Source organism: Mucilaginibacter frigoritolerans, from assembly GCF_007830615.1.
Taxonomy (GTDB): domain Bacteria; phylum Bacteroidota; class Bacteroidia; order Sphingobacteriales; family Sphingobacteriaceae; genus Mucilaginibacter; species Mucilaginibacter frigoritolerans.
Window position 1 is genome coordinate 1 of record NZ_VLLI01000005.1, and the last position, 57,671, is coordinate 57,671.

41 protein-coding genes and 1 rRNA gene (1 of these 42 running past the window's edge) are annotated in these 57,671 nt (G+C 39.3%); 15 read left to right on the top strand and 27 right to left on the bottom strand.

Annotation, left to right across the window (positions count from 1 at the left end; genetic code table 11):
- Nucleotides 1-199 precede the first annotated feature (199 nt).
- The 4 genes from rrf to JN11_RS24645 all read left to right on the top strand — a co-directional run bounded on the left by rrf (nucleotide 200) and on the right by JN11_RS24645 (nucleotide 2,828).
- Nucleotides 200-311 (top strand): 5S ribosomal RNA (gene rrf / locus JN11_RS09195).
- A 302-nt stretch (nucleotides 312-613) separates the two neighbouring features.
- Entirely contained in the window at nucleotides 614-1,162 is a 549-nt protein-coding gene (locus JN11_RS09200) for a hypothetical protein (RefSeq protein WP_144911891.1), read from the top strand.
- 325 nt (nucleotides 1,163-1,487) lie between these two features.
- Nucleotides 1,488-2,540, top strand: a complete 1,053-nt coding sequence (locus tag JN11_RS09205; RefSeq protein ID WP_144911892.1) for a cobalamin-independent methionine synthase II family protein — start codon at nucleotides 1,488-1,490, stop codon at nucleotides 2,538-2,540.
- A gap of 18 nt (nucleotides 2,541-2,558) precedes the next feature.
- On the top strand, nucleotides 2,559-2,828 hold the full coding sequence (locus tag JN11_RS24645) for a hypothetical protein (RefSeq protein ID WP_211360710.1): 270 nt from the start codon (nucleotides 2,559-2,561) through the stop codon (nucleotides 2,826-2,828).
- Nucleotides 2,829-2,903: 75 nt separating this feature from the next.
- On the opposite strand, the gene JN11_RS09215 is transcribed toward JN11_RS24645, so the two are convergent.
- The 13 genes from JN11_RS09215 to JN11_RS09275 all read right to left on the bottom strand — a co-directional run bounded on the left by JN11_RS09215 (nucleotide 2,904) and on the right by JN11_RS09275 (nucleotide 23,030).
- Nucleotides 2,904-4,253, bottom strand: coding sequence for a glucoamylase family protein (locus tag JN11_RS09215; RefSeq protein ID WP_144911894.1), 1,350 nt, complete (start codon nucleotides 4,251-4,253; stop codon nucleotides 2,904-2,906).
- A gap of 33 nt (nucleotides 4,254-4,286) precedes the next feature.
- The gene (locus JN11_RS09220) at nucleotides 4,287-5,969 is read right to left on the bottom strand and encodes a glucoamylase family protein (protein ID WP_144911896.1); all 1,683 of its coding nucleotides are present in this window, start codon (nucleotides 5,967-5,969) and stop codon (nucleotides 4,287-4,289) included.
- Between the two features lie 96 nt (nucleotides 5,970-6,065).
- Entirely contained in the window at nucleotides 6,066-6,926 is an 861-nt protein-coding gene (locus JN11_RS09225; RefSeq protein ID WP_246138973.1) for a LamG domain-containing protein, read from the bottom strand.
- Nucleotides 6,927-6,937: 11 nt separating this feature from the next.
- Complete coding sequence (locus tag JN11_RS09230; RefSeq protein WP_144911898.1) at nucleotides 6,938-8,431, bottom strand: RagB/SusD family nutrient uptake outer membrane protein; 1,494 nt, start codon at nucleotides 8,429-8,431, stop codon at nucleotides 6,938-6,940.
- A 17-nt stretch (nucleotides 8,432-8,448) separates the two neighbouring features.
- Entirely contained in the window at nucleotides 8,449-11,421 is a 2,973-nt protein-coding gene (locus tag JN11_RS09235) for a SusC/RagA family TonB-linked outer membrane protein (protein ID WP_144911900.1), read from the bottom strand.
- Between the two features lie 265 nt (nucleotides 11,422-11,686).
- Complete coding sequence (locus JN11_RS09240) at nucleotides 11,687-14,572, bottom strand: ligand-binding sensor domain-containing protein (RefSeq protein ID WP_144911902.1); 2,886 nt, start codon at nucleotides 14,570-14,572, stop codon at nucleotides 11,687-11,689.
- Nucleotides 14,573-14,711: 139 nt separating this feature from the next.
- Nucleotides 14,712-15,017: a hypothetical protein gene (locus tag JN11_RS09245; RefSeq protein ID WP_144911915.1), complete on the bottom strand. Its 306-nt coding sequence runs from the start codon at nucleotides 15,015-15,017 to the stop codon at nucleotides 14,712-14,714.
- 265 nt (nucleotides 15,018-15,282) lie between these two features.
- Entirely contained in the window at nucleotides 15,283-17,724 is a 2,442-nt protein-coding gene (locus tag JN11_RS09250) for a TonB-dependent receptor (protein WP_144911917.1), read from the bottom strand.
- A 144-nt stretch (nucleotides 17,725-17,868) separates the two neighbouring features.
- Nucleotides 17,869-19,779 carry a M56 family metallopeptidase gene (locus JN11_RS09255; RefSeq protein WP_144911919.1) on the bottom strand — a complete coding sequence of 637 codons (1,911 nt, stop codon included), beginning with the start codon at nucleotides 19,777-19,779 and terminating at the stop codon, nucleotides 17,869-17,871.
- A 10-nt stretch (nucleotides 19,780-19,789) separates the two neighbouring features.
- Nucleotides 19,790-20,182 (bottom strand): BlaI/MecI/CopY family transcriptional regulator, encoded by a 393-nt coding sequence (locus tag JN11_RS09260; RefSeq protein WP_144911921.1) that lies wholly within the window; start codon nucleotides 20,180-20,182, stop codon nucleotides 19,790-19,792.
- 384 nt (nucleotides 20,183-20,566) lie between these two features.
- Nucleotides 20,567-21,535: an NADP-dependent oxidoreductase gene (locus JN11_RS09265; protein WP_144911923.1), complete on the bottom strand. Its 969-nt coding sequence runs from the start codon at nucleotides 21,533-21,535 to the stop codon at nucleotides 20,567-20,569.
- Between the two features lie 137 nt (nucleotides 21,536-21,672).
- The gene (locus tag JN11_RS09270; protein ID WP_144911925.1) at nucleotides 21,673-22,425 is read right to left on the bottom strand and encodes an SDR family oxidoreductase; all 753 of its coding nucleotides are present in this window, start codon (nucleotides 22,423-22,425) and stop codon (nucleotides 21,673-21,675) included.
- A gap of 62 nt (nucleotides 22,426-22,487) precedes the next feature.
- Entirely contained in the window at nucleotides 22,488-23,030 is a 543-nt protein-coding gene (locus JN11_RS09275) for a Crp/Fnr family transcriptional regulator (RefSeq protein WP_170227728.1), read from the bottom strand.
- Between the two features lie 298 nt (nucleotides 23,031-23,328).
- Here JN11_RS09275 and JN11_RS24720 point away from each other — a divergent pair, with 298 nt between their 5' ends.
- The 3 genes from JN11_RS24720 (at nucleotide 23,329) to JN11_RS09285 (ending at nucleotide 24,502) form a co-directional block, all read left to right on the top strand.
- Nucleotides 23,329-23,604 carry a helix-turn-helix transcriptional regulator gene (locus JN11_RS24720; protein WP_246138974.1) on the top strand — a complete coding sequence of 92 codons (276 nt, stop codon included), beginning with the start codon at nucleotides 23,329-23,331 and terminating at the stop codon, nucleotides 23,602-23,604.
- Complete coding sequence (locus tag JN11_RS24725; RefSeq protein WP_246138975.1) at nucleotides 23,601-24,044, top strand: helix-turn-helix transcriptional regulator; 444 nt, start codon at nucleotides 23,601-23,603, stop codon at nucleotides 24,042-24,044. The genes JN11_RS24720 and JN11_RS24725 overlap by 4 nt, the downstream gene beginning before the upstream one ends.
- A gap of 62 nt (nucleotides 24,045-24,106) precedes the next feature.
- Nucleotides 24,107-24,502 (top strand): VOC family protein, encoded by a 396-nt coding sequence (locus tag JN11_RS09285; protein ID WP_144911929.1) that lies wholly within the window; start codon nucleotides 24,107-24,109, stop codon nucleotides 24,500-24,502.
- Nucleotides 24,503-24,825: 323 nt separating this feature from the next.
- Here the strand turns inward: JN11_RS09285 and JN11_RS09290 are convergent, their stop codons facing one another.
- The 3 genes from JN11_RS09290 to JN11_RS09300 form a co-directional block, all read right to left on the bottom strand.
- On the bottom strand, nucleotides 24,826-27,429 hold the full coding sequence (locus tag JN11_RS09290) for a non-ribosomal peptide synthetase (RefSeq protein ID WP_144911931.1): 2,604 nt from the start codon (nucleotides 27,427-27,429) through the stop codon (nucleotides 24,826-24,828).
- Between the two features lie 185 nt (nucleotides 27,430-27,614).
- Nucleotides 27,615-28,826, bottom strand: a complete 1,212-nt coding sequence (locus tag JN11_RS09295) for a glycosyltransferase (protein ID WP_144911933.1) — start codon at nucleotides 28,824-28,826, stop codon at nucleotides 27,615-27,617.
- A gap of 93 nt (nucleotides 28,827-28,919) precedes the next feature.
- Nucleotides 28,920-29,822, bottom strand: a complete 903-nt coding sequence (locus JN11_RS09300; RefSeq protein ID WP_144911935.1) for a glycosyltransferase family 2 protein — start codon at nucleotides 29,820-29,822, stop codon at nucleotides 28,920-28,922.
- A 258-nt stretch (nucleotides 29,823-30,080) separates the two neighbouring features.
- On the opposite strand from JN11_RS09300, the gene JN11_RS09305 reads away from it, so the two are divergent.
- On the top strand, nucleotides 30,081-30,737 hold the full coding sequence (locus JN11_RS09305) for an acyltransferase (RefSeq protein WP_144911936.1): 657 nt from the start codon (nucleotides 30,081-30,083) through the stop codon (nucleotides 30,735-30,737).
- Here JN11_RS09305 and JN11_RS09310 read toward each other — a convergent pair.
- The 11 genes from JN11_RS09310 to JN11_RS09360 form a co-directional block, all read right to left on the bottom strand.
- Nucleotides 30,710-31,846 (bottom strand): glycosyltransferase family 4 protein, encoded by a 1,137-nt coding sequence (locus JN11_RS09310; protein WP_144911938.1) that lies wholly within the window; start codon nucleotides 31,844-31,846, stop codon nucleotides 30,710-30,712. The two genes, JN11_RS09305 and JN11_RS09310, sit on opposite strands and share 28 nt — an antisense overlap.
- Nucleotides 31,847-31,876: 30 nt before the next feature.
- A complete protein-coding gene (locus tag JN11_RS09315; RefSeq protein WP_144911940.1) occupies nucleotides 31,877-33,136 on the bottom strand; it encodes a hypothetical protein in 1,260 nt (419 codons plus the stop codon).
- Nucleotides 33,137-33,156: 20 nt separating this feature from the next.
- Nucleotides 33,157-34,557 (bottom strand): MATE family efflux transporter, encoded by a 1,401-nt coding sequence (locus tag JN11_RS09320; RefSeq protein WP_170227729.1) that lies wholly within the window; start codon nucleotides 34,555-34,557, stop codon nucleotides 33,157-33,159.
- 85 nt (nucleotides 34,558-34,642) lie between these two features.
- Nucleotides 34,643-36,985: a GumC family protein gene (locus tag JN11_RS09325; RefSeq protein ID WP_144911944.1), complete on the bottom strand. Its 2,343-nt coding sequence runs from the start codon at nucleotides 36,983-36,985 to the stop codon at nucleotides 34,643-34,645.
- Nucleotides 36,986-37,013: 28 nt separating this feature from the next.
- Nucleotides 37,014-37,820 (bottom strand): polysaccharide biosynthesis/export family protein, encoded by an 807-nt coding sequence (locus tag JN11_RS09330; RefSeq protein ID WP_144911945.1) that lies wholly within the window; start codon nucleotides 37,818-37,820, stop codon nucleotides 37,014-37,016.
- A 287-nt stretch (nucleotides 37,821-38,107) separates the two neighbouring features.
- Nucleotides 38,108-38,551: a GNAT family N-acetyltransferase gene (locus JN11_RS09335; RefSeq protein WP_144911947.1), complete on the bottom strand. Its 444-nt coding sequence runs from the start codon at nucleotides 38,549-38,551 to the stop codon at nucleotides 38,108-38,110.
- A gap of 71 nt (nucleotides 38,552-38,622) precedes the next feature.
- Nucleotides 38,623-41,334 (bottom strand): non-ribosomal peptide synthetase, encoded by a 2,712-nt coding sequence (locus JN11_RS09340; RefSeq protein WP_144911949.1) that lies wholly within the window; start codon nucleotides 41,332-41,334, stop codon nucleotides 38,623-38,625.
- Between the two features lie 91 nt (nucleotides 41,335-41,425).
- Nucleotides 41,426-42,541: a GDP-mannose 4,6-dehydratase gene (gene gmd, locus JN11_RS09345; protein ID WP_144911951.1), complete on the bottom strand. Its 1,116-nt coding sequence runs from the start codon at nucleotides 42,539-42,541 to the stop codon at nucleotides 41,426-41,428.
- A gap of 54 nt (nucleotides 42,542-42,595) precedes the next feature.
- Complete coding sequence (locus JN11_RS09350; RefSeq protein ID WP_170227730.1) at nucleotides 42,596-43,708, bottom strand: sugar transferase; 1,113 nt, start codon at nucleotides 43,706-43,708, stop codon at nucleotides 42,596-42,598.
- Between the two features lie 258 nt (nucleotides 43,709-43,966).
- Nucleotides 43,967-44,719 (bottom strand): WecB/TagA/CpsF family glycosyltransferase, encoded by a 753-nt coding sequence (locus JN11_RS09355; RefSeq protein ID WP_211360712.1) that lies wholly within the window; start codon nucleotides 44,717-44,719, stop codon nucleotides 43,967-43,969.
- A 568-nt stretch (nucleotides 44,720-45,287) separates the two neighbouring features.
- Nucleotides 45,288-47,192 (bottom strand): right-handed parallel beta-helix repeat-containing protein, encoded by a 1,905-nt coding sequence (locus JN11_RS09360; protein WP_144911954.1) that lies wholly within the window; start codon nucleotides 47,190-47,192, stop codon nucleotides 45,288-45,290.
- A gap of 599 nt (nucleotides 47,193-47,791) precedes the next feature.
- Between JN11_RS09360 and JN11_RS09365 the strand changes: the two genes are divergently transcribed.
- From JN11_RS09365 to JN11_RS09395, 7 genes are all read left to right on the top strand, one after another.
- The gene (locus tag JN11_RS09365) at nucleotides 47,792-48,799 is read left to right on the top strand and encodes a right-handed parallel beta-helix repeat-containing protein (RefSeq protein ID WP_211360713.1); all 1,008 of its coding nucleotides are present in this window, start codon (nucleotides 47,792-47,794) and stop codon (nucleotides 48,797-48,799) included.
- Nucleotides 48,800-49,070: 271 nt separating this feature from the next.
- Entirely contained in the window at nucleotides 49,071-50,120 is a 1,050-nt protein-coding gene (locus JN11_RS09370; RefSeq protein WP_144911957.1) for a right-handed parallel beta-helix repeat-containing protein, read from the top strand.
- Nucleotides 50,121-50,728: 608 nt separating this feature from the next.
- Entirely contained in the window at nucleotides 50,729-51,787 is a 1,059-nt protein-coding gene (locus JN11_RS09375; protein ID WP_144911959.1) for a fatty acid desaturase, read from the top strand.
- 136 nt (nucleotides 51,788-51,923) lie between these two features.
- On the top strand, nucleotides 51,924-55,487 hold the full coding sequence (locus tag JN11_RS09380) for a chemotaxis protein CheB (protein ID WP_144911961.1): 3,564 nt from the start codon (nucleotides 51,924-51,926) through the stop codon (nucleotides 55,485-55,487).
- Between the two features lie 156 nt (nucleotides 55,488-55,643).
- Nucleotides 55,644-56,243 carry a Crp/Fnr family transcriptional regulator gene (locus JN11_RS09385; RefSeq protein ID WP_246138976.1) on the top strand — a complete coding sequence of 200 codons (600 nt, stop codon included), beginning with the start codon at nucleotides 55,644-55,646 and terminating at the stop codon, nucleotides 56,241-56,243.
- Between the two features lie 95 nt (nucleotides 56,244-56,338).
- A complete protein-coding gene (locus tag JN11_RS09390; protein ID WP_144911962.1) occupies nucleotides 56,339-57,343 on the top strand; it encodes an MDR/zinc-dependent alcohol dehydrogenase-like family protein in 1,005 nt (334 codons plus the stop codon).
- A gap of 262 nt (nucleotides 57,344-57,605) precedes the next feature.
- Nucleotides 57,606-57,671, top strand: the 5' end (the start) of a protein-coding gene (locus JN11_RS09395) for a hypothetical protein (protein ID WP_144911964.1). Its footprint extends 165 nt past the window's final position; 66 of the gene's 231 nt are visible here — the first part of the coding sequence; its start codon is at nucleotides 57,606-57,608; its stop codon lies beyond the right edge, outside the window.

The window sequence follows — 57,671 nt, forward strand, 5'->3', positions numbered from 1 at the left end:
CGTGAATGGAAATGGTGAGTAGCAGGTAGCAATACCTTGCTACTCGCAAACACCAAACAAACAGATAATCAAAATGATACTGTTGTCTTTTCAATTACTTACTTCTTTCAATCATTGTCTTAGATAGGAGATAATAGATGTGAGACATGAGATAAAATCTCAATACTCAGATCTTGATACTCAAATCTAATTAAAATATTCAGGTGCCTATATCGGCGGTGTCCACCTCTTCCCATTCCGAACAGAGAAGTTAAGCCCGCCAGAGCCGATGGTACTGCAGTAAAATGTGGGAGAGTAGGTCGGTGCCAAATTTTAAATCCCGATTTAAAATCGGGACTTAAAGTAACCCTTCATCTAATTGATGAGGGGTTTTCTTGTTTTATATAGCCATCTTGTCTCTAGCGCAACTCACTAGGCCGTGTCCACCTCGTATAAAAGCAATTAATAAACAATAAATTTTAACGACATGCAAGTCTAGAATAAGGGTAGTTAATGGCCGGTGTATGGTTATTTGATGGCTCAACTCTTTCAGCTATATGCAATAAACTTTCAAAAGCAATTTTGAAAGTTTATTGATAAACCTCATATTTATGAAACCAAATATGTTGTAAGCTTGAAAAAGACTATTGCTGTAGCGTTGATCACGATTTACCTGTGTAATATAGGTGGTCAATTGGTGTTGCATCAATATCTTTCCTATTTATCAGAAAAGTTTTTTAAGGAACAAACCAATAAAGGGCTTTATGATAAAAATGACCTAACCGAGGTTAAAATACCTGTAAATATGCCCAATATTACTGACTGGACAGGTTATGCATGCGTAAGCGGACAAATTCAATTTGAAGACGTTAGTTATAATTACGTCAAAATGAAAGTGACCCGTACCGCCATCTACCTGAAATGTGTACCCAACTATAATACTACACATTTATTCAGTCAGAACGTAATTGTAGCTAAAAATATAAAAGGGCCGCCGGTGCTGCCGAAGAATCATGTTCCCTATAGCAAAAATGCATTACTGAGTCAGCTAACTGTAGCTAGTACCTCTTATGAATTTACCACGCCTGTAAAATATACAAGGCTTATGCTGATACGGCTTTTTCAACCTTTGCTTTATCGTCGCCAGGCCATACCCGATCAGCCTCCGCGTTCTATTTGCTGACTTTCCTCTCTTTTTATTAGTTATCTGTAACACCTGCTAGTCTGATTTAACAATTCATTTATTAAGTTTCTTTAATTGTGCCACTGATAAGGGCGCCTTATGTGCCTTGAAAATATAGCCGGTTTTATTGCACGTTTTTGCATTTAAAGCTACCTGATTTACTCAATAGTGCCTTTTGAAATGATTTGTCAGGTTATTAAAAAGGCGATTAATCTTGATTAGTATTGCTTAATTGTTAAAGGCTAATAAAAGGAATTTGAGACTAAGAATTATATTTTAACACCAACGAATATTATTATTTATCACCAAGCAAATTGTAAACATTATGAAAATACCTACAGAACCTATTGGAAGCATTCCCCGCACTCCCGCGTTAATCGCGGCCATTACCGGTCAGTCAACCGGTGCCAATTTAGATAATATTTATGAAAGCGCTATTGACGATACCCTTAGCGAATTTGAAAAAACAGGGTCGCCTGTAATCACCGATGGAGAACAAACCAAGTCAAGTTTTGCCACTTACCCTCTTGAGGGCTTGTCTAATTTAACGGCAGACGGAATGATCATTAATTTTGAGGACGGTCATTCACGGCAATTGCCATTATTAGCAAGCGGACCTTTCAGGTATGGCAATTATGCTGTAAAATATTTGAAAGCGGCTCAAAAAAAAACGAATACGCCCGTTAAACAGGCGGTAATTTCGGCCTCGGCACTGAGTTTAATCTACCCGCAAAGCGGCATACCGGGTTATACACAAGCTGAATTTATGGCAGACCTGCTCAATGAGTGCGAAAAAGACATCCGTCAATGCCTGGAACAGGGCGCATTCAAGGTGCAGATGGACTTTACTGAAGGCAGGCTATCGCTTAAGCTTGATCCCTCTGGCGGTGTTTTGAAACATTTTATCGATGTAAATAACCAGGTATTCGACCGTTTCAGCAAAGAAGAACAGCAAAAGCTGGGGGTTCACGTATGCCCGGGTGGCGACCATGATTCAACGCATAGTGCGGATATTGATTATGCGGATTTTTTACCGCAGCTTTTTAATTTGAATGTCGGTAACTTTTATCTGCAGCTGGCCAGTGAAGCAGACAGGATAAAAGTATTGAAAACGATAAAGCAATACCTGAAATCTAATCAAACGGCATTTATTGGTGTAATAGATGTGCTCAATCCTGAAATTGAAACAAAAGAAGAAGTAAGAGACAGGATATTGGAGGCCGCTAAATACATTCCGATAAACCAATTGGGTACTACGGATGATTGCGGGTTTTCTCCGTTTTGTGACGATGTATCCACTACGCGTGAAACCGCTTTTGCTAAAATAAAAGCACGTATTGAGGGTACAAAACTGGCGGAAGAGCAATTATCGGCTTAAACATAAAAATTTAATAATATGCCACATATAGAACTTGAATCTCATTTACCTGGTATAACCGGCTTGCTTGAATACCGCCGGGACACGGGTGAACCCATCCGCGTTCTTACCCAAGTCTTGTTGCAGGAAGTATCTACTCTTACAGGGGCCGAACGAGAGCTGATTGCCAACGTGATATCACACGACAGTCAATGTCGCACAGCTGCCTATATTGCCGCAGATTTAGAATTGATAGTAAATGCCCCAGACAATCTGGGGCTTTACTTTACCAAAAACTTCCGGCCCTAACCAAAGATATGCTGCGAAAATAATGGTGACCCGCACCTTTGGTAATCCCTATTTTGCAAAACCCATTCAAATTGCTTAGTGAGAGTCTCTTATAGCAGGACTTTCAAAATCGAGTTTTTTAAGACCATGCTGAACTTCGGGACAGCTCATAAACAGGTTCCACAACAAGCCGCTGCGGTAATTTTCTATCATTACAACAATTGGCCCCTGGTCAATAGCTAGATATGATTTTGCATACCAGTTGTGCGACTCGCTGAATGCATCTGTAAAGCCGTAATCTCCCCATATTTTATCACCCAGATCATAGTAAAAATGACGTAGTGCTTTCATTGAATACTCAGGAGTATAAGGGAATGCTGAAAGTGCAGCTGTAGGGGAAATTACTCCTAAATCATTTGTTGGTGAATGGGCATTATAGCCTTCAAAATTATCACTTGCAGTAAGTCCCCAGCAGTTTTCGCCGTAACCTTTAAATTTCTTAGGATTATCAACACAGTAATCGTGATTAATGAGGGTATGATTGGTGTTTTGTACCCAATAATCTGCATAATTGTCCTTTAGTCCTTTAGGGTTTAGGCCCAGAAATGAATATTGTGAAAAGAAAAGCGGTCCACCATAATCAAATCCCAATGGCAGTTGATGACCATAAAAAGATTTTCCATTTTTAAAGAAATCACTTTGTGCCCAGCCACGATGATAAATTTCGGCAGTTACCGGATATCTTTCACCTGATTCGGCCAATACATAAACAATCAAACATTCATTGAAACCACGAATAGGAAAGTTCATGGCCCAGCCATTGTTAGGCGACCAGTGCCAGTAAAGGTTATCCCGGCCTTCGTGAGTATACCAGCTCCATTCAATATCGTTCCACATCCAGTTTATTACATCTCTTATATGGAGTTCTTTATTGTCATCGGCATTAAAATATTGTCGTGCACATAGCAATCCCTGGAAAAGGTAAGCCGTTTCTACCAGGTCGCCGCCATCATCTTTACGTCCGAAGCGAATGGTTTTGCCGGTTTCTCCGTTCATCCAGTGCGGAAACACGCCATGATAGGCATCGGCTTTATATAAAAAATTAACAATTTTAAGCATCCTGTCAACTGCCTGTTCGTGACTGATCCATTTGCGATGATCGGCAACAATTATGCTCATAATGCCGAAGCCAGAGCCGCCAATAGTTACGGTTTCATTACCATAGTCATAGGCAGCATTACTGCGCTCACGGGCCAAACCACTTACCGGATGTCCAAAATCCCAAAAATAACGGAACGTTTGACGTTGTACCACATCAAGCAGGGCACTGTCAGTTAAGTTTTTAATAATGCCAACAGGTTTAATTCCTTCTTCTGTTTTTGCCGGTTTTTGAGCCAGGCAATGGATAGATGTGAATACTATTAGGGTGAGTATTATTTTTTTCATTTTTATTCTATTCTAAATATCAGATTGTTTTATTTACAGGTTAGGTCCCTGGAACCCCAAACTTTTCATGCCTGTTTTTATCTCGGGACAGCTCATAAACAAGTTCCATAATAAGCCGCTCCTGTAATTTTCTATCATATCAATTATTGGCCCTTCATCAATTGCCACATCTGATGTGGCAAACCAGGTATCATCCAGGCTAAAGGCATCATAAAACCCGTATGGCCCCCACATTTTATCGCCAAGCTTATAGTAAAAAAATCGCAGGGCCTGCATGGATTGAGTAGGGGTATACGGTAGCGATGCTATAGCTGCAGTTGGTGCAATAACGCTAACATCATTGGTGGGTGAGCTTGCGGTGTATCCGCCATTTTCAATATCGCTTGCGGTTAATCCCCAGCAATTGCTGCCGTAACCATAATAATTATTCGGATTAGCTATACAATAATTATAGTTGATGATAGCATGCGCTTTGTTCTGGACATCGTAACTGGCATAAGCATCAGATAGCCCATTTGGGTTTATCCCCAAAAAAGAATAATGGGCAAAAAATAAAGGGCCGCCATCCGCAGGGCCTAATGGTAAAACGGTTCCGTAATAAGTATTTCCATTTCTGATACTTCCATTACCAGCCCATCCATTATCATAAACTATTTTAGGGATGGGGTGAGTAGTTGATGATGCTGCCAAAACGTAGGTGATCAACGCTTCATCCCAACCGTTTACCTGCATATTGGTTGACCACCCGTAGTCGGGGCTCCAATGCCAGTACAAAGTATTTTGTGCGTTTTGCCTGAACCAGTCCCATTCTACATTATTATACAAGGTATTAATATCGGCCCTTAAATTGGTTTCATCAGTACTGGCAGCATTAAAATATTGCCGTGCTGTAAGTAATCCTTCCATTAAAAATGAAGTTTCTACCAGGTCGGCGCCATCATCCTGTGTGCTGAAAGGAACAACCGCACCGGTAGATCCGTTTAACCAATGCGGAAAAGCACCATGAAATGTTTGTGCTGTATTTTTCAGGAAGGCAACGATCAACTGCATACGGGCCAATCCCTGTGCGCGGGTAATGTATTGCCTGCTCACTCCGGTTACAAGGGCCATAATGCCAAAGCCTGAGCCTCCGGTAGTTACCACATCGCCTGATGTATTTCGCTCGCGTGCCAGGCCGCTTACCGGGTGACCGAAGTCATAAAAATATTTAAAGGTTTGTTTTTGTATGATGTCCAGCAATTGGTCATCACTTACTACCGGAAATTTATTGGTTGTATCAATAGCCGTTGTAAGATTTACTGTTATTACTGATTGTAAGTTTCCGCCTGAAGAAGATTTGAGATCAGTGGAGACATTAAGGGTATATTTGGTTATTGGTTGTAAAGCAGCAGGAGTAATCACTATGGTACTATCATTATTTTGGTAAGCAGCGGTGTAACTTATTGCCGTTCCTGCTGTATTTTTAAAAGAGATGCTATTAGCAACGGAAGCAGTGTTTACGGCTGCAGAGAAAGATACCCTGATTACCGGAACAGTGTTTACACCTTTATAGGTAAATCCATTAAAAACGCCGTTCACCTTTAAGGTATTGAAACTAAATGAAGATGGGTTTGGAGGAGTTACAGGTGTTGGCTGTTTGCTTTTTGAACATGCGCATAGGATGCAAAACACCGCCAAAATTAAATAAATCCTAATATTGCTTAATCCTGATACCATGTTGAAAAAATCTAAAAAATTACAAAAAGAGGCTGCCTGATCTGCCCTGCGGCAGACAGACAACCTCATAACCAAATCAAATTACCAATAATCAAACTATTTTCCTCTGCGTTGTAGTGCAACAAGTGAACCAACCTCAACGCTGGTTAAGGCTTTGTTGTATATTCTTACTTCATCGGTTTCGCCGGTATTATAACTTGCCCAGCTTTGTGCGCCGGTATTGGCAGTTAATGATGGTGTAGTTTGGAACTGTAATGTTCCAAACACCATTTGTTGTGCCGCCGTCCAGTTAAGAGGTGCAAAACCAGCCACTTTAGCTGTACCAACAGACGACCCGTTATAATAAACTACAAAGCTTGAAGCGGTATCATCATACGTAACAGCTACATTTATCCAGGTATTCCATGGGTTATTAACCGTATAGCCTCCCAGCCATCCGTCAACGCCATTGGGGCTGCCAGCTATGCTGAACGCATGCACTTTAAGCACGCCAGTTGTTGCGGTGGCGCCATTGTCAAAAAAGATAGCCATGCTACCCCAAAAACCAGCGCCTCCGCTTTGGTTATTGGCCATATCCATTAAGCCTACTGCGCCATCGGTATTTTCAGGCATTTTTACCCATATACTAACGGTAAAGCTATGCAGATTTTGTATTGCTGTTGGGGTATTGCTAAGAACATAAGCGTTGTTTGCACCTTGCAGGGCGGCTCCCTCCAGGCCGGATGCAAAGCTGGTGCCTGTTGCCACCCCAACAGTTCCTGAAAGCGAATCGGCAAGCGTATTGTTAAACGACCAGTGTGCTACTAAGTTGGTTGTAGCAATTTGGTTTGCGCTGGTGTATCCGTTAATGTTTAAAGGCGGCGCATAACTTTTAGGATCAAATTTCTTTACGCAGGATAATAACCCTACGCCTGCCATTATAATAGCTATGGTATATTTATTGATGATTTTTTTCATGATGATATTTTTTAATAACCAGGATTTTGTTTTAACACGCCACCACTTAAAGTGATCTCTGATACCGGAATAGGTTGTACTTCATTTTTCCCGGCTTTGAAACCACGGTTTCCAAACAGTGCAGCTCCACGTCCCTGTCTGATCACGTCAAAGAAGCGATCACTTTCCATGGCCAGCTCTACCTGGCGCTCATGCCAAATAGCTAGTTGCAATTGATTCTGATCTGTTGTGGTCACTTTTGGCAGTATGCTGGTATTACTCCCTCTGGCGCGTGCCCTTACCATTTCGAGTGTAGTTAATGCCTGTGTGGTATTGCCAAGGTTATTAGATGCTTCAGCATTCATCAATAAAACATCGGAATAGCGGATAACGCGAACGTCCTGACCAGCACCCGGATTACCATTTAATATCGGATCACTGTAAGGAACATATGATTTATAATTATACATGGTATCTACATGTCCGTTTCCTAAAGCTGGTATAGCATCACCTTCTGCTGATGTACCGCCTGCAAACAGGATAGTACCATTTAGCCTTGGATCACCCGTCTCAAATGCAGCTACCAATACAGACGTTGGTACATTAAAACCCCATCCGTAAGTAGGAGCAATTCCCTGCACCTGTGAGTACTGACTGGTTGACGCCAATGAATTACTGGCAGTATTAGCATTCTGAATCTCAAAAATTTCCTCCGGGTTATTCTCATTGGTTTCGCGGAATGACTTTTCAAAATCAGGGAATAAAGAATAAACACCCGAGGTTATTACCGCATTGGTATAAGTAAGCACATCGCTCCATTTACCTTCGTACATGGAAACCTTTGCATGCAATGCAAGCGCGGCTCCTTTGGTAGCACGACCAATATCAAGGCCACTGTAGGTTTGTGGTAAAATTGATGCTGCGTCTGTAAGATCTTGCTCAATTTGCGCATAAACCTGTGCTTTTGGTGTGCGTGGTAAGTTAAAATCAGCTGCTGATTTTGGATAGTGCAACCTTAACGGTACATCACCATAAGCTCTTACAAGCCTGAAATAGTTGTAAGCCCTTACAAATTTAGCTTCGGCAACATAGCGTGTTTTTAATGAAGCATCCATGTTTATTTGCGGGATGCTATCAATGGCCTGGTTACATAAGCTGATGGATACATACTGGCCGCCCCAAAAACTGTCATCAAAGCCGGATTCAGCACCGGTTTGGGTAAAGTTGTGATAAACGCCCATATTTGGTGAGTCTCCAGGAGTACTTCCTTTTTGTACCTCATCGCCACCCATGCTTTCAATTGCAAGAGCAGGGAAAGCTGTTTGTGCATATGTTCCCAAATTAGCGTATATGCCGTTGATGCCTTGTGCAGCACCCGTAGCGTTGGTATATAATTGTGCAGATGGTAATGACCCCTGCACAGGTGGATTTAAAAAACTCTTTTTACATCCGCCCGCCAAAATAATAGTTACAGCCATAAATGCTATACCTGATACCTTGATAAAGTAATTGTTCTTACTTAACATAACTTAATATTTTATAGTTAAAATGTAACGTTTACACCTAAATTAAATATGGCATAGATAGGAACCAAACCTGTGTCAATACCCTGGTTAATGCCGTTAGTTCCGGTAGATAGTACTTCCGGATTAAAGCCTTTATATTTGGTAAATGTTGCCAGGTTTTGGCCCGAAATATAAACACGCAGATTGCTGATCTTCAATTTTTGTAGCGCTGACGGAGGCAGGTTATAACCAATTTGCAGGTTACGAATTCTTATATAGCTGCCGTCCTGTACATAGAAAGAGTTAGGCTGACCATTTACTGCATCGCTCAAAAAGGCCGAAGGAGTGGTATTGGATGTACCTGCACCGTGCCAGCGATTATTATAAAAATCCCGGGTCCAGTTTTCATCGCCGTATCTGATGGCTTCATTGGCGTTATACAGACTTACTTTGCCAACACCGGAAATATCTGCTTCTAAATCAAAAGATTTGTATTTAAAATAGGTGTTTAAACCATAAAGGTATTTAGGATTTGGATTCCCCAGGTTGGTTTTTTGACCGTTGTTGCCATATATTACGTCACCAGGCTGAGCATTTGGCTGGATGGTTTGTGCTGCCACCTGTGCAGGCGTTTGGAAAATGCCAACCACCTGGTAGCCATAAAACTCGCCAATAGGTTGTCCAACAATGGTTCGCGTTGTAAAGCTACCACCCGATGCACCGTTACCACCACCATAAAGTGGAATAGCACCTGATAATACACTAAGAACTGTATTGTTATTGATACTGAAATTTCCGTTTAGGGAATAGCTAAAATCATGACCGATATGGTCTTTCCAGCCGGCGGTAAACTCCCACCCTTTGTTTTCAAATGTAGCCTGGTTAGCCGTAAGCGTGCCGCTGCTTGCGCCTAATGAACCTAAAATAGGTACGGGGAATACTGCGTTTTCTGTCTTTTTAATATAATAATCAGCTTCAAAAGTTAGCCGGTTATTCAAGAAACCTGTTTCCAGGCCAATATCAGTACCTACACTTTTTTCCCAATAAATAACCGGTGGTGCTAAAGACGTTAAACCCGAGCCGATTTGTAAATTACTGCCCCCGCCAAGGTTTGATATATATTGCTGGTTTTGTAAGGTTGCCAGGTTAGGCGTAATACTTCCGTTACCGGCTTCGCCCCAGCTGCCTCTTAATTTCAGGTTATCAAAAATGTGCTGGTTCTTCATAAAATCCTCATTGGATATTACCCAGCCTGCACCAACCGAAGGGAATGTACCCCATTTGTATTGATCGCTATAAACAGAAGAAGCATCGCGCCTTACGGTTGCATTTAATAAGTATTTATCCTTAAATGCGTAGTTTACACGTCCAAAATAAGATTCGCGGGTTTCCAGACTTCCTGCATCCGTAAGCGTAGGGTTATTTCCCAACTTAAAGTACAGATCGCCACTGGTATAGTCAGGAACGTTTTGTGCGGTTGCATCTTCACTGTATTCCTTGTAACGCTGTGATGATTGTCCAACTAATACAGTTAAATGATGGTCTTTAGCAAATGTTCTGTCAAAAGTTAAGGTGTTTTCCCAAATCCAGTCACGATCATCAACGGTATTCCGGCTTAGTTCGCTAATGGTATTAAACTGACCCTGTGTTGCCTGGTAAACAGGGGTATAAGCCTGTACCTCCTGGTGAGCAAAGGTGCCACCAAAACTGGTGCGGAATGAAAGATAATCTGTGAACTTTAATTCGGCAAATGCATTACCATTGAACCTGTAGTTTTGAGTAGTTTGGTTAAAATAATCCAATGTTACCTGCGGATTGCTTACCTGATTACCAACCGGAAAATCGCCGGGATCGCCATAAGTTCCGTCAGCATAACGTACAGGTACAACAGGTGCGGCGGTATAAGCCTTGTACATAATCCCACCCGGTAAATCCTTTGAATGATCACCTTCTAAAATGGCTGTATAACCGATTTTTAGAAATTTAGATAATTTTACGTCCTGATATAAGTGAGTAGTGATCCTGTCGTAGGTATTGTAAGAAACGTTACCATCCTGCTGGAAATAACCTGCTGAAAAATTGTAAGAAGTTTTGTCTGTACTGCCTGCAATACCAATATTATGATTTTGTGTAAAAGCATTGTGCAATATCAGATGGATCCAATCGGTACCAGTACCAAAGGCTGATGGATTGGGGAAAGTTGGTGCCCCGTTAACTTCATTAACCATAGTGGCATATTGAGTAGCATTTGCCATTACCGGTACATTGGTAGGGGTTGAAAAACCAACATAAGCGTCATATCTTACCTTCGGAGCCCCATTGCCTTTTTTAGTAGTAATGATAATTACACCGTTGGCTGCTTCCAAACCATAAATGGCTTCACTGCTGGCGTCCTTTAATACACTCATAGTTTCAATATCATTTGAGTTGAGGAAACTGATATCGTGATACCAAACCCCATCAACCACAAATAATGGCGTAGTGCTGCCAAAAATAGTACCTACACCCCTTAAAGTGATTTGCGGAGATGAGCCGGGCGTACCTGAATTAACAATTTGGATACCTGCTACCTTTCCTTGCAATGCACTTATTGGGTTAGGATCTGGTTGGCTGGCAAGGTCGCTCCCTTTTACCGTTGAAACGGAACCTGTTACGTCAACCTTCTTTTGCGTACCATAACCAATAACAACTACCTGCTGCAGTTCATTGTTTTGTGATTGAAGCTTTATATTAATAGTACTCTGCCCGTTTATGGCAGTTTCCTGTGTGGCATATCCTATATAAGAAAATGCGAGGGTTGCATTAGATGGCGCATTAATTGAAAATGCTCCATTTACATCGGTTTGTGTACCTGTTGATGTTCCTTTTACTGAAACGCTGACGCCTACAAGGGTCTCGCCTGTGATGGCATCAGTAACTTTACCTTTAACGGTAAGGCTCTGTGCCCAGGTAGCATTGGTAAAAAATAAACACAATAGTACTAACCCTGAGATTGTAAAAATTCTCTTCATAGTGGTTAATTGAAATTTTAAAGAAGTCGGTTAAAAAAATTGGTTTTTTGTAATTCGAAGTTGAGGAGATAATAGATTTTTAACAAATATTATTACTCTACATTATTACATCATCAAACAAACACTTTCTCATGTTGTTTTTATTTATTTTGTAATTATTTAATAATGAATTATTTATAAATAGATAGTGTACAATATACATACTACAAACTTGTTACAGGCACTACATCATGTAATAATGGCTATGAGAGGTAATGATGTAGTATTAAAGCTCGATGAGAAACTCAACCAGATTCTTATCATGTTCCAGATTTAGCTTTTTGCGTAGTCTGTAACGTCTTATTTCAACTCCGCGCAATGAAATATTTAAAAGTGATGCCATTTCTTTACTGCTCATATTCATGCGGAGATAGGCGCAAAGTTTAAGGTCATTAGGAACCAGGTCGGGGTGATTGGACTTTAATTTTTTGAAGAAGTTTTCGTGCGCCTCATTAAAACTACTTTCAAATATGTTCCAATCGCGTTCGTCGTTCATACCCTCATCTATTACCTTCTGAATTCTGCGTAGCTGCTCTTCTGATAGGTTTTTTCCCGAGCTATCTTTTAAATGTGTAATTTCTTCACTTATTTTCAGCAGTAATTCATTTTTGTAAACCAAGTTCATTGCCGAGTTGGCTAATTCCCTGCTTTTACTAGCCAGGTCGGCCTGTAATTGCTCATTTTTAATCTTTACTATCTGTTGCTCATTGGCAATACTTTCCTGTTTTAGGAATTCTTCTTTTTCGCGATCAAGTTTATCATGAATAAATTGCTGATGCCTTTTTAATTTTAGGCGATAATAATATCTGAAAATATAGAAAGCCAATACAATGAGCAGTAAATAAAAAATAATGGCAAAACCAGATAAATACCATGGAGGTAAAATGGTGAAGGTGTAAATAGTTATATGTGATATGGTTTCATCATTAATTTTGGCCCTTACGCTGAATTTGTAAGTGCCCTGATTTAGGTTGGTAAATTCCTTTTGGCTTTGTGATGTCCAATCGCTCCACTGTCTTGAATATCCATCCAAATAATATTGGTATTTAATTTTAGCTTGACGGTAATAGGGCAGGGAGTAAGCAATGCGGATATTATTCTGTGAATAAGAAATTTCTATCTTTTGAAGGTTATTGCTGGTTTCGCTGATTGGTATTACTTTGTCGGTAATATTTTCCACTTTTCTGATCAATACTTCCGGCAATTCAATTTTATTGGATAAAAGCGCGTCATCATCATTTAATATCACAAAGCCATCATCAATACTTATCAAATAAATGGAGTTATTAATAAGATTAATATTTTCATAATGCTGAACCATCTGTCCGTTAAGTGAGGCAAAACGATTGGAGTCAATAGTTAATTTCCCCGGAACGGAAAGATCGGCAATAGCAACACGCCCATGATTAATAAACCAATATTTTTTACCGATAGCTGCAATTATTTTGTTTGATGATGCAAATGTGCCCAGCATTTTGTTAAGCTGTTCATATTTATAAAACCGGTCGCTGATATCGTCATAAACACAAAAGCCAGAGTCGGATGAAAAAACAATCTGGTTATCCAGGGTAAAAACATTTACATTATAGCTGTCAGGTAACCCCGATTTTTTATCATAATATTTTTTGGATACAACTTTTTGAAGATCATTGCTTAAAACAATTTTGTAAATACCCTTATAAGCATGGCTTACCCAAATCTGTCCTTTGCTATCCTGCTCCACATAGCGGGATGGTTCACCAAAGCCAGCTATTTTATGGTCAAATATCCAATTGCCACTTCCGTCTTTTTTGTAGATCACCAGGCCGGTATATGTTCCTTGTATCAATAGGTCGTCCCGCAGTTTCCTTATAGTCCACCCGCCATTTATATTGGATATCTTATTAATGGTATTGCCGTTTATTTGAAATGTTCCATCGTTATGCCCGCAAAGCAGGTGATTATCCAGCAAGGAGAGGTCCCATACCTGACCCTGGGTTCCCGGAATGAGTTTAAAATCAAATGTTTGCAGGAGCTGACTATTTCCGCCGGGGAGCCAATTGCTATAAAAAAGTCCCTGGTTGGTACCCAGGTATATTTTTTTATTAAAGATAATGCTGGAATAGACGGTGCCAAATCTACCCGTTTTATCAAAATAAAAGTAAAGGGGCGAATTAACCTCTATTCGGTCGATACCGTTATCAAGGCCGGCCCAGAGATTTTGCTCAGGATCGGTAAACAAACTCAGGACAGTATTATTTTGCAGCCCGCTCGATTTGTTAATGTGCTGTACAACATTTCCAAGGGTATCAATAATTACAATGCCGTTTAAAATAGTGCCGTACGCGACATATTTGCCGGAGATAGGTACACCATTATTTAACTGGTAAGTTTTTAAAAAATCATTGGCCTGATTATTCCAGGGCTTAATTTGAATGCCATCATAAATAAACAGGCCATTTTTTGCAGTACCAATAAGGTATTTATGTTGCTGAAATGGTAATACTGATAATACACCGCTATTTCCCAGTAATTTACTTCCGAGTAGCAATTCCAGATGATTGTTTTTAAGCTCAAAAAGACCTGCATTTACCTGTTCAATAAAGTAGCGGCTGCCGGTTTTAAATAAGAAAAGAAATGGATTAGAAGCCCTGATAACCTCTATTTTACCATTTGAGTAGATAAATATGGCTCCAAATGACTGAAATAAAACACGGTCTTTGTCTACATATATTTTCCAGATTTCTTCATTGGGTAAATAAGATTTTGCCAGCTTGGTTAAAGAGTTGTACTTTAAAAAGCCCTGTTTGTTATTTTCCCAGTATCCAAATTCGCCAAAGCCGCCAACATATATTTTCCCTTTTCCATCAGCAGCCACGGAACGTACAATGAGGCCATTGGGCATGCGGTATAGCTGCCAGTATTTTCCATCAAATGATAATAAACCTTCTGCATTGCCGAAATACATTACCCCATGTTCATCTCTGGTGACTGACCAATTTTGGTTGCCGGATTGATACAGGGTCTTACTGTAAGTTTGAACATAGGGAACACCAATACTTTTTATATTAGCAGCATGTGCATGCCATAGCCCAACAATAATAAAAATGATAATCAGGACTTTCTTGTACATAACAGGGCATTGAAAAACAGACGAGAAAGATAAGGAAATGTTTATTGAACTAAATCCCCAATTTAAATAAGTATAATGCCAATGAAATGTTTGGATTTTATTGAAAGCGTCTTATCCCTACCAAGGTTTTGCTGTTTTTTTAATAAAGCAAAAATGTGAAAGCGAGTGTCCGGGGCAAATGCTGGTAGGCTTCTAGCCCTATGTTCATATCAAGGGTGCTGGATACTGTTATGCTGATCCTGTAGAACTCTGATTTCAAAGGCCCCATTGAGGTTATTAATCCGTCACTCGAATAGAGTTCAAAGCCTTCTATGATCTTCTTTGATGTTTGTATTTGATTAGACCCAAATTTTGAGGGATTATTGTCCTGACGGTGTACGGGTTTGAATTTTTGTAGACTATATTGTGGTATATCTGATTTCTTGCTTTTTAATGTCTTTGGCATAAGCTAATCAACGTTGTTTCACATAGGTAAACAACTTGGTTTATCATGACGATTAGCAATGGTTGATATATGGGGCATTGCTAATCGTCATGAATAGTTTCGCTTCAGGTAATTCAACGATATATCCATTCTTTGCTAATTGTAATCTGACGTCAATTTAATCATTGCTATCATGAGTTGGGCAAGATCTATAGGATGGCATTAAAGGACAATATTCATTTTTAGGTGCTTGATCAAAAATGATAGGTTCAATTACCCTCAATCATCAATTCTTGACACGATTTTCCTCGCTTTGAGCGCCATTGGCCTCATGCTGACGCTGATTTTTGATGGTTTTACCAAACCTGTATGATAGTGATAATTGCACATAGCGGCTATCGCTCACATTGCGGTAATTGGCTAGTTTGGTACCAGCCAGGTAGTTGATCATACCACTGTTTACAGAACTATGGAATATATCATTTGCGGATAATTTTAACGTAGTGCTTTTTGAAAGCTTTTTAGAGACCGCACTGTTGAATTGTTCCCGTTTGCCGATCAGGAATTGCGTGGAAGTGAATTTCGATTGATAGAGGCCATCGGTTTGTATCGTCCAGTCTTTTCCTGGTTTAAAAGTGAGCACCGGATGTGCGAAGTATCTTACGCCATGTGTATCCAAGGGCCCGGTATAGAAATTACTGATGTAGTGCGTGAAATTAATACTGGTAAATAGTTGAACGTTCAGCCATTTTGCTGCGTCGAACCCGCCGTCGATATCGAGTTCCTTAGTATAAGTTTCGCCGATATTACCTGGCCGGCTGTAATAGATACCATTCTCAATTTCGATTGTTTCGTCGACATCATCTTTGGTATGAGAATAGTCGAGCGTAAAAGTCACCCATTTTAGCGTGTACGATAATTCGTAATTGTCTGAATAAGTAGGCAACAGGTACGGATTGCCTGTATAATAAGTAAACTTATCTATCGGCGATAAAAATGGGTTCAGATCTGCGTAATAGGGCCTGTCAATGCGCCTGCCATAATTGAATCCCAATTGTTGGTTTCCCACCGAATCGAGTTTATATTGCATGTAAAAGGTAGGAAAAAGGCTGTTGTAATTCCGCTTGAAAGAAGAATCGCGTACCTGTACATTGCCCAATTGATGCCCTTCTGATACCGTGTTTTCAAATCGTAACCCAAACTGTATAGACAAACGCCCTAAGTCCTTCGAAGCATTGACATAAGCCGCATTGATGTTTTCCTTATAAATAAAATGGTTTGTTTTACTATAATCGGGTGTGGTTACGTCATTTACAGTATTAAAATAATCAGCAATGTTATTGGTTTGCGTGAAGCTTGTTTTTAAACCGGCATCCAGTTTAAACCCATTGATCAAAGGGTGCGTAAAATCTGTTTTGATTGAATAAATATTGATATCAGAAGGCAGGTTACCTATTAGCAGATCGTTGTAGTAAAGCGTGCCATCGGGATAATAGCTATTGTTGTCATAAGACTGATTCTGCTGAGTATTGTAATTAATATAATCCGCATCAAAGGTTAGTTCTGTACCTTTTTTATCAAATTGATGACGGTAATTCAGGTTTATGCCCCCATTTTTAAATTGTCTGTTCTGGTAATCATTGGCAATGATGGTAGAGTCGAGCTGATTTTGCGTACTAAGCAGTTTGCTTGTGCTCAGTGTTTTGGTTATGAGTGGATTAATCAATCCGCTCAGGCCAATTCCAAAAGTTGTTTTATCGGAAGCATAATAGTCCACGTTAATTCTTCCACTGTAGCCCCGCGCGGTACGGCGTCTGATCGACTCCTGTAGAAAAATGGGGCTAACACCTGTAACAGACTGATCGAAATAACGGTTGATGTCGAGATCGTTATAAAAATTATTATTGAAATAATTAAAGCCCGCGGATATGTTGAGCTTACTGTACCGGTAATTAAGGTTAAGGCTATTGTTACTGCGCGTTTCCCTACCCTGGTTAATGGAAAGGTTGAGGTTGCCGTTAAAACCAACCTCTTTTATATGATTAGTGCGTATGTTGATCACACCACCGTTACCTGCAGCATCGTATTTTGCCGGAGGGTTAGGCATCAATTCGATCCGGTCGATATTCGCAGAGGGCATGGCACGCAGGTAATTGGCAAGGTCGTCGCCCGAAAGGTAGGTGGGTTTGTCATCAATATACACCATCACGCCGCTTTTCCCCTTCAAGCTGATGGTGCCATTTTCATCAACCATTACCCCAGGCGATTTCTCCAGTACTTCCAGCGCAGAAGTACCCGAGTTACTGATCAGTGCACCGGGATTAACTACTGTTCGGTCTATCAAATGCTCAATTAAGGGTTTGGTTGTAGTTACAGCCACCTCTTTCAATACCGTGCCTTTTTGCTTTAAAATAATTGCAGGCAAGGTCAGGTCTTTATCCAGGTTTATAACAGCGCTTTTGTAAGTTTCAAAACCAACCATGCTGACGGTTACCTTATAGGCGCCTTGCGGGATGCGGTCGAAAGCGTACATACCATTTACTTCGGTAATTGCCGTTTTAACCAGCGTTGAATCTACCGCTCGTACCAGATACAATGTAGCGCCATCCAAGGGCTTATCATCCGTTCCGGTGACTTTGCCTGTAAATTTAAACCCTTTTTGTGCATAGGCAAAAGTTGAGGCAATAGTAAGCCAGGCGGCTAAAAAAGCCGTTATTTTTATTTTCATATCTTGTGGGGTTAAGTGATTTTTTTCTTTTTTATTCAGCTAGTATATTTTCCAAAAAGGACATAGCTATCCTGGCATACTTTGGCATGTAATTTTTTTATGAAACTTTAGGGTTGCTTAAAAGGCGTCTTTAGGGTATTTTGTTTATTGCAGCTTTCTATTCTCGTCGAAACGATAATACCAACCCCAATTGCCGTTTTGCTTGTCCGCGACATATTTGGCACGGTATTTTTGATAAATTTCTTCCGCTTGTTTTTTGTAGTTTACGATAAATCCATTATTTCCGATCTTAAATGAGAGGTCCTTCGGACTGGTAATAATTCCGTCTTTCATCAGGTCGCTGATCATACTATTTGTCCGGTCAGCATCGGTTTTTGCGTCATCTTCGGTACGGGAATAATAGTCGGCTGCCCGTGCATTGTATGCATTTGCAGTTTCGCTGTATTGATTTGCAACATGCTCATATAAACGGGAAGATTTGTTTATTGCGGCGTATTTATCCTGGTCGAACTGGTAATACCAAGTCCAATCGCCACTTTGCTGGTCTGGTACGTATTTCGTCCTGTATTTTTTGTAGATATCTTCAGGTTGTTTTTTATAGTTTACAACAAATTCATCAGTACCTATCTTGAATGATAGATTGTCCCGGCTGATAACAATACCATCGTTAATCATGTCGCTGATGATACTGTTTGTCTGGTCGGCGTCATGTTCAAACCTGTTTTTTGCTGCTTTGGGGTCATTTCCTAGAGTACTTAATTTTCCTAGGCTGGTGTTATTGTGGATAAGCTTTGTAGTATCGTGCTGAACCACATCATTATTATCAGTTTTGTTTTTTAACTGTTCAGCAGGCTCTGCAACTTCAGCAACGCTTAGCGCTTCATTTGGTGCGGGCTTTACCTGTTGCAGATTGTCTTTTCTGTAAGACGATGCCTTGCTGCTTTTGTTGTTGTTATTTGATGAGGTAAGAGTTTCAATTGCCCTTTTCCTGGTGGAAATGACCAGTTTATTAAGCTTTTCGCCATTTGTGAAGGCTGTAGCAAATATACCTGTTGCAATTAGGCAAGCCGCCAGTAAAGACTTTTCCCTGCTATTCAACGACAAGTTTTTGTTGGAAATGATGCGGTTAACACGGTTTTTCAGACTGCCATGATTACCTCTTAAAGCCATAGCGTAAGCCAGAAATGGCTGATTATATTCCTCGCATGCCACCAGTGCCTTGATATAATTGACTTTACTGCTCCGTAGCAATGCCATATCGTCGCAGCAGTTTTCGCGCTCAGCTTTTATCAGTGCCGATAGCCAAAGCACAGCTGGGTTAAAAAAGAACACAATCTCCATTAAGCTTTGCAATAGGTTGATCAGGTAGTCGGTGCGCCGGATATGTGCGAGTTCATGAAGCAGAATAGCTTCTGCTTCTTCTACCGATAATGAAGTAAACATGCCGACGGGGATTAATACCAGGGGCTTAAAGTGGCCGATCACCACAGGGGTTTTTATCCTAGCCGATTGGGCTATGCCAACCAATCGTTTAATGCCCAATTGCACACAAAGCTGATGTGCCCGTTCTTCCCAATAACTACCGATGGCGGATATATTTTTGTGGCGCAGGTTATATACACCACGAAGGCCGACAGTTAGCTGTACGCAGCGCACGCACATGATCAAAAGCCATATCCATACTATACTTGCTGCATATCTGTTAAGATACGAACTGATGGTTTCAATAATGGAAACTGGAGATGCCGCCGAATGCACTGTTACTCCGGTCTGGATAGGCCCGGGATTAATTGCAGGATGTTCTGCGGATAACAAGATAGGGGATCCCGTATTGTTAAATTCAATGATAAATGTGCCTGCCACAGCAACAGCAAATAGTGTCATTGCTCCAACCAACAGGTTGTAACGTTTGGCAGACGATGCCTTAGGTGTACAGGTCATCACTAGCCCTATTACAGCAGAAAGCACCGCACCCTGCCATAAAGAGTGAATAAGCGTACTGCTAATTGCAGTCATCAAATGGTCCGAAAATAGGTTGTCAATGATGTGTTTCATGGCTTTATTTTTATTCTTCTTCCAATTTTTTGATCAGTTCTTTTATGTCCTGCAGGTCCTGCCTGGATGTGTTTTTATTGCCGAGTATTTGCAACACAAGCTTACTGGCTGAACCTTTATACATTGAGTCTACAAACTTATCCAATAGGTACGCCTTGGTTTTTTGCTCTTCCTCGGCTACGCTGTAAATATGTTTCATTTGGCTTTCATCGCGGCTAAGGATACCTTTATCCGCCATGATCTGCATCAACTTGAGGGTAGTGGTGTAGTTCACCTCTTTTTGTTTAAGCAATTCGTTGTTAACTTCACGGACAGTTGAAGGCCCCTTATCCCACAGTACCTGTAGTATTTCAAGCTCAGATTTGGTAGGATCTACCTGTTTATTTTGATCTTTCAAATTCATCTTGATACAAACATAGGAAAAATTTCGTACGAAACAAATTTTACATAGGAATTTTTTCGTACCTTTTATAATCATGCTCATCAATATGCTCTTAATCAAATGAGTATGCAGAAGATAGCCATAAAAATCCTTGTTCCAGACTATCAGTACTGAATAAGAAATAAGAACAGAGAAACTATTAAGAAATAGCAAATTTGAATATTGTCCTAATGGGCAGGAGGCTATTCCCATTCCCTTAATTGAGCAAGTTAGTAGATGGGGAAAAGTTCAAATAACAGGTAAAATAGTAATATTTTACCTGTTAGCTACTAAGTAGTATTCAGATAATCTAAAGATTATTGTTGTTGCTTTAACTAAGCTGTTTTGTATTTTTTTGCCTTTCTGTTAAAACACGATTACTGGCCGACCACGTAATCCCCCGGCTGCAAGCGCTAGTTGTGCGTCGGCAACCTGTTCAGGCGCATACACTCCGGCAACCTTAAGCTCAATTTCACCGCTTTCAACCATTTCCCGCAGCAAGTCGAGCCCCTTCGTATTTTCCAATACATCTGGTACCCACACCATCTTAATTTGGATGTCTCGCTCTTTTGAAATGTCACTTAGGCGGCGTACGGCAATGTATATGCCCCCATTACGAATTGCAGGGAAACTCTTTGTGACCAACACTGCTGTATCAATAAGCGCATCAACGCCTCCTGGAAATTGCCGACGAATCGCATCGGTGAAGCCATCTCCGCGTTCTACAACGAAGTTAGCGCCATAGCTGCGTACCAGGTCGCTTTCCTCCGGTTTTGCATCAGCGATAACTGTCAGCCCCAGTTTTTTAGCAGCAGCAATAGTGTAGTGCGCCAGAACACCTGCGCCACCGGTAATAGCTAGAACCTGTCCCGCTTTCAGTTCCGTCAATTCAATAGCACGGAGAGCGGTTAATCCGTTCATGGGCAGGCCAGCTGCTTGCTCGAAGGTTGTTCCTTTGGGCATAGAAACAACTGACGATGCCGGTACAACAATGTATGTTGCCTGGGCGCCGCCATCCGGCCGGTACGCCGTTAGAGCCGCCATTACCTCATCGCCGACCTGAAACCGTGATACGCCAGGCCCGACCGACTCAATCAAACCTGCCGCATCTGCGCCGGGAACTACAGGGAATCTTACTGTGCTATTTTCAATTTCACGCAACAGTTCATCAGTTGGGTTAACCCCAGCAGCTTTTACACGGATGCGAACTTCTCCTGCTTCAGGTGGCCGCACGGTTCGCTCAACAATTTTAATTATTTCCGGGCCGCCCAGGCCTTCGTAGGTAATAGCTTTGCCAGACAATGTGCCTGGAGTTGATTCAATTATCTCTGTCATATGTTTTATTTTAGATGTCTTTACCTTTAGGGGGCGACTGCTCAATTATCTGTTTTGAAATTTTAACGGGAACGGATTGTCAGCGCTCACTTTTGATTACTCTTTATTGAAATTTTAAATATGTGTGTTCCCCAGTATTACCATGGGTTGTTAACTACGTGCTCCTCTACATGGGTAAAAAAGCATCCGGTAGGGCCATCATCATCAAGGCAAGCTAACCATACAGCCGGCCGGGCGCCTTGTTCAACGGTATAAGGTGCATTCGGTCCACCGGCGTCCGTTTGGGTAAGACCGGGATCGGCGCTGTTAACTTTTATTCCGTCCTGTCTCAGCTCTTTAGCCAATATTACAGTGAACATGTTTAATGCTGCTTTTGAAGCAGCATATGGAATGCGTGGCGGCTTAGGCCCATTTTGATGCAAGTGTTCGCTGGAGATAGTTACCGACCCAATTGAAGAAGACATATTGACGATACGACCAGCTGTACTTTGCTTAATCAATGGTAGAAAAGATTGGGTTACGTTTACTTGTGCCAGAAAGTTAGTTTCCAGAAACTCAAGTAATAGTTCCTGACTTACCTGACTTGGTAAGCCGCTATCAGTTGCTTTAGGTAAGCGAGCGGCATTATTGACTAAAATGTCCAAATAGCCGAACTTTTCAGTAACAATCCGGACGGCTTTGTCAATACTGTTGGTTTCGGTTATATCAAGTAGAATAAATAATGCATCAATACCTTCGGCTATCAAACCATTAACGGCTGCCTGGCCAGCGGCGGCATTTCTGGCACCTATCAAAACTTTGATTTGCCTTTTACCTAACTGACGCGCAATTTCGAAGCCTAACCCCCTGTTGGCCCCGGTAATTAGAGCTATTTTTGATCGTATTTCCATCTTGTGTTTTTTTGCAAGATAGTACGACCCGAAGTTGTTTACGCTTGCCTAAAGACAAGAAATCAGCCAACCAATTGTCGCATGTTCCGGCGAATGCGGCTCAAGCTTGTATCGGTTACACTTAGATAAGAGGCAATATACTTTAATGGGACCCTTTTGATGAGTTCCGGCTCATTTTTAATGAAATGAAGATAACGTTCACGCGCATTAAGCCTTACCCTGAAAAGGTTACGCTGTTTGTAACTGACAAGAACCTTTTCATATAACAGCCTGCCAAACCTTTCAAAATTGGGATAATCTCTGAACAGGGAATCTAAGGTGGCCCTGTTTACACAAAGGATGACGGAATCTTCCAACGCTACCACGTTGGTCTGGCTGACTGCAGCACCGGAGAAACTTACTAATTCACAAGTAAACGAGCCTTCCCTGAAAAAGCCATTCGTGTATTCGGTGTCTTCGGTATCATACGAATAAGACCGGAACAACCCCTGATAGACGAACCCCCACCAATCACCATATTGGCCTTCCTTAAGCAGGAATTCGCCTTTGTATACTTTCCGGCAATTGAACGAAGCGGCAATGTTAACGGCGGCCTCATCCGTCACGGGGATGTAATGGCGAATTTGTTTTGTAAGCCAGCTAGAGATTCCTTTTTCAGACATAGTTATGTAAAGTTAAGCAAAAGTAAATCGATGACAATTTTATGCTTTTTATTATCACCAGACCCCCATACTGGGCAGAATTCGAACCACTTATTAAAACAACTAAAACTCTTGAACGATCTAAAGTCTGTTTAATCAGATCTAATACTTTCCGGGCTATGGGGCCGATAAGTACATTTGGATTCTTTAAATTAGCGGGTCACACTTGTATATACTACTTCGTTAAAAATAAGTAAGCCGCATGAATAATAACGATACCAGGAGAATTTCAAGACTTACAGCAATCTTAACGCAATTGCAATCTAAAAGGATTTTAACTTCCACTACACTTGCTAAAAAATTTGATGTAAGTGTCAGGACAATTTATAGAGATATTAAAGTTTTGGAACATGCGGGTGTTCCTATATACACGGAAGATGGAAAGGGATATTCATTAATGGATGGGTATAGAATTCCACCTGTTATGTTTACAGAAGATGAGGCAAATGCTTTGATAACGATTGAACAGTGGTTATGAAAAATAGTGACAGCTCTTTAATTACCGCATATTCAGGAGCAATCAATAAGATAAGAGCAGTACTATCATATACAACTAAAGACAAAGTAGAATTATTAGAGAACAGAATTGCTGTAAGCCCCGCTATACCCAATTCTATAACGAGCAACTCTTTAACTGTAATTCAAAATGCATTAACATCCTTCAAGGTATTAAATATCACTTACAGGTCGGCATCTAAAAATGAAATTACAAAAAGAAGCATCGAGCCATTTGCCTTGTATTATACGCTGCAAGAAAACTGGTCGCTCATAGCTTATTGCAGATTAAGACAAGATTACCGGATGTTTAATCTAGATAAAATAATAAACGTCACCCAGATTGATACAAGTTTCAAACCCCATGAATTAACACTTGCCTCATATTTAAAGGATAAAGAAAAAAACTTCCGGCACCCCTGACATACTGTTGTCATAGCGCCATATTACTTTTGTAAAAACATTAAGTAATAAATGGCAATATCATGAAATTAACATCCTTAAGAATTATAACTGCTAACATCAAAACTTTAGTTCAATTTTTTGAACAGGTAACCGGGTCATCCGCTCAATGGTACACTGATGACTTCGCAGAATTAGTTACCGGAACGGCTACCCTGGCTATAGGAAGTACAAGAACAATGAGCTTATTTGGTGAAGGTTTAGTAACCCCGGCCAGTAATAACAGCGTAATCATTGAGTTTCGAGTTGCGAATGTGGATGAGGAATTTGAGAGGATCAAGTATCTTATTGATAACATTGTTCAAGAACCAACCACAATGCCATGGGGTAATCGTTCGTTATTATTTCGGGATCCGGATGGCAATTTAATTAACTTTTTCACACCGGTTACGGCCGATGCTATAAAAAAATTTAGTTAACTGGCAGAAGCGCGCAATTTGCGCGCTTCTGTATAGATTAAATTTTTGTCCCCAGAGTGGGCTCGAATCGTTACATAAAAAGTGACTCACTTGATTTAAATTTAAGAGACATTAAATAACTAGCCTTTTATTACAGATTAATATGAACAAGGAACTTTTTGAAGCTGTAGTACACGATGGCATAGCCATAGCTGTTGTAAAATGAATTTTTGCTGTACGGCTTTAATTAAAGCTTATGGTAAATAAAATTTCGATAATCAGTTTATACCAGCTCCAAATCTTTAATAAACCTATGGGGGTTTTGATTTATCCGTAGATGGACCTTAAAATTCATTAATAGAGCGCTGCAAAACTGAGGCAAAATCTTCAACATTTGGATGCAAAAGCATTGAGAGATGGTCGCCCGGGACTTCATTGATTTCAACTCCTTTTTTAGCATATTTTTTCCACCCCAGAAACTCGGTATCATCTATATAATGCGTACATATCTTTGCCTTAAACAGGTATACATTGTCGTTAAATGGTTCAATTGAATAATTGGCCAGGGCGATTCTTAACTTGTTTCTTACTTTTTTTATCTGCCTGTAAAACTCCTTCGATTCCTCGTTTTGCTTCGGTTTGACGCGCAGTCTTTCTAACACATTCCGAAATGCACTGCTGGGGTGGGACAATGAATACTTTACCGATGCAATAACAGTGGGCAAATGCCTTTTTATTTTTCGGGGAAGAAGGTACGACCAGCTTTTGTATTTTGACTTTTCGGCATCAGTATCAAAAATTATTACCCTAACGTTTTTTCCTCTTTCAACCAGTTGTCTTCGCATCTCCACTGCAACATATCCGCCGAAAGAGTAACCAGCCAGCAAGTATGGACCGGTTGGGTTTTGATCCAAAATTTCTTTTACATAGCTGGCGGCGATTTCTTCCATAACCTCCAATGGCGCGTCTCCTTCAAGTCCCCTTGCCTGTAATCCATAAACGGGCTGTTCTTTATCCAGGTTAATGGCGAGGGAACTAAAATACAGCACATTTAAACCTTCACCATGTATAATATAAAGAGGCGGTTTGGAGCCATTTGGTTTTATTGCTACAAGGGCCTGCCAGTTTGAGGCTGTGTCATTAAGGTGTATAGACAATTCGCCAATCGTAGGATATTTTAATAAAGCAGCAATAGGCAAACGTTTGCCGGTAACCTTTTTAATACGGGCCATTATCTGCACAGCAACAAGCGAATGGCCGCCTAGTTCGAAAAAGTTGTCGTAGATGCCTATCTGTTCAATCCCCATTAAATCTCTCCATGCAGATGCAAGTTGTTTTTCCAATTCAGTTACTGGTGCTATGTACGGAGTATTGTTGTGTTCTCCAGTGATGTTTGGTTTTGGCAATGCATTTCGGTCAATTTTTCCATTGGGTGTTAATGGTACAAATGGTATGAAAACAAAATGATCGGGAACCATATAAGCGGGAAGGTTTTTTAACAACATTTTTTTTAGTTCGGCCTTTCTTAACTCTGTACCAGTATTCTTGGCATCAGCATTTAAAACCATATAAGCTGCCAGACTAGCACCGCCTGGACTATCTTTTCTTACGGTTGCTATAGCATCTTTTATGTCTTTTTCCTTCATTAAGGCATGTTCGATCTCTTCAAGCTCTATCCGGTAACCACGCACTTTTACCTGGTTATCCATTCTCCCAAGGCATTGTATCTCACCATTTTTGGTGAATCGTCCTAAATCACCCGTACGGTACATTTTTGCAAGTGGTTTTTCTGAAAAAGGATCGTTGATGAATCTTTCAGCCGTCATATAGGGCTTATTGATGTACCCTTTTGTTACACCGTCGCCTCCGATAAATATTTCTCCCGTCTCGCCATGAGAGAGGTTGTTCTGCAATTCATCCAGGACATAAATGGTTGTATTGTTTATTGGTTTACCGATTGTAATATCATCAGCACTTTTAATCAGCTTTTGTGTTGAATAAACAGTGGTTTCTGTTGGCCCATATTGGTTCCAAAGTTCATTACAGCGCGATAAAAGTAATTCGGCAAGGTGCCTTGTCAGTGGTTCGCCCCCGCAAATGATTTTTAAAGGCAGAAAGTAGTCCCAACCTGCCGCAATTATCATTTGCCATGCATAAGGGGTGGCCTGCATAATGGTAATCTTTTCCTTTTTTATAACATCAAGCAACAACCATCCGTCCTGTGCGGTTTCGGTACTTACCAATACGATTTGTGCTCCGCTGATGAGGGGCAGGTATAACTCAAGACCAGCAATGTCAAAGGAAATGGTAGATATTGCCAATAGTTTATCTTCTGCATTAATGCCGGGTGTTTTTTGCATGCTGAACAGAAAATTGAGCAGGTTTTGATGAGTGACCATAACTCCTTTTGGGGTTCCTGATGAACCTGAGGTATAGAGGATATATGCGAGGCAATTTAGATTAACAGATATTCCAGGCTCTCCGGGATCGTAGGTTTCCAACTTTTCCCAGGCATCTTCGATTAAAAGTTCGGTGGCATTGCTGAGGAAATATTTTTGGTATTTTTTTGATGTCAAAAGCATCGTTGCACATGAATCCAATAACATGAACTCAACCCGATCCTTTGGATATAAAGGATCGAGCGGAAGATAGGCTGCTCCTGTTTTAAGGATAGCTAATAACGAGACAATCATTTCAGGGGAACGATCAACCGCCACGCCGACGATGTCGCCTTTTTGGATGCCATTATCTATTAATAATTTAGCCAGCTTATTTGAATGTTCGCATAAGGTTTGATACGACCAAATACTGTCATTAAATTTTATTGCAGTACGATGGGGGTATTTTTTTACGCACTCATCAATATAATGATGGAGTGCTTTGAATGGAAGATGATCCTTAGCCAAATCAGGAGGATTCCCATTGTATGTAGATATATTGCGATTCATGTAATTTGTATTTTTTATCAACCATTAATCAAACAAACTTCAAAACGTAAAAAAAGGTTAATTAATGGATCCATTATATTTTTCAAAAAAAACCTGCTAGGAATGATACGTTTATAATTTTCTTACCCCAAAATCGGCTACAATTGTGCGAATAAAACAATAATCAGCATTTCAGGTTATTGGCTCTAATTCGGTAATGCTGCTACTTTAACAGTATTCCATTCAATGGTATTATATCGCCCGTACCAGAAGTTAGTGATCATGCGGGGAATAATCCAACTCCTTTTACATGGCTCGGTTTCCAGGAAAATCAGCGTAGCCAGCAATTCATCTCCCATAATTTTAAAACTCATGGTGTCAATAATCTCTAGCGACCTGGTAGACATCATTGTTTTTGCAGCGTCAGATAATTGTATGAAGTCCAGAATTTTATCCTGTAATTCTAGTTGATTGCTTGGGTCAAACACATAGCCATTTTCACCATCCTTTAAAAGCGTTAATCCCGAATTTATCTTGTCACTAAGTAGTACCGGCAAACCTGCAGCCATGGCTTCATTGACCACTAATCCCCAACTTTCATAAAAACTTGGCGAGATAAAAGCGTCGGCCGAATATAAATACGCCGGGATTTTGTCGTTATCAATAGCCCCTAAAAAAATTACTTTAGTGAGGTTCATTGATAGGGCAGAGCTTTTTAGTTCAGGAAATAAAGGCCCATCACCAATTATTATCAGGGTATAGGTGTCATCGTGGCTTTCAATAAATTTCCACGCTTCCAGCAAGCCCAGAACGTTTTTCTTCTGAACCATTCTTGAAACGCAAATAATCTTTTTGTTGGTTATCTCCTTATTGTGTGCAAATTTAAAAAGTTCGTTATCTATACAATCAAAGCCATACAGATACCGCATATTTTCTTTACTGTACACTGGGACATATTCAGAATCGTATTCCATTGAAGGCAGCCAAAGTGCATCAACCTGATTTGTAATCAAGTTTTTGATTCCCTGTATTATTAAATTTCTTTTTATCCATGATGGCTTACCGTCGTCAAACATAATGAGCTTCTTTTTGTTCTTTTTCGCCCATCGAAGGCCCAACGCCCCGGAATAAAAAACAATTGACCCGGCAATAATCACATCGGGATCCAGCTCATCTAGTTTCGAAAATACTTTATCTCTTATCTGATATTTGGTAAGCTCACCGCAACTGTCTTCCGGGAATAAGCAATCCCACCAAGTCTCGGTTTTATTAAAAGTTTCGAAATCATAAGGGGATCCTTTACCAAACAGCTCAATTGCATAAAAATCAATCCCCTGTGACTTTAAAAACTTATGCAGAAACATTAGCCTTCCCTTCCAATAAACACGGAGGTCCGTGTGTATTATTACTACTTTCATATTGTAATTTGCCTTACTTGTTTTGTTTATATTGTATTACCGGGTATGGAAACCTGAAGCCTTTATTTTAAGGCAGGTGATTTGTTGAATAATTCAATTTTTCACCTTCTCTTCCTTTTTAAACACGTCGTACACGATTGGAAATAATGTTTTGACCCAAAACTTAATGTGAGTGGTTGGCACCGACAAAGGAAAATGCTTCTTTACATATAACATATGTTGTTTATAGGCCAAGCCTTTGGGGCTATACAAAAATTCGATCCGCTTTTTTAATGGGGTACTTTGGGAGAGCCAGGTTACGCCATGGTCGTCGTCACAATGGCCGTAATAACCAGGCGCTATCCAAACATTTACTCCGTTTTTTATAGCGGTCAAGGTATAGTCATAGTCGGCAATGCCATGTGTGTAAGAGCCTGATAATATTCCTATCTTATCTACAGTTGATTTATCCACCAACATGATATTAGCATTGCCAATTTCACAGGCAGTAAGCAGGAATGGATCGGGTGTTACTGTAATTGTATCGCCACTGAATTTATTAATGATTTTTTGGCCACCATAGGTTATGGCGCTTCCATTGCTATCCTGTAAGGTTCCTAATATGATGTTTCCAGGATCGGGCAGCGAATTACAGGCCGAAAGCAAGCGCCCCAGGGCACCTTCAAATAACACAACATCATCGTTAAACAAAAGATAGAAATCATAGTCTTCTTTTTTAACTACATGCTCCCAAAGTGTTCGCATGCCGCCCGCCCAAAACAACGATCCAGAGCCGTTTAAAACATTTACAGTAGGAAAATGAGATTCAACATAAGAGGCTGTACCATCGGATGAATTATCATCCAATAAATAAGCATCAATTTTGTAATTATCAGAAACTTTTTGATTTACCAGACTTGTTAAAAAAGCTGTCGTTTTTTTTAAGCGGTTATATGAGCAGCTTAAAGCTGCAATCTTTATTTCCTTCTTTGGTCCACCAGTCATTTTATCCGTCATCTCATTTACACAACCATTTGAAGCACAACTTGTTTTAAAAAGAGTGCTAATTATTGCTTTTGTAAACGATGGTGCTATTTAACCGTTATTAAGGGATCTGATTGCTTATGTCAATAAAAGATTTACTTGTTTTATCGCTAAAAAATTAAGTTGATAAAATGAACTATTTGATGTTTTCTTTGTTGTTTAACATACTTCGGTGCCTTATTATGTTAATAAAAGCTTGGAGTGTACAAACAATCAAAAAACACTTATCCCATGCTTTCATTTTTCATAAGATTAATAAAAAAAAGAACATTTAATTCGCACCTAAGGGAGATTGCAGATTATGTTGATGTTGGTAAATCTCATTTATTGATGGGTTTTAAGCTCAATTTGAATCGGCCAATAGATAAAAAAAAATATGTGAAGATTGGAGACGATACTATTTTGGAATGTACAATTACTTTCGAATCTCCCAATGGAGAAGTAATTATAGGGAATAACACATTTATAGGTACAAGTACCATTATTTCCCGTTCGCAAGTAGTAATTGAAGATAATGTTTTTATAGCCTGGGGCTGCTATTTGTATGATCATGATTCTCATTCAATTGACTATAAAGAACGAGAGAACGACATTTTGCAACAATTATCAGATTTGCGTGCCGGCAGAAATTTTATTAAAAATAAAAACTGGGATGTAGTGAATTCCCGCCCAATCAAAATCTGTTCAAACGCATGGATAGGAATGCATTGTATTATATTAAAAGGCGTTACAATAGGTGAGGGGGCAATTGTGGGGGCAGGCAGTGTTGTAACAAAAAACGTTCCTGCGTGGACAATAGTTGGCGGTAATCCTGCCAGAGTGTTGAAAGAAATACCCGAGCATTTGCGAAAAAAATCAGATCATGATAAATTACTATATACCTTATAAGTTTGTTCGGCTGTTATTTTCCAGCTAAATCTCTCCAAAACCTTAGGCTGGTGTTTCAATAATTCTTTTTTTAATTCACCATTTGACAAGATCATCTTTAATTGATGGGTGAAGTTGTTAAAACTAGCTGGGTCAAAATATAATGCGCCGTTCCCGCCAACTTCAGGCAAGCTTGATGAACTACTGGCTAAAATAGGGCAACCGGCTTTCATTGCCTCGAGTAGGGGGAATCCGAACCCTTCGTAAACTGATGGCAGTATAAGGCAGGCGGCATTTTGATAAATAGAAAATAGTTCCTGATCAAGTGCCTGTACAGATTTAACAGCATTACGCAAACCAAATTTATTAAGCCCATCCTGTTCCAACTGCGTAAACGGAGATCCAACACACAAGAGTTTTAATTCATCATTGCCATCTAATATAGGAACTAAATTCTCAATCATTTTCCAGAAATTCTTATACGGTGTTTTCCTGTCCCCAATGTATAAAAGATATCGTTGTGGTTGCTCCGTTTTGCTATTTAAAAGGTTGAATTTCTCGCCTTCAACCATATAGTCGGGTGGGCCGTGGTAAACCATTGAAATTTTGTCTTCGCTAATTCCATAGATATCTTTCAGGTCTCGTTTTGTTGATTCGGAAATACAGATCAGATGATCGGCTCTTTTAAAGGTGTTTTTACGTTGCTTAAGCCAGTTTTTTATGTCGGGAAAATCTGATGGATATAATTCAGCGATCAGGTCGTGTACTGTAGCGACTATTGGTTTTTTTAAATTCGCCCCTTTTAAATATTCAGAATCATCAGCAGTAACGTGTATCAAATCTCGGTCACTGTTTCTAAGCCGATGAAATGCGATCAGCTCATTAATTTTCCCCATATATCTAAGAGCTGTTGAGGAGCCTGCAAGTTTATCAATTTTTTTAAGACCCAGCGGCCTCAAAAAAATGGCGCCATTCCCTTTGCCCAAATAATAGTTCCGGTAAATAAAAGCCCAGTTGTCAACTTTGCATAGTTTGTTTTCAATTAACGCTTTTTTTAAATTATAAAAATACCGCGACACGCCGCCTACCCTTTGTATTAAAAAAATCTGATTGTCAAAGTATACTTTCATGGCCGGTTGTTAATTTTTAATAAAGTTGTTTTATATTATTTGCGAATTGATTATTAAGGATTTGGTGATTTGTTTTTGCTTGGCCAAATTATCCTCATCTACAGGCAATTGTTCGATAAAAGACGCCGGCAAAGAATAATGATATAAAAACAAAAAGCACAGCATTATAGAAGTTATAAAAATGCATTCGCCAAAGCCAAGAATGAGAATTATCAAAATGGCGTAAATACTAACTTCGATATTTCCGTTTAATTTTTGGAATAAAGAATAACTTTTAAACAGCAGAAAACCGAGCCCTATCATCCCAAATTGTCCGAAAAAACTAAATATTCCATTTGAAAGTCCTATGTTTTTTAATAATGGTATGGATTGCTCGTAAATATTGGAAACCCCCCAAATAAGGTTAAACCTAAGAGCATTTATAAGGAATAACATGCTTCCAAAACGGTTTAGCGGCATAATCTGCCCCATATGGATGTACGTTTGATTTAGAGTTTGTATATTTTTAAGATCTTGCATATCCCTGTTATACGTAACACCAATCTTATCGAATAAGAATGGAAGCGATGTAGCAAAAGCTATAACCACAGGTACAATTAAAAAGAGCAATTTTGTAAATTTCACCCCTCTTGCGCGAAAAAATAATAGAAGAACTAACACGAATGCGATATAGGCAGTTGTGGATAAAGTGGTAATTAATGCTATAGACATCCATATGGCTTTTTTATCGAACGTGAAATTGTTAGTGAAGAAATTTAACAGCAGGCCGATAACTAAGAAGAAACCGAAAGCACCAGGTTCCCATGCAAAGCCGGAATTTCTGATAGTATGAACTTTTACATAAGTAAAGAATATCATGTTTACGTACCCGTTAAAATGAGCATACGGGAGATTGAGCATTTTGCCAAATGTGTACACTGTATCGCCCGAAATTAGTTGTAAGCAATAAAGCGGTAAGGAGAGAATTGCCAGGTGGCAGATCACTGTTGCAAGATATTTGATAGATTTCTCTCTTAGAATAACACAAAAAAGAAAACTTGGCAGCACATATTTAAATAGAAAAATGACATCACTAACCCAGTACTGCAATGGCAATTGGATAAGAAAAAGTGCGCGCAGTGTACAAAAGGTTAGGTAGATTAAAGCAAATTTTAAAAACAATTGGATGTCACTTTTTAAAAGACGTCCTTTTTCAAGAGCTATCCACAAAAAGAGGCCGTCAATCAGAAACCAGCATATATTCATACCATCGATGAAAGTTGCCTTACTGGAAAGAAGTATGAAAATCAAAGTGACAAAATAATACATAGCTAATATTTACTGTCTTCAACCAAACTCGGTTCAGATAATATAATTTCCTGTGCTTTTTTAGGGTTTTTTAAAACTGCTTTTATTTCCCTTCGCCATACTATCAACTGGATTGTAACCCACAAAGTGGTTGCGTAGGTTAACGAATTTAATCCCCAATGAAAATACTTTATAAAAAACAATACCACAGGTACATGTAGAACACCCGTGATAATTGAAACGATAGCCTGCAGTTTTATTCTGCCTGTTCCATTTAAAACCATAGAATACATCGCAGTAAATAATACCACACTGAAATATATAGCCATATTGAGGCTTAAAATAAAAGGTACGTGGATTTTTGGGCCAACCCAGATCTTAAATACTGGAACAACTAATAACAATTGTGCTAATATCCCTGCGAACAAAAACCAGGATGTTCTCACCAATTTCCGGATACTATTTCTGATCCAATCAAAATCATTTAATGCGAAGGCATTGGTGAAAGCGCCCCAGTAAGTAGCCAGTATGATATTGAGTACTAAAGTGGTGGTTGAAAAATACTTATATAATAAATTATAAAGCGTGACGTCAGCACCACCGAATTCGCGGGTTATAATTATCTCTGAAGTTGAAAAAAGAAATACACCTGCTATCTGTACTATAAAAAAAGCCAGGCTCAATCCAAATAGAGACTTACTTTTTGCTAAATTAATATGTTTAAAAGAAGGCCTTATTATTTTATATTGGGTTTTAAATAATATAAGCGTATATAATAGAAGGACAAAAACCGGCAAAATAGTTTGTGCAAATGCCAGGCTCACCATTGATCCTTTTAAAAATTTGCTGAACAAAACAATAGGGACAAGCGGAATAAAATTGCATATCAATTGAATAAGATTGGCCTTATATATTTTCTGATCGCCCTGGAGAATGGAAGAGATTGGTTTTAGAAAAAATTGCAGCAGAAGACCCACAAAAACTGTTGCAACAGTATACAGCAATTCCTTTTCAACCAGCCGGGTATTAAAAATCGAATTCCAGTTAGCAAACTGGAGGAAGATAACAAATAGCAGCAAAATGGGGACAACGATCATCAGTAGTATGGCATAAGTGGATGATACGGCAATTTTTGCATCTTCATATTTCCCAACAGCAAAGTACTCGGCTACCTTGTTCCGGAGTCCGTTTGCCAAACCTATGTCCAGTATGCTTATCCAACTTACGGTTGAAGAAATGGCCAACCAGATGCCGTATTTGTTGGTATCGAGCAGCTTAAGGGAGAAAGAGATAGTGAGAAAAGAAACTATAATGCTAACTGCCCTTAATAGAAAAGAGACAACAATATTGAAATTAACCTTGGCCGTTCGGCCACTGCTTTGATCAAATAACGATGTTATATTATTTTTTAGAAGTTTTATCACGCGTTCAGTATTTATGTTTTTCTCTTACTTTTTTAGCTGTTATAAAATCGCGATGTTTTAATTTATTTAACGTTGGAAGCTCCAATTACCTGGTCGCCTCCCGGGAGTAATGTTCATACTTATATCCCTCGCTGTCGCGACCATTTTTTAAGCCATTATATATGATGTTCATTTTTTGAAAGCATTCATTAGAATTAAGCTTTCTGATAAAAGGCAACAGCGATTTTGAGGTATAGTTATGTCGGACTACATAAAGTGTCACGTCACAAAATTTTGCAAGGATATGAGCGTCATTGATAGCATGAACAGGGGGACTATCAAACAAAATGTAGTCATATTGTACACGCCATGCACTGATCAGCCGCAGGAATGATTCTTGTTCCAGCAGTTCAGAAAAATTGTCTACAAATGGGCCGGAACCAATAATGCTCAAATTTGGATATGAAGGAACCTCTTGCACAATATCCTGTTGAAACGCCTGGTTTGTTAGATAACTGGTTAGGCCAGTTAAAGGTGCGAGTCCGAATGTTTTCGAAATAGTAGGTTTATAAATATCCGTTTCTATAAGCAGCGTTTTCTTTCCGATACTTGCCAGTGAAACAGCCAGGTTGCTGCTTACCATACTTTTACCCTCATTTGCCACACTTGAGGTTACCAGAACAAAGTATCCTCCGACGATAGATTCGTTTAGCAGATTAAGCTGTGTGCGTAAATGCCTGAATTGCTCTATAAGCGCGAAGCTCTCCTGGTTAGCGCGGTTTTCAAATACAATTGCAGATGGTAGTTTTATGTAGCTGAATTCAGCAATTACCGGTATGCCAGTTGCTTGCTCAATTTCTTTGCGACTACCTACCCTGTATTTCACTATATCGCGGCTGTAGATAAACCCTGCCGGAAAAATTAAACCGATTAGGAAGGCAATACCAAAAGGCATTATTTTTTTTGCGGCTTTTAGTGGCAATGTATGGGCAGCATCCACCAAACGGACCTCGGATGCTGACGATGCATAGGTTAGCGCAATAGTTTCGCGCTGCTGTAGCAAATAATTATACAAAGATGATTTAGTGGATTGCTGGCGACCCATCCCTGAGAGTTGCTGCTCCTGGACAGGAACATTTTTGATAGACGACTGAATATTTGATTTAAATGATGCCAAAGACCCCTGCATCGTTGTTAAAGAAGACTTCATGCTCTTAATATCCTCTTTGATTTCTTGTTTCAGGGAAGCGATCTGACTGTTTATGGGGTCAAAAGCGGGATTTTTTTCGGGCAGTGTAGCCAGCATTTTGTCTCTTTCCAGTTCAAGGTCCGATAATTTTTGGATTAGTGCTGATAGATGCTGGTCAGAGATGCCGATGGCAGAAGGAATACTTGAATCATTGTTTCCCGGCTTATCCAAGTAGGCTTCCAGGTTTTCAATCACGTGTAATTGAACGTTGATTTCATTTAGTTTTTCATTATTGGACTGGATGCCCTGCAGATACATTTGTGATTGAGCGTTAACATCCGTCAAGCCATTATGACTGCGATAGCCTTCGATGCTGTTTTCTGTATAATTTAGCTGACCCGAAATAGAATCAAGTCGCTTATCAATAAAATCTAAGGTGCTTTTAGTTATTTTACTTTTTTCAGTAATGTCAGATCGCTTGTAGAAATAAATGAGATAATTTATAAAATCTTCCCCTTTCCTTACATTGGGGTCGCTTAAAGAGATATTAATAACTGTGGCCGGCTTTTCCTGGGCTTCTACAGTAAGCGCATTCTGGTAAGCTAAAGTGGTAGTTTCCGGATCGGTTATGCCGATTTCAATTTCGTCACCAATATAGTGTACAATGCTGGCATTTTTACTTATTGTCCAAGAACCGAGAGCGTTTTTTATAGTGTCATTGAAGCGATGTTTGGCTGAATTGCCTTTTTTGTCTAAAAGTAAGTAGGAGCTGGTATCCAGTATAAGTAAATCAATTTTTGGAGACGGTGTTAGCATGCCCGCATCAAGTAAATTAATCTTAACCGGACTTATGCCATAAAGGTCGCGATTCTTAATAATGCCGCCTTTTAACTCATAATCAGCCCAAAGCTGAAAATAATTCACTACGTTTCTTATCAATTGGTTGGATTTTAGTACTTCTATTTCATTTTCAACAACCTTGGGCGCATTAACCTGCTCAAGTGACTGAAATTCAACTAATGAGGATTTTTGTTCAGGCGGTTGACTATTATCACTCTGTATCATCATGGTTGCCATTATTTCATAAGCCGGTGTTTCACGTATGGTGTAAATAAAGGCTATAGATAAAGCAATGAGGATAGATACAACAAATAAAGGCCACCACAAGCGATATTTAATTAAAAACGCTCTTATATTAATAGCCTCGTCATTGGTGTTATTTTGACGGGTATTAATGTTCCCGGGTTGTTTATTATTCATAATAGGAGGGATAAACAAGGATAATAAACTAGTGATGGTAAACTAAAAATGCAGAAACTAATATGGCAACTACCGAAATTCCGGAAATGACTAATGTGTTGGTCTTGTAACTACGCGCAACGTTATCATATTTTGTCTTATCAGCATCTACATAGATAACATCATTGTTGTGTAGATAATAATAGGGCGAATCAAAGACATACTTTTTAGTTAAATCAAGCGTGATGAATTGCCGTTTCCCGTTCTCCTCACGGATCAGTAAAACATTTGTCCTTTTTGCAGTGATACTCAGGTCGCCTGCCAAGCTTAATGCTTCATTAATATTTATGTGTTCGTTTTGAATGGTATAAATGTCCGGCTTCATAACATCGCCTAAAACTGATATTTTGAAATTGAGAATACGAACGTTTACAATAGGCCCTTTTAGATATTCCTGAAGATTTGCAGTTAGCTGTTTTGCAACCTCGTCTGTTGTTAGTCCATATACTTTCATAGTTCCAACCAAGGGTAGTTGCATCTGTCCGTTAGCGTCTACTTTAAAGCCATAGATTGGATTTGTTGTACTATTATCAAGATTGTTTCCGCTTACGCGAGCAATGCTGGTGTTAAATACAGAGGCTGCTTCAGGGTTTAAACTGTTAACATTGATTCCCAGGATGTCTCCCGGCTGAATTTTAAAGGGCTCATAGTTTTTAATTTCTTCTTGAATATCGCCTGAACGATTAGCGTCTTGGTAATAAGAAACTTGTTGGTAACCTTTGTCTTTATAAAGGCCACAAGCAGACAATAAAAGCGCAAAAATTGCGACTAAAGGGAGCGGAAAAAAATTTTTCATGGGGTCTCAAAATATTCGATCTTAATCTTAATTTGTGACCCCAGTTTAGCAAGCGCTTACTGAAACATAAATTTTTAATCAGAACGTAAAAGTTCGTAAGTAAACAGATGTTGTACAATGGCATACAAAGTATATACCACCACAAGCATAACTATGTTAATAAGCAATTAGTTATATAATTGTTTTAAATTTTTTATGCGTTTGGAACGAAAAAAAAATCTAAAATGCAACGCGATACTTTAACCGCCTTTTATCATCAATTCTATATAACTTTCATCGGTTGAATTTCAACTGCGGGGGATTTGTTTAAACATAAAAACGTACTGCTCCGTGCTGATATAACCCTCTTTATTATAAAATTTATAGGAGGGCATGTATTTGTTCGTCATCAGTACAATCGAATCAATTTGATATTTCGCTGCATAAAGATCACAGTAATCCAACATTTTTTTACCATAACCCATCCTTTGCTTTTCTTGCGAAACAAAAAATTCATCAATCATCAGTTGTTGGTTAGTCCACCACGTTTTTACGTGCGCAAACACTGCTCCTGTTAGTTTATCATCATCATATAATGCAAATCCAATAAATTGCTGACAACCCAAATATTCCACCAGATATGCCTGTGCTTTGCTATAAGTCCAGGCATAGTTCCATGGCGGACAGTTATAAGCCTTTATATATGCGGGGACACATTCGTCCACATTTTCGAGTGTTATCGGAACAATCATCGTAAATTGATTAGTAAATTTAGTTTAATAAGCAGGTGCCGCTTGGTTAATTTTATATCTTCCGGCTGCGCTTAAAAGCTAGCCCCCAGAGTTTTGTTCGTTTTTATTTTATGTTGATCATGAGTCTCAGCATTGTCCAATACTGCCTCCAATATTGATGCAAATTGTTCAACGTTAGGTGGCAATAACATGGATAAATGGTCTCCCGGGACTTCATATAGTTGGACTCCGTCTTTTGCATATCTTTTCCATCCCAAAAATTCAAGGTCATCCACATAATGCACACATATTTTCGCTTTGAATAAATAAACCCTATTATTAAAGGGTTCCATCGAATAATTTCTGAAAGCGCTCAAATGTTTTCCCTTAATTCTTTTAATTAATTGATAGAATCCTTTAGACTCTTTTTTTGATAAATAATTAGATAAAAAATTAGGTGGGTGATTTATAAATTGTTTTTTAAAGGTCGCTAATGGTCGCTGAAATGATGATTTTAGAAATGACATGAAGATAGGAATGTTTCTTTTTACCTTTCTGGGTAACAAGTAATACCAGTCTTTATATTCGGTCTTTTCAGCATCCGTATCAAACATAATTAACATTTGTACCTCTTTACCCATAGCTACTATTTGCTTTTCTATTTCCACTGCCACATAACCACCAAAAGAATAGCCTGCTATCAAATACGGGCCGCCTGGATTATGCTGAACTATTTCGCTCAGATAGGCCGCGGCAATTTGTGTTATAGTTCCTAATGGTTCATCAGTTCCGTTAAGTCCACTGGCCTGTAAACCAAAGATGGGCCTTTCTTCGTCTATATAGTCCGCAAGGCTGCTGAAGTTAAGCACATGCAACCCTTCTCCGTGGATAATGTATAGCGGAGTTTTGCTGCCCGATGGTTTAACGGCCACCAATGATCTGTAAACGATCTCTTTTTTTTCGCTTTCAATAAAAGCTGCAAATGACCTTATAACCGGATATTTAAAGAGAACGGATAATGGTAGCTTTTTCCCAATTTTCCTTTCAAGTTTCGATAGAATCTGCACCGCCATTAACGAATGACCGCCAAGTGCAAAAAAGTTGTCATCAATGCCAACTTCTTTGATTCCTATACATTCCTGCCAGATAGCAGTAAGCATTTTTTCTGTTTCTGTCTCAGGCGCCGAGCGGGTTTCTGTAGGCAGGGCAACTTCTTGTGGGGTAGGGAGTGCGTTTCTATCGATTTTTCCGTTAGATGTGAGCGGTAGTTTGTGCAGGTCTATCCACGTGGAGGGCATCATATATTCAGGGAGTTTTGTTTTTAAAAAAGCCACCATATCTTCTTTCTTAAATTCCCCATTTGGAACGATATAACCAATGAGCCGTTTGGTACCGCTTGCAGTATCCTTTGCAAGCACTACAGCATTGCAAACGGCAGAACTACTGTTTAATACGCTTTCAATTTCTCCTAACTCAACGCGAAATCCATTGATCTTTACCTGGTTATCCTGCCTGCCCAAAAACTCCATATTGTAATCATTCATCATTCGCCCCAGGTCACCGGTACGATACATCATTCCTCCCGCTGTTTGATTAAAAGGATCCGGAATGAAAGAAGCCTGCGTTTTCTCCTCGTCATCTGCGTAGCCGCGGGCAACGCCAACGCCGCCTATGTAAAGATCGCCGATTTCGCCCATCGAAACGGGGTTTAACAACTTGTTTAATATATAAAAGAAATTATTTTGGATGGGTTTGCCGTAAGGAATACTCTTCCATGTTTTTTCGGTTTGATCAATGATATAATAATTTGACCACACTGTAGCTTCTGTAGCACCGCCTAAACTTACCACCTGTGCTTTTGGAAAGAATTTTTGCAGGCGCGAAGGCAGCTTGACAGGGATCCAGTCGCCACTCATAAAAATTGTTTTTAATCCTGTATAACGGTATCCTTTGCGTGCCTGTTCCAGATCTTTTACCAGATAGTCGAGTGTTGTGGGCACGGAGTCCCAAAAGGTAATCTCGTATTTGATTAACATGTCCTGTAGTGCTTGCACATCCTGAATTTCCTTATTTTCAGCAATGACAAGCGAACCGCCGGCAGCTAATATTCCGAAAATATCGTACACCGACAAATCGAAACACATAGAAGTGATAAAAAGCAGGCGATCATCTGATCCAATATTGAAGCGTTTATTAACCCATGAGATTAAGTTGATGGCCGAATGGTGTTCGATCATTACGCCTTTTGGCTGGCCCGTTGAGCCCGATGTATAAATGGTATAAGCCAGCTGCGAACTGCTAATGGCCAAGCCTGGATTGGCATCGTTAAGTTCCGAAATATTACTAATGTCTACGTTAAGAAAATTTTCCGCCCCAATCGTATTTTTCAAAGGATAAGCATTCGTTGAGACTACCATTTTTAAGGCAGACTTATAGAATATATGTTCCTGTCTGAGTACAGGATATTCCGGATCGATGGGTACATATGCCCCTCCGGCTTTTAATATGCCAAGCATGCCAATAATCATATCAAAATCACGCTGAACTAACAAGCCGATATTATCCCCGGGAACAACGCCCTTTTTAATAAGGAAATGAGCTAAACGATTTGACGCTCTATTTAGCTCATCATAAGTCATTGTGCATTCACCTTTTCGTAGGGCAATTGAACCAGGTGATCGGAGTGCCTGTTCTTCAAAAGGGGCAAACAGCGTTTTCTCTCTGGCGTATGGAACGGTTGTATTATTGAACTCGTCCATCAGTTGGTCGTCAGCAGCATCGGTATGGATAATAGTGGGATACATTGGACTTGATAATGATTGTTTTTTCACACGGATTACTTCAGCGTTTAATAAACTCAAAAATTCACCGTTAGCATAGTTTTATGATTTGCTTTTATTCGTATTGATTTTTAACTAAATAGCCTGACTCTTTTAGTAACCTTTCCCTGTTAAATAATTCAACATCAGCGCTTACCATCTCATCTACCAAAGCTTTCAAGTCATATTTGGGTTTCCATCCCAATTTTTGCTGGCATTTTGTGGGATCACCTATTAGAAGGTCAACTTCTGTTGGCCGGAAATATTTAGCATCAACACAAACTATTTCTTTCTCAGTCTCTAATAAGTAATCGGGATTGCTACAGGAGGTTACATATCCTTTTTCATTAATGCCCTCTCCTTTAAAATCAATGGTTATCCCCAATACGGCAAAAGCTAATTTTACAAAGTCTCTAACCATGGTGGTAATACCGGTAGCAATAACAAAATCTTCCGGCTTTTCTTGTTGCAACATTAAATGCATCGCTTCTACATAGTCTTTTGCGTGGCCCCAGTCACGTCTTGCATCCAGATTCCCAAGGTAGAGTTTATCCTGCAGGCCCATGGCAATTTTAGCTACGCCCCTGGTGATTTTTCGGGTTACAAAGGTTTCGCCGCGTAAAGGACTTTCATGATTAAATAATATTCCATTGCATGCAAATAAACCATATGCCTCTCTGTAGTTTACGGTTATCCAATAACCATAAAGTTTAGCAACTGCGTAGGGTGAGCGGGGGTAAAAAGGAGTGGTTTCGGATTGAGGTACCTGCTGCACCAGGCCGTATAATTCAGACGTAGAAGCCTGGTATATTTTGGTCTTTTTCACCAGGTTGAGTATCCGAACAGCCTCAAGTATCCGTAAGGTGCCGATGCCATCAACATTTGCAGTATATTCAGGTGTGTCAAAGCTTACTTTCACGTGCGACATGGCTCCTAAATTATAAATCTCATCAGGTTGAGTTTGCTGTACTATCCTGATCAGATTGGTAGAGTCAGACAGGTCGCCGTAATGCAAAACAAAGTTGCGGTTCGATTCATGTGGGTCCTGGTACAAATGGTCAATCCTGTCGGTATTAAACAAAGAACTTCTTCTTTTTATACCGTGTACCGTGTAGCCCTTTTTGAGCAAATATTCTGCTAAATAAGAACCGTCCTGGCCGGTAATGCCCGTAATAAGTGCTACTTTGTTCATTTTTATTTATTTATTAAGTCAAAAAAACAGTCCAATATTTCAATAATTGTATCATTAAAAAGCATTTTCATCGCCAAATAAAGTTTTAATCACCGTGAGATAAACGATCTTAAAATCGAGTGCAATGTTCCAGTTTTCCATATACCAAATGTCGTGTTCAATACGTTTCTGCAACTGTTGTGGTTCTTTTATTTCGCCCCTGTAACCGTTTACCTGCGCCCATCCGGTTATCCCGGGTTTAGTGGAATGACGAAGCATATAATTATTGTGAAGCAGGGCATATTCTTCGGTATGTTTTAGCATGTGGGGCCTTGAGCCTATGATTGACATGTTACCGGCTAAAACGTTGAAGAATTGTGGTAACTCATCTAGATTTGTTTTCCGTAGGAAACGCCCTAGTTGAGTAATCCTTCCATCTCCGCGGGTTACCTGACGACTGTCTGCATCAATATTTCTTCTAAGTGACCGGAGTTTAATTATTCGAAAGGGGATATTATTTTTACCAGACCTGAGTTGGGTAAAGAAAACCGGCCCCCTGGAATCGAGTTTTATGAGCACGGCCAGGATAGGAATTAGCCATGACAGTAGAAATAATAATATAAAGCTTGCAATAATTACATCAAAAACTCTTTTCTGCATCAGTGCTGAAATATCTGAAAGCGGATCATTGCGGAGAGATATTGCCGTTGTGTTTTTTATAAAACCTGTTTGATATTTGTTTTCTAAGAAACGATTCGACTTCAGTTCGAACTTACATCCTGCAAATGATTGACTGTTTGGTTCGGCCAGCTTGTATAGTGCCGGTTGTGACTTTGCCTGTTTGGTAGCGTAACTCTCTGCAAATGGGTTTTCCTCATCATAATTAACGCTACCATTTATCCCGTTTGCTGATGATAAACTTGAGTTAAGGTCATTACGATCTATAACCCCATTTTTCTTTGAATGCCCATCTGTTTTATAAGTATAGCTGCTTAAAATAATGTAAGATGAACGGGTAAATGATAAAAATAAAGCGAAGTAACATATATCGTAAAAAATGTAAGAATTGTTTCCGGAACGTAGTAACGATAATGCAAATAGGTAAGAAAAACAGTTGTAGCAAATAAAAGCGATGCAGGTTCTGCTAAATATCCGTTGACTGTTTAGCCAACCACTATTCAGATACATCGCTGATGTAAATGAGCAGATTGTCCAGCATATATTGGAAAAAATGCAGAATACTATGTAAAGAAATAAATTGACTGAGTATCTATCTATGTAAGAAAGTGTTGCAAGGTTGATGATATTAAGAGCGAAGAGATCGGAAAACGCAAAATATACCTTATTGAAATTTTTGTGCTTGGTATTCATGACTTTAGCCTGTGGTAAATGTTGTGTTTTAAAAGTAGATCTATCAGTAAATTACGCGTGTTCTTCGTTATCACGTTATTTGGCTGTTGGAAGCGAGTGCGGGTGATTCCTTAACTTTTCTTTTAACAATGCCCAGGCAAAGACAGGGCCGTAGTAGAAATACCTTTTCCACATTCTTTTTGGCTCCTTACACAAACGTATGAACCACTCAAGCCCCAGATCGATCCAAAATTTGGAGGGCCTTTTAACTGTGCCCGCATAAAAGTCAAACACAGCTCCTATTGAGCAAATAAATTGAGCGTTGATTTTACCCTTGTGCTGGTGTACCCATTTTTCCTGTTTTGGCGCCGTCATTCCAACGAATAAAACATCAGGTTGAAACAGGTTGATGGCATTAATCATTTCGGCATTTTCCTCATCACCGAAATGCGCTTTGTAGGTGGGAGAGTAGGTTTCACAGGTTATAGCCGGATATTCAAGGTTCAAGCGGTCGGTGATTTTTTGCAGCGTATTTTTATTTGAGCCGAGGTAAAAGCATCGCCCATTGTTACTATTCAATCTTTCTAAAAGGTTTTCATGTAAATCTGTTCCTGATATTTTCTTTAAGCCATGACCTGTAACACTTTTTACTGCTAACACTATTCCGATACCATCGGGTAGAAGAACATCAGAGTCCATTAATGCTTCTTTAAAGTCATTATCTCTTTCAGCTACACAGAACGAATATTGATTGATTGTATTGATTACAGTTTTTGATGAATCGGAGAGGTTGTTTAAATTACCGTTAAACAATTGATAGCTCATAAATGAGTTGGGCGGATGGTTCATTTTAGAATAATAAAATATCAATGGAACTTCTTGAACTCATTAATTTCCCTGTTAATCGAAATTGGCCGAAGGCTTTGTCCTATTTCAAATTATTAAAAGTGCTTTAATGCAGGGAAACCTTATTACAATAATTTATCTTGATTCATGGTTTACAATAAGTATTCCATAAAATTCTAGAAGGTTTGGCAAGAGTTTGTTTGAGAAGGCTTTATGAGGCCGAATGCCGTATGTTAGAGAAAAATGGCACTTATGCTGCTTATGGTAATGATGTTATAACTTACTTATGAGTTACAATTGTTCAGTTTATTTGTAATAACAGGCTGTATACTATTAAAGCCATTGAATCGTTAAAAGCGGAATAATTTTGATTTGATTTTAAAAATAAGCTTAATCAAATAGTGCAACAGGGTAGTTGAAAAATGCTCTTACGGAGGATTTTGCATCAATAAAAGATGCAGTAATAACATGTTTTAAATTATTACTGCATCTTTTAGCTTGGTTGGATCAGTTAGCTAATTATATTGTCCAAATGGATATCAAATTGTTCATTTCGAACAGACTGCCTGGTCTAAAATGAGACGATGCTGGCTGGTAAAACAGATTCATTAATGTTAGCTCCCCAGGTATTTGAACTCCAACCGGTTGGGGTTGCTTCCCCGGCAGCGAGCCAGTTGTCGTTCTCCACATTGCTACTGTTGCTAAAGTTAACCTGGTTGCCACTAACAACACTATTTGTCACTGCTATACCACTTTGTCCCCAAACATAAATTCCCACATTGGTGAATGACTGAGTTTTAGCGTAAACTGTATTGCCGGTAAATGAAATGTTGCTGCCACCTGTTATGGCCAGACCAAATTGACCAGGGTCAACAAGGATGTTACTGGATGCCACCTGGAACGATCCTCCGTTGTGACCCAGAACAATTCCGCCACCTGAATTGTTGGGGCCGCCGCCCTTTACCCAATTAGCGGCAAGAGTGATAGGGCTTCCTGAAGTACCGTTGCTATTGACAATGTCAATAGCATTCACCGGGTTGCTTTGTCCAAGAATGTTTTGGAGCTTATTGTAACTGATATTGTTGTTACTGCCATTTACGTTTGCAAATTGAACGAATGCACCGCTATGTGCAGGGCCCTGCATGTTTTGCATTTGGTTGGTGAAAATATTAATCCCACCATTAGGACAATTATTAGCAATTATACCCGCTGCAACATTGAAAATATTATTTTTCTCAATGGTAACATTTGAACAATTATCCAGCTCAATACCTACGTCGGTCGAGTTTTCGAGGTTACAGGCTGTTATGTAGACGTTAGTACAATTGGTTAGTTTGATGCAGGGAACGCTGCCGCCAATGATAGTCATATTACTTATGGTGACATTACTTTGTCCGCTCATAACAATAGGCGCGGATTGAGGACTTGGAGCAGCAGTTACCGCTACGCTTGGTATTGGGATAGGAGTTCTTGATGCAGAAGCTGATATTATTACCGCAGGGAGCACTGATGCATTAATACTTGCACCCAATATATTTGAACTCCAACCAGCAGGAGTGGAGGTTCCTGGGCCTATCCATTGGTCGTTTTCGACATTAGCGGAGTTTGTGAAATTGACCTGATTACCACTAACAGTGGCATTAGTTACTGCGTAACCCGCCTGACCCCACACTACTATACCAACATTGGTGAATGATTGAGCTGCTGAGAAAATCGTGTTATTTGTAAAAGAAATGTGATCGCCACCGGAAACAGACAAACCCATTTGACCGGGATTGACCAGGATATTACCTGACGCTGATTCGTAGGAGCCACCGGTATCGCCCAGTTGTATGCCTCCGCTTGCATTTCCCGGGCCGCCACCACGTATCCAGTTGCCTATAACTTCGATAGGGCTAGATGCAGTGCCATTGCTCATGTAGAGGTTGACGCCTTCCTGTGTAGAACTTTGACCTGAAATATTTTCGCATTTATTATATTCAATCTGGTTGCCCGTTCCGATTACTGTATTAAACTGTACAAACTGTCCGCGGGGAGCAGGCCCTTGCATATTTAACATCTGGTTATTATTAACCACTGTGCCGCCAGCTGTTGGATGATCCACATAAACACCGGTTGATACATTAGCTATGTAGTTATAGTCGATAGTGATATTATAGCAATGGTATAAATAAATACCTACATCAGTTGAGTTTGTAAGTGCGTTTTGAGTAATATGTACATTATAACAATTACTTAAACTAATGGCCGGAACGGTGCCGCCTGTAATTGCTTCGCCACTTATCGTGATGTCGTGTGCGCCGTTTAAATTTATTGAAGGTGATGTTGTATAAGAAGTTAAATTAAGCGATGTAGTTTTAAAATGTATTGAAGGTGCATTTACGGACTTGTCTGTTGGCTGGTTGGTTGCTGACTTTGTACAAGAGTATCCTGTTAACACAGTGATTGTTAAGAATAGTAGGTGAATTCTTTTCATAGATTGATTTTTTAAATGATAGGTGAGTTTACTAAGCAAATACACTGTAAAGACTTTTAATCTTTTCAGTTTTTATTTGCATCATTAAAAGAAATGGTGAAGGTGTTATTTAGATATTAATCAAATTCTTTGAAAGTTGGAACTTTCAACTCGAACCAAACAATTTGAAAACGGAGATTTTTCAAGCGTTCTATGCAATAAGGCAGATTAGGCAGATGAATTCAATATTTTAGTCGCTTCCTGGCCACAAAACGCGCAATGCACAATAAAATTGCATTAAAAGCAATTATATATTAAATTACTAAACCGCATATATGTTAGACGCATAATAACAACCATAATTATCGTAATTATTTGATAATATCGTTGTTCAACACCAATTAAGACTAAAATAAGTGTAAAAAGTCCTTATAAGGGCCTTAAGCTTAAGTTAATAAATAATATGCTTTCAGTTCTAAATGATTGAGGTTTAAAACTATATTAGAAATAGTATTCTTTGGTGCTAAATTAAAGGGTTGGTAAAGTAACAAAACAGTGTTTGCATTGTAGAATAGGTTAGTTTAATTAGTTAGCATATGCAAAGCAGCAATTTGAATACAATGTGCATCAGGATTCTGCCGTTTTTTATATCAGCAATTGTGATTTTTATACTGCTAAACGCCGTGCTTGAATCAAAACGGATTATTCCAAGAGTTTTGCAAGATGATCCAAACAATCTGCCTAAAGCAGCAACTGCAGGTGATAAGGTCGGTATAAATTCAAGCCCGGTGTACTTAAAAGATGCACATGATTTAACAATTACCGGGAAAACGATTGTTGGGGGACTTGTGGCCGATATCACTTTAATAAATTGCTATAATATACATATTACCCGAAATAAGCTTTGCCATTCTGTTGATGTGGGAATACGTCTGTATAAATGCAAAAACATACATGTAGATAATAACTACTTTAATGATGTAAGTAGCGGTCTCTATGCTGAGAAAACAAACGAAGGTGGTATTGTAGTTGATCATAATCAGTTTTTAAATATGCAGGGGCCATTTCCCCGAGGGCAGTTTGTGCAATTTAATAATGTGAACGGGCCAGGGAATGCTATTAGTTATAATAGGTGTGAGAACATTTTAGGGAAGAGTAACCCCGAAGATGCTATCAGCCTATATAAAAGTAATGGAACCTCCCAAAGCCCAATAATGGTGAAGGGCAATTGGATACGCGGCGGTGGTCCAAGTAAAACAGGTGGAGGCATTATGCTTGGCGACAATGGTGGCTCATACCTTACCGCTTCTTATAATATACTGATTGATCCCGGGCAGTACGGCATTGCCATATCAGGCGGCGATCATAATTCAATAGTCAATAATTTTATTTATTGTCGTTCTCAAAGTTTTACTAATGTGGGCTTGTATGTGGCCAGTTATAGCGGAGGGCCCATCACCAATAGTAAAGTGGCCCAGAACAAAGTTAAATGCTTCAATAATAAAAACAACGAAAATAATGTATGGCTCAGCCCCGGTACACCCATGCCTATAGGTTGGGAAACCAACTCCTGGGGAGCCAATATTGGCCCGTCTTTACTTCCCGCAATTATCATCACCCGCAACTAATTCCCTCCTTTTTGTTTACCGAATTTAAAGCCGTGTGAATGGTTGAAAAATACAGAGTGTCCATGTTTTAAGACTTTTTGTACCTAAAATAAGACAATGTTGTAAATTAATAATTAATTAATTTAAGTATTAATATAATATTATAATGTTGATAATCAAGTATTTGTATTAAATTTTAACTAAAAATACTCAATTTGGAAAAATAAATTAATTTTTGGCCCGTAGTATTTCTTTTTAATTAGGTATCATTGTATTCCTAATTAATTTAAACATGAGCCAAAAAAACCCATGCTGGCACTGCCATGTTCTGGCGGTAGTAGCGATTTCAGTGCTATCCTTTTTATCTTCCTGTAAAAAGGACCAAGCCGTTAATGCGGACAGTTCAACAACTGCAAATTCAAGTATTACAGGCACCAAAAAAGCTGCAGGGGCAGTTGCAACCGCAGGCACCCTAGCGCAAACCTATGTCGTCTCCGGGGTCGTAAACCTCACCGGAGCAAGTAATCTTACTATTAGCGGAAAATCAATAGCTGGCGGTACGGTGGCTGCAATTACCTTAAGTAATTGTCATGATGTGGTAATTAGTAATTGCAAGTTGTATAACTCCACAAATGTGGGCATCTACTTGTATAACTGTTACAATATAACCATTAAGCAAAACTATTTTACCAACGTAAGCACAGGTGTGTATGTTGATCATTCTGCAAATGGTGGAATTATTGTTAATAGCAACCAATTCTTAAATATGCAAGGGCCTTTACCACGCGGGCAATTTGTGCAGTTTAATAATGTGATTGGTATCAATAACCAGATAAATAGTAATATAGGCGAGAATATTCTTGGGCAGAGCTATCCTGAAGATGCGATTAGTTTGTATCAATGCCAGGGCACGGCAACATGCCCTATCAGTGTTAGCGGGAACGAAATACGCGGCGGCGGCCCCAGTACCAGCGGTGGTGGCATTATGCTGGGCGACAGCGGCGGTGCATATATTGTTGCTTCAGGTAATACTTTGGTCAATCCCGGTCAGTATGGAATGGCCATTTCCGGTGGTAGCAACAATTCCATTATTAACAATCTGATTTATGGCGTATCTCAATCTTTTACCAATATAGGCTTATACGTTGATCCTATTGGTGGTTATACCATAACAAATAGTACTGTTTCTGGCAATAGGATAAAATTCTACAATGCGGCCGGCGCAGTTAATGGAGCCTGGCTTGCATCTGGCGTTACTACTCCTAGTGGTTGGAGTACAAACAATTGGGATGCCAATATTGATGCTTCAATATTGCCAGCTACCTTAATTACATATCACTGATAAATTTTGATCGTAAAAATAAGAATCATACAAGAGGGGGCTAATATCCGCCTCTTTTTTTTCGTACCTATATTTTAACAATAGGAAAGGCGCTTTTAAATAGGGGAGGATATCAAGCTTTAGTTTACAAATTGATAATTTCTTTCAAAACATATATTTAAAAGTTATTACAAACAAATAAGCAATTAAAGAGTTATTTCAACATAAGCTTTATATATCTTATAAATGCTGCCCTTTTTTGTTTTTGTCCGCAGTATATTAACGGTTAATCAACAGCGCAAATTATATTTTATTGCGCCTCAATAATCAGGCAGGTCCTAAGCAATTCGGAATAAAACTAACCGGTTGCTCATCAACAACATCCGTGCACCCTCCTTAAAAAAGGTATCATGCCTGTTATTTTATTTACGTTAACCTTGTTTTTATGATCATCCAAATACTACGCATTTAAACTTTCTGTTGCTGGACGAACTGTTTCAGAATAATCAACATAGGTATCCTAATTGTGTCAAATTCCAAAAAAGCGACCCGGATCGCCCCGTTATTCTGCTATTAAGTTAATGCCCTAATCTTAAACATATATGCCCAATCTTGAAATTTATTAGCAGATGCCCTTTTTAGATTATGTACTCCAAACCCCTTCTTACGGATGGAAGGATGAAAACGGAACTTTAGTAAAGCCGACCGTGAAACAAATCATATCCGAATTTTTCTCCAGGTTAAACATTTTCGAAACACGTAAAAACTGGCTGCCATTTTTTAGCTGGTTAAAGATATTGTGCCTGGCGCCGTTCTTTATCCTGTTCCTGATTTTTTTTATGCACTGGTGGACCATCCTTGCCGCTTTTGTATACAGTATGATTATTATGGGCACACATGGCACCATCTGGCACCATCGTTACTGTACACATGGCGCTTATACTTTTCGTAATAAATTTTGGCGTTTTATTACGCAGAACCTAACTATTAGTGTTATACCAGAAGAGATTTATGCCATATCGCATCACGTCCATCATTCTAAATCAGATCAGCCGGGTGATCCATATAATGCGCAGGCTGGTTTTTTATATTGCTTTTTGGCAGATGTTAATCATCAGCCTATTGCTAAAGATTTGGACAAAAATGATTACCACCGGATAACCCTGCTAATGCAGCACACCGGAATCAAGGCAAATACATACATGCAATATCAGTATTGGGGTTCATATGCAAACCCGTGGCGCACCATCTTGTCATGGGTACTTAACTGGCTCTTTTGGTATACCGCATTTTACCTAATTGGCGGAAATACATTGGCGGTCAGTCTTTTTGGTGCGGCAGCTTTCTGGGCGGTGGGTGTCCGCACTTTTAATTATGAAGGCCACGCAAAAGGAAAGAACAAACAGCACGAAGGTGTTGACTATAACCAAAAAGATAAATCCATTAATCAGTTATGGCCCGGTTTTGTAGCCGGGGAATGGCATAACAACCATCATTTATTCCCCAAAAGTGCGCGCAGTGGCTTTAAGCCTTACCAGGTAGATTTTGCCTGGTATTACATCAGATTTATGAGTTGGTTAGGTGCTATAAGTCACTATAAGGATGCAAAAAAGCAATTTTATCTGCGATATGAGCTTCCTTATTTGCATCTTAAAAAAGAAAGAAAATTAGCTAAAAATCATTATTAAGGTTTTTCATTTCAATGCCTTGCTCTTAATAATAAGTTTCTCATTATCAAAAAAATAATGTAAGTTTGATAGTCTTCATTTTACCTCCTACCAGAATTTGATAAAGTTCTGCAACTTCTTTTAAATTCTACCGTATATGCTTGCAGTCCAACCTCACCATATAATTGCCATTGGCGCTTCTGCCGGCGGTATGGAAGAGATTAATTCCTTTTTTGACCATACCCCTTTAGACGGGGTATCCTATATCATTGTCCAACACTTATCGTCTGACTTCAAAAGCAGAATGGTGGAGTTACTGGCCAAGCACAGTAAACTTGTTGTTAAACAGGCTGAAAACAAGATGAAAGTGCAATGTAACGAAGTGTATCTTATCCCGAGTGATAAGTTTATGACGATACGTAAGGGGGTCTTGTATTTAACCAATAAAGAAAAAATTAAAGGCCCTTATCTGACGATTAATATTTTTTTCAACTCACTAGCGGCAGATTACGGTGAAAAAGCTATTGCTATTGTATTGTCCGGACTAGGATCTGATGGAACCGAAGGTATTAGGGCAATAAAAAAGGCGGGTGGAATAGTGATGGTCCGCAATCCTGAAACTTCGGATTTTAGCAGTATGCCTTCCCACGCTATTGCTACCGGCTTAGTGGACTTTGTTTTGGAACCAGCTCAAATGCCCGGCGCTATTGAAGACTATGTAAAACACGAAGGAGAATTAGTGGCTAATCACGAAGATGATGAAAAGAATCTCGCAGCAATTATTGACCTGATCAAACAAAGATCGCCGCTTGATTTTACGGACTATAAAATGACCACGATATTAAGAAGAACACAAAGAAGGGCATCCCATAATAACTTTACCACACTGGAAACCTACCTTAACTTTTTAAAGTCGACACCGGAAGAAGTAGAAGCCCTGGCCAAAGAATTCCTAATCAGCGTTACTTCATTTTTCAGGGACAATGAAGCATTCAATTTTATACAAAATGATATATTACCCCATATCCTTGGTAGGTTATCACCTGATGAAGAACTGAAAATGTGGATAGCTGGTTGCGCTACCGGCGAAGAGGCTTACTCTATGGCCATACTGATAGCCGAACAATTAACCGGCAGATTAGAAGATACCGTAGTAAAGATCTTCGCTACCGATATTGATAGCGCAGCTCTGTTGCATGCAGGTAAGGGTGTTTATAATAAAGGTATTGCAAAACATATATCTCCAGAAAGGCTTAAAAAATATTTCATAAAAGAAGGGGAGGGTTACAGAGTAAGCCCTGTTATACGCAAGATGCTGATTTTTGCGCAGCATGATTTGGTTAAGAACCCACCCTACTGCAATATGCACTTGATCAGCTGCCGCAATTTATTGATCTATATGGCTCCGGTTTTACAAAAAAAAATATTTGCCATGTTGCTTTTCGGGCTTAAAAGGGAGGGTTATTTATTCCTGGGTTCCAGCGAAAGCCCTACGCCTATTATAAAAAATCTGGAAGTGGTTCATAAAAAATGGAAAATATATAAAAATCTGGAAACAAAACGAGGGGTAAGCTTCGATGCCTTTTCATTACCAGAATTACTGGATACCAAACAGACACCTTCCCGTTTTTCGCAGGATAATGCAGGTAAAAACACCAGTCATACAGTGAGCGATGCGATACAGCAAGGGTTAGCCAATCAATTGGATTACTTTGCTGTTTGTATAGATGAAAACAATCATGTAGTGAAATCTTATGGTGATCCTACAAAATATTTACTTCAAAAGCATTTTATCTCAAACCTGGAAGAGTTGTTGCCTAAACCATTGGCAGTTGCATTTAATACATTGAGCAGGAAGGTTTCAGAAACAAATGAGATTGCTGAGGTTAGCGGAATAAAAATTAAATGGGACAAAGTTATTATTAGTGTAACCCTTGCGGTAAGCCCTTTGATTGTAAAAGGCGAAGGGAATTTGTTATTGGTAACATTCAATAAGGATACATCACCGGCATTGGTTCAAAACGATATTGTATTTAATGAGAAAATATATCTTGACCAATACGTTGTTAATTTGGAAGAGGAATTGAGGGAATTAAAAGGTAAATTGAATTCCTCCAATGAAAAACTTGATGCCTACAATGAAAATATGCAATCTTTTAATGAGGAGCTGATCTCCGCCAATGAAGAAATGCAAAGTACCAATGAGGAAATGCAATCTGTAAACGAAGAATTGCATACCATTAATTCTGATTACCAGCTAAAAAACAAAGAACTGCTGGAAATTAATGATGATCTGAATAATTATTTTAGAAGTAATATTAACGGGCAATTATTTATTGATAATGATTTAAAGTTAATGAAATTTTCACCCGGCACGGTAAAACAAATTAATCTGCTCGAAACGGATATAGGCCGGCCTTTAAGTAATATTACCACCAATATCAAATTTGAAACCATAATAGATGATATAAAAAAAGTGTTGACCGAGGGATGTGTTATTACCAAGGAAATTGAAACGAATAATGGTAAATGGTATCAGATTATGACGATGCCTTATATTCAGCAAGCAGATCAAAAAAGGAATGGCGCTATCATTACTTTTAACGATATTACTGAATTGAAAAAAATACAGCAGGAGCTTGATATTAGTAGTAAAATGCTCGGCATAGCAATAGATTCAGCTGCAATGGGCATTTGGTCAATTGATGTTCAAACCCGTGAATTTATTCCATCTCAACGCCTTAAAGAGTTATTTGGCTTTCACGCTAACGAAAAAATGAGTTATGAATCGGCCATAGCGCAAATTGATAGTCAATACCAATCTTTGGTAACGGGTAGCGTTGAGGCTACCATTAGCCGTGGAGAAGTATGCGATATCGAATACCCTTTAAGAGGTTTTCATGATAAAAAGCTACGTTGGGTTAGGGCAAACGGCAACCTTACTCATGATCAGGAAGGTAAACCAGGATATTTTACGGGCGTAATGCATGATATTACCCTGCATAAGGAGGATGAAATTAGAAAAAATGACTTTATCGCCATGGTAAGCCATGAACTCAGAACACCGCTTACAACCCTGCAAGCTTATGTGCAAATGTTAACTAGCAAAGCAAGGAAAGATGAAGATAGTTTTAGCGTTAATGCATTGAATAAAGCTAATATGCAAGTAAAAAAAATGACCGCTCTAATAAATGGCTTTTTGAATGTATCAAGCTTTGAGGCTGGGAAAATTTACTTAAATGAGCAGACTTTTGATATGAACGCCTTGCTGAATGAAATAGTAGAAGATGTGGTATTGACCACTACAACAAACCATAATATTGTGCTGGTCCCAGGCTCGGCATTGGCGGTTAGTGCAGATCGGGATAAGATAGGGCAGGTAATTAATAACTTTCTGAGTAATGCAGTGAAGTATTCTCCAAAAGGTAAAAGCATTGAAGTATGCTGTAAACAATTAAATAATACCTTAGTGGTAAGCGTAAAAGATGAAGGCATTGGGATAAAACTACAAGATCAGGAAAAGCTATTTGATCGTTTTTACCGGATTGAAAGTGAACAAACTCAACACATTTCCGGTTTTGGACTGGGCCTTTATTTATCTGCTGAGATTATTCGATGGCATAATGGAAAGGTATGGGTGGAAAGTAAAACAGGTAAAGGCTCAACATTTTACTTTAGTTTACCATTATCTAAGCATTCCGAAGCAGTTGATCATCTATAAATTTCCCCTGGCAGGCATTCTTTTACATTTTGACTTTAGTACTCTACTGATTGTAAGTTGCGTATTTCTTCAACGCCAACGTAATTAGGTGCTCTAATACGTAATATTTTTCATCTACTTTTACTGTTTAAATAAAACAGCATAAAATTATAGACCTTGAACGAAGGGATTAAAAATAAAGAATTGCTTTTAGCGCATATGAGTTCGGCTTTTTCCTTAACAGATAAGGAGATAGAAGAATTGATTGCCTTGTTTACTGAACGGAAAATTAAACGCCGTGGTTTTGTGCTGCACCAGGGCGACGTTTGCCGGCATTTTACTTTTGTTGTTTCCGGATGTTTAAAAATGTATGCCATTGATCCTGCCGGGAAAGAATACAACCTGGAATTTGCCGCCGAAAATGAATGGGTGAGCGATCTTTTCAGTTTTTACTCCGAGAAACCGACTGGTATTTACATTGAAGCGATAGAACCCTCGGTAATTCTGCAAATAACCAGGCAGAACCTTATATACCTTTATAGTAACTACCCCAAATTTAACAGCACTTTCAGGATTATTATTGAGCGTAAATATATTGAACTGCAAAACCGGGTGCTGCAGAATATCAGCGCAACAGCAGAAGAACGGTATGAGAATTTCTTAGATCAATTTCCGGCACTGGCTTCGCGGTTACCCAATACACAGATTGCTTCTTATCTGGGCATTACTTCAGAATTCCTGAGTAAGATAAGGAAAGACCTGGCTCAGAGACGCTGAACCCTTAAGATATCTTAAGGGTATTTCTTAAGAATGCTTATTGGTCACTTATTCCTGGTATCCGGACATTTATATTGTTATTAAAACAATATAAAATGAATGAATTAATGAAAGCAATTGTGTTGATGGATGATGTTTTGACTGTGCAAAATGTTAAAAAACCAACAAAGGTAGAACCGGGTCATTTGATTATAAAAATGGACTCGTCTGCAATAAATTCCGGAGATAAGTTTTTTCTGAAACATCCAACGCCTCCGGGGGCGGTAAAAAGTCTGTTCGATATAAAAGGGGTATCTGGCGCGGGTGAAGTTTTGCAGGCCGGGGAAGGCGTGCCAAAGGAATATCTTGGGAAAAATGTGACCTTTTACCGTCAGCTAAGATTCAGCGAAAGTGTTGTAGGTTCGTGGAGTGAATACACTCATGTGCACTTTTTAGATTGTGCAATTTTGCCCGACGGGGCGGATCCAACTGAATATTCGGGATCAATGGTAAATATCATCACCCCACTAGCATTTTTAAAGCAGATTATTAATGAGGGGCATAAAGGCATTATCAGCACTGCGGGTAATTCGGCTACAGGAATTGCGCTGCTGGGTTTTTGCCTCACCTATAATTTCCCTTTGATCTGCATTGTTAGAACCGAACAGGGCAAGGAAGAATTGGAGGGGTTGGGCACCAAAAACATTATTGTTCAAAGTGATCCTGATTTTAGCACACAGCTAACAGATATGGCTCAAACGCTAAATACAACTGCTATTTTTGATGGGGTAGGTGGCGATATCCTGAATAAAATATTACCGTCAATTCTGAGAAATTCAGTGATCTATTCCTATGGCTATATTGGCGATGCGGTACCTTTTACATTTCATACCAGCGTTTTAGCTCTCAAAAATATTATCATCAGGCCGTTCTCCAATTACAACACCGAAACAGTTAAAAATCCCGAAAACTTAGAAAAAGCGGTAAAAGAAATTAGTGAACTTATTCACTTGCCGCATTTCAAAACCAAAATAGGGAAGAGATTCCGGCTGGAGGAAATTGAGGATGCGTTAGCCTATAGCGGGGGCAACGGTAAAAAGCCTGTTTTATATCATATCTAATTTGCTAAAGCCCCGAATATTCGGGGCTTTTATCTTTAATCATTTTGTGTTGGGTAGGGATTCCCTTTCCTAAAAACTGTCAACCAAAAAGCAGACATGACCAAGTGTCTTGTCCTGAAATAGGTTGACAAAAACAGTCAACAAAATGGAACATGAAAGACTAAGGGATCAAGTAAGAAAAGATTACTTGTCGGGTTTGTGCAGTTATCGTAGTTTAGCAGAGCGATACGGCTGTTCATCGAGCACGATCCACAGATTAGTGATGGGAAAGAGTAAAAAAGCACCAAAGCGAGGAGCCGAGCGGATAGAGGGTTGGGTTCAAAGAACT

What these genes read in the sequence shown, in the direction of transcription:
- JN11_RS09270 (WP_144911925.1), bottom strand. Translation starts at nt 22,425, where the DNA reads ATGGAAATACGATCAAAAATAGCTCTAATTACCGGGGCCAACAGGGGG.
- JN11_RS09375 (WP_144911959.1), top strand. Translation starts at nt 50,729, where the DNA reads ATGCCCTTTTTAGATTATGTACTCCAAACCCCTTCTTACGGATGGAAG.
- JN11_RS09245 (WP_144911915.1), bottom strand. Translation starts at nt 15,017, where the DNA reads ATGCCAAAGACATTAAAAAGCAAGAAATCAGATATACCACAATATAGT.
- JN11_RS09335 (WP_144911947.1), bottom strand. Translation starts at nt 38,551, where the DNA reads ATGATTGTTCCGATAACACTCGAAAATGTGGACGAATGTGTCCCCGCA.
- JN11_RS09325 (WP_144911944.1), bottom strand. Translation starts at nt 36,985, where the DNA reads ATGAATAATAAACAACCCGGGAACATTAATACCCGTCAAAATAACACC.
- JN11_RS09380 (WP_144911961.1), top strand. Translation starts at nt 51,924, where the DNA reads ATGCTTGCAGTCCAACCTCACCATATAATTGCCATTGGCGCTTCTGCC.
- JN11_RS09295 (WP_144911933.1), bottom strand. Translation starts at nt 28,826, where the DNA reads ATGAAAGTAGTAATAATACACACGGACCTCCGTGTTTATTGGAAGGGA.
- JN11_RS09300 (WP_144911935.1), bottom strand. Translation starts at nt 29,822, where the DNA reads ATGACGGATAAAATGACTGGTGGACCAAAGAAGGAAATAAAGATTGCA.
- JN11_RS09220 (WP_144911896.1), bottom strand. Translation starts at nt 5,969, where the DNA reads ATGGTATCAGGATTAAGCAATATTAGGATTTATTTAATTTTGGCGGTG.
- JN11_RS09235 (WP_144911900.1), bottom strand. Translation starts at nt 11,421, where the DNA reads ATGAAGAGAATTTTTACAATCTCAGGGTTAGTACTATTGTGTTTATTT.
- JN11_RS09285 (WP_144911929.1), top strand. Translation starts at nt 24,107, where the DNA reads ATGAAATTAACATCCTTAAGAATTATAACTGCTAACATCAAAACTTTA.
- JN11_RS09360 (WP_144911954.1), bottom strand. Translation starts at nt 47,192, where the DNA reads ATGAAAAGAATTCACCTACTATTCTTAACAATCACTGTGTTAACAGGA.
- JN11_RS09290 (WP_144911931.1), bottom strand. Translation starts at nt 27,429, where the DNA reads ATGAATCGCAATATATCTACATACAATGGGAATCCTCCTGATTTGGCT.
- JN11_RS24645 (WP_211360710.1), top strand. Translation starts at nt 2,559, where the DNA reads ATGCCACATATAGAACTTGAATCTCATTTACCTGGTATAACCGGCTTG.
- JN11_RS09255 (WP_144911919.1), bottom strand. Translation starts at nt 19,779, where the DNA reads ATGAAACACATCATTGACAACCTATTTTCGGACCATTTGATGACTGCA.
- JN11_RS09230 (WP_144911898.1), bottom strand. Translation starts at nt 8,431, where the DNA reads ATGTTAAGTAAGAACAATTACTTTATCAAGGTATCAGGTATAGCATTT.
- JN11_RS09240 (WP_144911902.1), bottom strand. Translation starts at nt 14,572, where the DNA reads ATGTACAAGAAAGTCCTGATTATCATTTTTATTATTGTTGGGCTATGG.
- JN11_RS09310 (WP_144911938.1), bottom strand. Translation starts at nt 31,846, where the DNA reads ATGAAAGTATACTTTGACAATCAGATTTTTTTAATACAAAGGGTAGGC.
- JN11_RS09370 (WP_144911957.1), top strand. Translation starts at nt 49,071, where the DNA reads ATGAGCCAAAAAAACCCATGCTGGCACTGCCATGTTCTGGCGGTAGTA.
- JN11_RS24725 (WP_246138975.1), top strand. Translation starts at nt 23,601, where the DNA reads ATGAAAAATAGTGACAGCTCTTTAATTACCGCATATTCAGGAGCAATC.
- JN11_RS09340 (WP_144911949.1), bottom strand. Translation starts at nt 41,334, where the DNA reads ATGTATCCCACTATTATCCATACCGATGCTGCTGACGACCAACTGATG.
- JN11_RS09205 (WP_144911892.1), top strand. Translation starts at nt 1,488, where the DNA reads ATGAAAATACCTACAGAACCTATTGGAAGCATTCCCCGCACTCCCGCG.
- JN11_RS09265 (WP_144911923.1), bottom strand. Translation starts at nt 21,535, where the DNA reads ATGACAGAGATAATTGAATCAACTCCAGGCACATTGTCTGGCAAAGCT.
- JN11_RS24720 (WP_246138974.1), top strand. Translation starts at nt 23,329, where the DNA reads ATGAATAATAACGATACCAGGAGAATTTCAAGACTTACAGCAATCTTA.
- JN11_RS09390 (WP_144911962.1), top strand. Translation starts at nt 56,339, where the DNA reads ATGAATGAATTAATGAAAGCAATTGTGTTGATGGATGATGTTTTGACT.
- JN11_RS09330 (WP_144911945.1), bottom strand. Translation starts at nt 37,820, where the DNA reads ATGAAAAATTTTTTTCCGCTCCCTTTAGTCGCAATTTTTGCGCTTTTA.
- JN11_RS09260 (WP_144911921.1), bottom strand. Translation starts at nt 20,182, where the DNA reads ATGAATTTGAAAGATCAAAATAAACAGGTAGATCCTACCAAATCTGAG.
- JN11_RS09365 (WP_211360713.1), top strand. Translation starts at nt 47,792, where the DNA reads ATGTGCATCAGGATTCTGCCGTTTTTTATATCAGCAATTGTGATTTTT.
- JN11_RS09355 (WP_211360712.1), bottom strand. Translation starts at nt 44,719, where the DNA reads ATGAACCATCCGCCCAACTCATTTATGAGCTATCAATTGTTTAACGGT.
- JN11_RS09215 (WP_144911894.1), bottom strand. Translation starts at nt 4,253, where the DNA reads ATGAAAAAAATAATACTCACCCTAATAGTATTCACATCTATCCATTGC.
- gmd (WP_144911951.1), bottom strand. Translation starts at nt 42,541, where the DNA reads ATGAACAAAGTAGCACTTATTACGGGCATTACCGGCCAGGACGGTTCT.
- JN11_RS09350 (WP_170227730.1), bottom strand. Translation starts at nt 43,708, where the DNA reads ATGTATCTGAATAGTGGTTGGCTAAACAGTCAACGGATATTTAGCAGA.
- JN11_RS09305 (WP_144911936.1), top strand. Translation starts at nt 30,081, where the DNA reads ATGCTTTCATTTTTCATAAGATTAATAAAAAAAAGAACATTTAATTCG.
- JN11_RS09250 (WP_144911917.1), bottom strand. Translation starts at nt 17,724, where the DNA reads ATGAAAATAAAAATAACGGCTTTTTTAGCCGCCTGGCTTACTATTGCC.
- JN11_RS09225 (WP_246138973.1), bottom strand. Translation starts at nt 6,926, where the DNA reads ATGAAAAAAATCATCAATAAATATACCATAGCTATTATAATGGCAGGC.